The following is a 57,671-nucleotide window of genomic DNA, read 5'->3' as shown; positions in this document are numbered from 1 at the left end:
GGCGAGCTCTGGATAATCACGGCCAAGTTCATAGCCGCCAATGAAACCCGCATCGAGCAATTTCAGTTGCAGTGGTTCCACATTTGTTCCTTCAGGCAGTTGGATAACAAACTCATTGAACGTAGGAGCGGTAAACGTAAGAGAGACGCCTGGAATTGCGGTAAACGTATTAAGGGCATAATGGCTCTTTTGCAAATTCAAATCAGCGACGTCGATCATGCCTTGTTTACCCATAATGGACATATATACAGAGGCGCTCAGCGCGAGCAACGCCTGGTTGGAACAGATGTTGGACGTCGCCTTTTCACGGCGGATATGCTGTTCCCGTGCTTGCAGCGTGAGTACAAAACCACGCTTGCCGTTGCGGTCCGTTGTCTGGCCTACAATTCGGCCAGGAATTCGGCGCATATGAGCCTGGGATACGGCGAAGTATCCGCATGTTGGGCCGCCGAGTGAAGCGGCGATGCCAAGGGGCTGCGCGTCGCCAACGACGATGTCAGCACCCAGCTTGCCTGGGGCTTCCAGCAGACCCAGCGATAGCGGGTTGGCGCTGACCACGAGCAGGCTCTTGTGCGCATGCGCAAGGTCTGCGGCCTGTTTTACATTTTCCACGGCGCCGAAGAAGTTCGGGCTTTGAATCATGACGGCTGCGGTATCATCGGACACGGCGGCTTGCAGGGCATCCCAGTCTGTTACACCATTTTGATATCCAATCTCAACAATCTCCAGATTGAGGCCGTGAGCATAAGCTTGCAATACCTGACGGGATTCGGGGTGCACCGTACGTGACACAATCAGTTGTTTGCGGCGGGTTGCCGCTGCGGCCAGATTGCCTGCTTCCGCAAATGCAGTTGCACCATCGTACATGCTGGCATTGGCTACAGCCATGCCTGTCAACTCACAGATGTAGGATTGAAACTCGAAAATCGCCTGCAATTCTCCTTGGCTGATCTCGGGTTGATAAGGTGTATAGGCTGTATAGAACTCGGAACGGGAGATGACATGATTAATGACGGAGGGAACGTGGTGATCATAAATGCCTGCACCCAGGAAACTGGCGTGTGTCTCGAAGTTGGCATTCGCTCCCGCTTGCTTCGACATATGACGTGTCAGTGCGTATTCATCCAGTTTGGAGGAAACAGGCAGTTCGCCCTGATAGCGAATCTCCTGTGGAATGTCATGGAACAGATCCTCAATCGTTTCCACGCCGATGGTTGCCAACATGGCACTCTGATCCTGCTCGGTCATGGGAATGTAGCGATGCTTGCTCATGCTTGATCAGCTCCTTGAGTAGGTGTCTTTGGCGCACGTGTCCGTTTATGAAAAGGGGTCTTCACGACCTCGGCTTTCAGTTTCTTGCCACGAATCTCAATCTCCAGCGGGGTACCCAGTGCAGCATATTTGCTGTCAATCAAGGCCAGCCCCAGATTACGTTTTAACGTAGGCGACTGGGTGCCTGTGGTTACTTCACCAATCTGTACGCCTTCGGCGTAAATGGGATAATGAGGACGAGGGATGCCGCGCTCCAGCACTTCGATGCCGACCAGCTTGCGGGCAGGCCCATCATTTTTTTGCTGCAACAAGGCTTCATGTCCGATAAACGGTCCTGCATTTAGCTTCACAAACATACTTACGCCAGCCTCCAGCGGTGAGATGGTTGCGGACAATTCCTGTCCATACAGGGGCAGCTTGGCTTCAAAGCGCAGCGTATCCCTGGCACCCAGTCCTGTCGGAACGAGTCCGTGACCTTCTCCCGCTTGCATCAATCCGTTCCAGACCTCAGCAGCTTGTTCCGCGGGAACGTAGAGCTCAAAGCCATCTTCACCCGTATATCCGGTGCGGGATAACAGCAATGAAACACCACATACCTTCGCATTTGCCACAAAGCGGAAAGGCTCAATCGAAGACACATCGGTGTCTGTCACCGCTCTGAGAATATCCACTGCCAGCGGACCTTGCAGAGCAAGCAGCGCCGTTTGATCCGAATCATTGGTCATCGTTACGCCTGGCGTCATGTGCTGTTGCAGCCATGCCCAGTCCTTGTCGATGTTGGAGGCGTTAACCACCAGCATATAATGCTGGTCTTTCAGTTTATAGATCAGCAGATCATCGACCACGCCGCCATCCGGATAACACATTAACGTGTATTGGGCCTGACCGGGAACGAGTGTTGTTACATCATTAGTGGTCATGTGCTGTAAAAAAGCTTCTGCGTGTTCACCTTGTACGGTGAATTCACCCATGTGAGATACATCAAATAATCCAGCACGTTCTCGCACCGCTTCGTGCTCTTTCTGAATTCCACTGAATTGTACCGGGAGCTCCCAGCCACCAAAATCAATGCATCGTACGCCTTCATATTGCTGATAGAGTGGAAAGAGTGGGGTTCTAAGCAAATCGGACATCCAATCACCTCGTCATGGGCCGTCAACCGGCCGAGTGTATAACCGTGGATCAATGAATCTGGCATCATATTTTATTATAAAAGTAAGGTAAGGACGCTATAGGCAGTGCCGCTCTATAACCTGTTTTCGTTTTTTTGGGAAAAAGGAAAAGGACAGGCCAAAGAATAGGCATGCCAGAAGCACGCTGTATTCTTAGGCTCTGTCCTTGGTACCTGAGAGTTACCCCGCCGCATGATGCAGCAGGTTTCCCCTTGGGTGATCATAACGCCCATACAGGGCGATTAGATGCTCTCCAGAGTTGCGTCCCGTAAAAGTCCTTTTGCCTGAGAGATTCACCTCCGCTTGTCGGTGGTTTACTCCTTCGGCGTTACCGCATGTACACCCTGATTCGGGTGTCAAGGGTAATCTCTCCCTTTACATTCATCCGCGGGTATTGCATAGACCAATTAAACACATTTACTACTCTCATTAAAGCCTGAATCGTCTATTGATGTCAAGAACGATATCATAGATATGAACAAAAAATCCGAATGAAATTTTTAATTAACATTAAAATGTTCGTCTATTTATAAAGAGTGCGCTTACTTTTCTAATATTCACCATTATATGTAGGGAGGGTCCATTTGAGTTACAGGCATATAAGGAAGAAAAACAAATAAATTGTGAGGTATCTTGACATTTGAATCGAAAATATCATACGCTATGTTCTGGGAAAAAGGTTAAGGTCAAAGAAACGCATGCACTCATTAATGAAAAGCGAGGCGGATATCGATGAGCGAATTGAAAAGTGATTTCCTGTACAGTGAAGAGCACGAATGGGTGCAGACCGTAGGGGAGGATACCGTACGTATTGGCATTACCGAGTTCGCGCAGCATCAGCTGGGTGACATTGTCTTTGTAGAATTGCCTGACCTTGAATCGGATGTAAAAGCGGAAGACGGCATTGGAACGATTGAATCCGTCAAAACCGTTTCGGATTTGTTTTCTCCTGTCAGTGGAACGATTATTGCTGTGAATGATGCATTGCAGGATTCCCCGGAGCTGGTTAACAACTCCCCATATGAGGAAGGCTGGATGATCGAGATTCGTGTTGAGGGCGACCTCACAGCAGCACTTTCCACATTGATGAACGCGGATGCGTATCGTAAACATACGGAATAATATTAAGGTACAAATTTCCGCTAGATACGGAGTTTCAGCTTAATGGAAAAGTTCGTTTAACGTATTAAAAATGAATCGATTGATTATAGATCCGGATGGTGATACAGCTCATTCGGAGAATACTTAGGCGCAATTGCCTCACCTGGGACAGGGTGAGGAAATTGCGCTTTTTTCGTTGTTAACAGACGAATGGGATGGAATGAATATCAATTAACGTGTTTCATCATTATTTCTAATTGAGATAGAAACAGCTCGTTCAAATAGAATAAATTTACAATTTCATTTGTCATTAAAATGGGGCATTTCGTGGGTATGATACATGAAAGGGAATAACAGGTTCCATTCCATATACAAGGTTCAAACATGGGACAATCCTTTAAATTTAAATCTTGTCATCAACGTTCATGACGGAAGTAGGTTTTCATTTCGTTGTAGAAGATACCGTTTTCATTTACGATATGGTTGTAAATTAAGATTTATTGAAGATTTGTACCTTTGTTCGTCTGGATCATCCTTGTCAAAATTCAGTGGAATTAAGGTTTAATATGTTGAGGAGGTTTTCAATATGAGTTCAGTGGACGCAAAGTCCGAAAAAAGCGGAGGAATACGGGTCGGCGTTCAGAAGTTTGGACGTTTCCTGAGTGGTATGGTTATGCCTAACATGGGTGCATTTATCGCCTGGGGTTTGATTACGGCATTGTTCATTCCAAAAGGATGGTTCCCTAACGCAGATTTTGCATTGCTGGTTGATCCAATGATCAAATATTTGCTGCCTTTGCTTATCGGTTACACAGGCGGTACCATGGTACACGGCCAACGTGGTGGTGTAGTCGGTGCAATAATGACCATCGGGGTTATTGTCGGCAGTGACATTCCAATGTTCCTTGGCGCTATGATTGCCGGACCATTGGGAGCTTGGGTCATTAAGAAATTTGACAAAGCTGTCGATGGCAAAATCAAATCAGGGTTTGAGATGCTGGTTAACAACTTCTCCGCTGGTATTATTGGTGGGATTTTGGCCCTTCTAGCCCTTAAAGGCATCGGGCCTTTCGTTGAAGCGATTAGCAAGGTGTTATCGGCTGGGGTAGAAGCTTTGATGAATGCTGGTCTTCTCCCGCTGGTCAACCTGATCATTGAGCCAGGAAAAGTATTATTCCTGAACAATGCCATCAACCATGGGATTCTGACACCGATTGGTACGGATCAAGCAAGAGAACTGGGGCAATCCGTATTATTCATGCTTGAATCCAACCCAGGACCTGGACTCGGCATTTTGCTGGCATACTGCTTCTTCGGTCGCGGATCAGCCAAATCTTCCGCTCCAGGTGCTGTAATCATTCATTTCTTTGGCGGGATTCACGAGATTTATTTCCCTTACATTCTGATGAGACCGATACTGATTCTGGCTGCGATGGCTGGTGGTGTGGCGGGTACATTGACCTTCATGCTGACAGGAGCTGGTTTGGTATCTGCACCGTCACCGGGAAGTATCATTGCCTACTCATTGTTAACGCCTAAGGGTGGATATCTTGGCATGTTTGCCGGGGTAGCCGTAGCTGCGGTCATCTCCTTCCTCGTGGCATCCATACTGCTCAAAACAGGTAAACAGAAGGATGACGAAGATCTGGATAGTGCTTCCAACCGCATGAAAGATATGAAAAATCAGGGCAAAACGGGCAACCTCACCGTTGATAAAGACAATCGTGAAGCTGACCGTGCAGCCGATATTGCTTCTTCGGCAGTAAAAACGGATATCAATAAAATTGTATTCTCCTGTGATGCAGGTATGGGTTCGAGTGCCATGGGTGCCTCGATTCTGCGGAAGAAAATGAAGGCAGCCGGTGTGGATGTCGCTGTAACCAACACGGCGATCAGTGAGATTCCACAAGATGCCGACATCGTCATCACACAGAAAACATTGACTGACCGGGCCAAATCCGTGGCTCCAAATGCAGAGCATATTTCCATCGATAACTTCCTGAAGAGTCCTGAATATGAGGCACTGGTGGAGCGCCTCAAATCCGACTCCTGATGAGTAATATTACAAGGAGACAGCGTGAGATCGTGGAGTTCCTGCTGGAGCATCCTCATGAGGTAACTGCTGGCGATATAGCTGTTGCGGTCAAAGTAAGCACTCGTACCGTACATCGAGAGTTGCAGATGATTGAACAATGGCTTGAGCCCCTTGGCATGAGATTGGAAAAAAAATCGGGAACCGGGGTTCGAATTGATCCCGGTTCCGATGATTTGGCCGTATTGCGTCAACAACTTGAGCTTAACGAATATGTGGAGTTTACGCCCGAAGAGCGTAAACTCTTCATGCTTTGTATTTTGCTGGATGAATCCGAGCCTGTGAAGCTGCTTGCATTGGCCTCAGATCTGAAGGTGACCGTGTCTACGGCAAGCAATGATCTGGACGATCTGGAACCACGCATTCAGCTGGCTGGATTGAAGCTGGTTCGCAGGCGTGGATATGGGGTCAAGATCAATGGAAGCGAGCTGGCTCATCGCATGGCTATTTCCGCGCTCGCTCTTGAATATCTGGATGAATCCGATTTGTTCGGTAGACAGGCGGAGCAGGGAGTTTCCAAAGTAAACAGCAAACTTCTGGAAATGATAGGGCATGAGGATGTACTTACGGTCGAAAATGCATTATGGCAGCCGGATATTGAGTGGTTGGAAAATATCCCGGAACGTCAATACATGAAGCTGCTGATCCAATTGTCTGTAGCGGTTGTGCGGATTCGCAAAGGTTTTGGCATAGGTCGGGGCACACAACAGGACAAAAATGACGTTGGAAATCCACTGCAAGATGAGCGGAAGGTGCCGGAATATTTGGCTTCACGGTTGTGCGGCGTTCTATCTGCCCAGCTTGGGCTGGAGTTTGTGGGCGAGGAGCAGGCTTATTTTCACAGGCTGCTGGTTGAAATCGAGCAATCGATTCATTCCTCGCGTCTGCTGCCCATAGACGATCTGGTCTTACTCGACATGGTTCGTTCCCTTACAGATCGGATGCAGGAGAAAACTCATTATTCGTTCCATGAGGATCGTCTGCTTCGTGAAGGTCTGATTGCCCATATGGAGCCGGTGCTGGAACGTATGGATGGGCGGCAGCTTATCCGTAATCCGTTGCTTCAGCAGATCCGCAAGGATTATGAATCACTGTTTGAGGATGTAAAGAAAGCCGTGCGAGAGGCTTGGCCCAATACGGATGTTCCGGATGAGGAGATCGGATTTTTGGTAATGCACTTCGGTGCTTCCATTGAACGGCTGAGGGTGCTGAAGCGTGAAATCAGGGCTGTCGTCGTCTGTACGAGTGGGATCGGATCTTCACGGATGTTATCGAGCCGTCTGTCCAAGGAAATTCCCGAAATTCGGATTGTGGACAGCGTGTCCTGGTATGAAGCGGCGCGTATCCCAAAGACGGAATATGATTTGGTTCTCTCTACTGTGGATCTGCCGATGGATAAACATCAATACTACAAGGTGAGCCCACTGCTGACGGCAGAAGAAAGTGAACGTTTAAGACATTTCATCAGGACAACGACGCTTCAGCGGGAACATAGTCCCCCACCTGAAGCAGACTCAAGGACAACAGGACGAATTTCCGATCCGGTTGGACTGGAAGCGACCCTGATTGAAATCGTACAGATAATCGGCAAGTTTCAGGTGTTCCCGCTGGATAATCAGGAGATCGGATTTTTAGAAACAGCTTACGCCATGTGCAGCGTTTTGCATCAATCCGGTGTATTGAATAATCCAGATGAGATTGCCAGGCTGCTGGAGGAGCGTGAAGCTGTTGGAAGTCAGAAGATTCCCGGAACTTCCCTCGCTCTGTTTCATACACGCAGTGATGGCATTCACAGTCCTTCAATTACGCTGTTCCAATTGACAGAGCCGCTTCTACGCACGCCGGAAGACCCGGCAGGTGTCAGCCATGTGCTCTTGATGCTTGGACCCAGACAGTTATCGAAGGAAAGTTTGGAGGTACTGAGTGAGATCAGTGCGCTATTGTTGCAGGAAGAAATGATTGCATTACTTGAAAAAGGCAACCGGGATGATCTTATTCATTACTTGTCCCAAGAACTTGCGGGATTTTACCGCAGCAAAACCGAAATTGGAGGTATTCAAACATGAGTGTGTTAACTAAAGATAAAGTCATCATGAATGCAACGGCTCAGGACAAATACGAAGCGATTCGTATGGCAGGTCAAATTTTGAAAGACGCGGGACATATCACCGCTGAATACATCGACAAAATGCTGGAGCGTGAAGAGATTGTCTCCACGTATGTCGGCAACGGACTTGCGATTCCACACGGCACGAAGGAATCCAAATCATTCATCCTGTCCACAGGCATTTCCGTCATTCAGTTCCCGCAAGGTGTTGATTTTGGGGAAGAAAAAGCGTATATGGTAATTGGTATCGCCGCTCAAGGTGGAGAACATATGGAGATCCTGACCAGCATCGCAGTCATCTGCGCCGAGGAAGAGAACATGGAAGCTTTGCGTCATGCTCAAACCGCTGAAGAAGTCATCACTATTTTGGAAAGTGAAATGGAACTATGAAGGCCCTTCACTTTGGAGCAGGTAATATTGGACGTGGCTTTATCGGTTTGATTCTGTCCCGTGCAGGCTACAATGTTGTTTTCTCCGACGTTAACCAGGAGCTGGTTAAGGCTCTAGAGCAGCGTGGAGAGTATACGGTTGAACTGGCTAACGAGGCCAAAGACCTGGAGACAGTTACCGGTGTGAGTGCAATCGATGGAACCAATCTGGATACCGTTGCTCAGAATGTTGCAGAAGCTGAACTGATCACAACTGCAGTGGGCGTGAACATTCTGAAACATATTGCTCCCGGTATTGCCAAAGGACTTACGTCCAGACTGGGAACGGGCGATGTCTTCCAACCCCTTCACATTATTGCCTGTGAAAATGCAATTGGAGCCAGCACTCAGCTGAAAGAACATGTATATGGCCTGCTTGATGAGCGGACTCGCCTGCTTGCGGATCAGTACGTGTATTTCCCGGACTCTGCCGTAGATCGGATTGTGCCGATTCAGCATCATGAAGATCCGTTGCATGTACAGGTAGAGCCTTTCTATGAATGGGTTGTTGACCGTTCACAAATGGCTCCTGCGTTCAAACCGGTTGAGGGCGTAATGTATGTGGATGATCTGGAGCCTTATATCGAACGGAAGCTGTTTACCGTAAATACGGGACACTGTATTGCCGCTTATATTGGATATGTGAACGGGTTTGATACAATTCAGAAGGCTATTGCCGATGAAAAAGTCAAATCCATCGTATATGGTGCCTTGCAGGAAACCGGAGCCGTTTTGGTGAAGCGTTTTGGATTCAATGCCGACGATCATCAGTTGTACATTGCCAAAATATTGGAACGGTTCGTTAACCCGCATCTAACGGATGAGGTAACTCGTGTAGGACGTTCTCCACTGCGGAAACTGTCCCCGAATGACCGTCTGGTTCGCCCAGCTCTCCAGGCTTACGAGTATGGAACGGAGACAACACTTTTGGCGATGGGTATGGCCGCTGCCTGCAAGTTTGACGTATCCGAAGACCCGGAAGCGGTGGAACTCCAGACTACGATCCAGCAAAAAGGGATTGAAGCAGCACTCAGCCAGTATACGTCCATGGATGAGAGTCATCCTGTACTGAAGCAGGCTGTAGCGCATTATCAACAAATGCAGAAGTAACGTTCTGTATTTCAATACAAAATAATATTGATTGAAGAAGAGCCTCACAGGGTTAACTGTGGGGCTCTTTATTTTGCTCTGTCTTCTTTTTATACGTATCCAGACATGCCTCGCAGATGCAGGACTTCCTGCGCTGGTCTGCCGGAATGGGGTCAAATACCCCTTCTGGGAACACAGCCCGGTTACACCAGCATTCTGAATGAGGACGACCAGCCGCATAGGAGCAGCCATTGGCCTCACCGCATAAAGGACATACAAGAACTTCTGGAGTGACTTTCTTTGTATCCTGCTCAACAGACATACGAGTCTTCCTTCCCCGATAAATTTCTAACCACGAACGATCGATAGGTTTATTAAAGTATAGCAACTCAACCCATTATATCAATCCTGTGGTTATTCTTCAGGGGGCAATTCAATTTTCAGTCCTTCCACATGCTTGCGACTAATCAGTTTGCGTTTCTTTCGGTTCTCTTTGGACTCCAGCACAATGTCGAGGTCATAGTCACCCGGATATAGTTCATCTGCGGAGATGTGCAGAGTTAGACGTTTCTTATGAATTTTGACTTTACGTCCACGCAGCATGACTCCGATATTTCCGCGACTGTCCTCCACATCACATACGATGCCTGACTGGTTCAGATAAGCTGCATAGACGCGATCCCCTTTTCGGAATGCTTTGGCAGGGGGCGCGGGTTCTAATGTTTCAGGCCGATCAGCAGATTGCTTTCTAGTTCCAGTCTGTACGGACGGGCTGGTAGGTTTTATCGTGTTCCTTGCTTCATTCAATTGTTCTTGTTCAACCGTGCTGTTTATTTGCGATGACGTTGAACTTACGTTAGGCACGGATGGAGAGGAGGTGGAAGAGACACTTTGCGAGACACCCTGATCTGAAATGAGCTTGGAGCGCTCAATAATACGCTGTGGCATACCCAATTTCAGTGCAATGAAATAGGCATAGCTGTCCCCGGCTTCTCCGATCCGCAATCGATAAAGAGGTTGAAGAGAGACCGTATCAAATTCCATTCTTGCATTCTCAAATCCAGGCGTGGATGCTGCAAAATGTTTGATTTCCCCAAAATGGGTTGTAGCGATAACGGTAGCTCCACGGCTGTGCAGCTCCTCCAGCATGGCGATCGAGAGTCCCACTCCCTCACCGGGATCGGTACCGGAGGCCATCTCGTCAATAAGCACAAGTGTCGATGAATCGGCTTGCTCCAGGATGCCAATCATGTTGCGAATATGTGCAGAAAAGGTACTGAGTGCTTGCTCCAGGCTCTGTCCATCGCCGATATCAACAGCAATTTCATGATACACGGCCATCTCGCCATCTTCAGCGACAGGCACAAGCAGACCAGATTGCATCATCAATGTGAGCAGACCCAATGTTTTGAGTGCAACCGTTTTGCCACCCGTATTCGGCCCGGTAATGATTAGCGAGGAATAAGTTTGACCAATTGCAAAATCAAGCGGAACCATGGATGCACCCATAAACGGATGGCGGGCATGATGAAGCCGAACACGTCCAATGGCATTGACGCGTACAGTTCGTCCATCCATGGTGGCCGCATATTTCGCTTTGGCAAATAGGAAATCCAGAATCCCTACCGTTTCCGTATTTAACGAAATTTCACGATTATAAGACTCTGCCAGGGAGGTTAAGTCACCGAGAATTTTCATCTCCTCCCGTGATTCCTCGGCTTGCAGTGAAGACAGCTCCATTTGCAGACCTACTAATTCAGCAGGTTCAATATATACGGTTTGGCCACTTCCTGATTCATCCAGCACACTGCCTTTAACGTGTTTGCGGAATTCTTTCTTAATGGGCAGCACGGTTCTTCCACCACGCTGACTAATCACATTTTCCTGCATGATGGAGCGGTGTTTGCTTATTAGAGAATCCAGCTTGCGCTTCATGCGTTCCTCATTCACCGTCATTTTTTTACGAATACGTATCAGCTCCTTGCTCGCCTGATCCTGAATGCGTCCACTATGGATACAGCGTTCAATCTCGCTGAGCAGGGATTCCATCCATATCATGGATGAAGCGTAGCGACTAACTGTGGGGGCCACTTCGGATTTGCCCTCCATGTATTTCATAAGCTGTGCGCAGCTGCGCAGAAATTGGGCGAGATTGCTGAAATCACGTTCCGTAAATAAATAACCGGTGCCGAGCAGATCCATGATGGTCTCCATGCCATCCAGTGAAGGAATGGGCACACTGGCACCGTAACGAATCAAAGCAGCCGCTTCAGCGGTCTCATCTAGCCGCATTTGAATCAGAGAAGCGTCGACCATTGGCTTCATGTCTCTTGCGTAACGTTTGCCCAAATAGGATAGGGCACAGGCTGCAACGTTTTTTTGAATTTGGGGATAACCCAGACTGGTTAACGTTTTTTCATTCATGCTTGATCTCTCCTTGGATATAAAATGGAATTTCGGTTAAAGCGATGGGACATATTCCCGGAAAACGCAAAAAGGGCGGAGAATGAACAAACGTCATTCTCCGCCCTTAACGTACGGGAAAGTAGGGCCCGTTATAGGTCTATACAAAAAAATCCACGCTGAACACAGCGCGGAAATAGACCCGGACACGTACAATCCCGGAGGCGATTTATGATATCCGCTGTTCTTAACTAAGTACAGGGTAATGGCGCATCATGAAATACACGTATGCCACAAGGCACAAGTGAATCGAAGGCCAAACTCCTGAATATGAAACTAGTTAGTTAAGAACGCTCACCGACATCAAAATCTCTCCTTTGATTGAGGAATGCAACCAATATAAACTGGAAATTGCCTTGAAGTCAACCTTCGATAATAAATAGTGGACTTGAATAACAATGGGTTTTAAAATAACAATAGTAAATTAATCCAATGAAAGCGATATTATACATACGTTTTGCATTAGATCGGGTAGTGATTCCGAAATCGTTCTCGATCAAATAACGCAAAATGCACAAAGGAGGATGCTCTTTTTGCCTAAATACCTGCTGCGTTTGCTCTGTTTTACCATGATTCTCGGAGCCCTTCCGGTCATTGTTATTGGTTCAGTCTCCTATTCGATTGCTTCACGTGACATTGAACAGAAGGTCCGGGAGAGTAATTTGCAGATTCTGCATCAGACCCAAATGCGGGTAGAGCAAGTATTGCGCAGCCTGCAATTATCGTCCATCCAATATGTGAATTCTCCACTGGTATTACAAGCGATGAAAAAACCGCTGGACAGCAGCGAATTTCAGGAAATTCGTGATCTGACTTCCGGATTTAATAATCTGCAATCGGTTACTAATATCGATCAGGCCTATCTCGTGAATCTGGATGAAGACTGGGTCGTTTCGATGCGTTCCTTTGGAAAATTGGATGATTTCAGTATTCGGGACCGGATAGGCTCTTATTTGAAATATACAAACAGCCTGTTCTGGGTAACGCAAAATGTGAGTTCAACCAAAGAAAGTGTGCCGGTATCGGCGGGAGTTGGTGAAGCAACGCCAGAACACGCACCTACTCTTATTTCATCCGACAACGTGGTAAGCATGGTATTCAAGATTCCGATGATACCAACGAATGTGAAACCCAAGGGATTTCTGGTTATAGACATAGCCGATACAGAGCTAAGTACATTTCTAAGTCGAAATCCGAATTCAGGGGATATGTACGTCCTTGATCGGGAGCAAAAATATTTTCTCAACGATACAGAACAAGACGGGAAATACGACACGCTAAATCAGGAAATCCATGAAAAGGTACAAACGACAGGACAGTCGGAGGGTTTCTTCAGTGCAGAGGTCGAGGGAAGTCAGGTGGCAGTTAGCTACAGGCAATCCCCACTCAATGGTTGGTTGTATGTATCCGTTGTATCGCTGAGTCAGATAACCGCCCAATCGCAGAAAATTGCATTGGTTACGGGAGTGGCTACATTAGTCATGTTATGTTTGACGGGATTAGTAGCCATCTACGGCAGTCGCAAGATGTATTCTCCCATTTCCAGACTTCTGCAGTTTACAAAAGGACTGGATTCTCCATTGGCTCCGTCGGGACGCCGTCAGGATGAATTTATATACATCGAAGAGCGATTATCGACCTTGTTCAGCTCGGAAAAGACGATGCGTGAGCAGATGAAGGGCCAGCATGTTCATTTGCAGGAATTTTTTATGACAAAACTGCTTACAGGCAAAATATCGGAAGATGACTTCAGATATCAGGGTCAGTTATACGATTTTCCAACCTCATGGTCCAGACTTGGGCTACTTACACTTCAGATCGATACCCTTGAAGGGACAAGGTATGAGGAGCAGGACCGGGATCTGCTGCTGTTTGCGTTAAACAATATGGTCGGTGAGCTGCTGCCCTCTGATATTCGTTTTGCACCTGTCATGATTGATGACGCCCAGGTTACGGTATTGGCATCCGTGTTGGATGATGAAGTACAGCTAAAAGAGTGGATGCACACTCAAGCGGAATTGATCCGTGAGCGGGTTGTGACCTATCTGAATCTGCCTGTAAGTATCGGTATTAGTCGTTTCTATTCTGCAATAGGTGATTCGCCACGGGCTTACCAGGAGAGTCGTGAGGCTCTGCAAGGCAGGGTAAGTCTGGGCAGCCGTATTATTTTGCATTACGAGGATATTCAGCCGCGAGGTCAGACGGAGGCAGCGTTATATACACAGCTCAGGATGATTGAAGACCAGTTGGCTTCTGCACTCAAGCAAGGGGACGAGGAGAAAACCGATGCGTACTTTAAGCAATACCTCGGTCTGCTTGCAGACAAGAAGCTGCACTTCAGCGAATACCCCGTTATCATGGTTCAACTGTTGTCCCGTGTGTATCAGCTTGTACAGGAGCAGGGTGGGAATGTTGCGGAAGTGTTGGGCGAAAAGGCCTCTATGGCTCGACTACTCAAGTTATCCACATTGGATGAAATGACGAACTGGTTCCGCAAATGTTTATTTCACCCTGTCATTCGATTCTGGCGTGAACAGGAAGAATCTCAATATCTGAATATTGCCCGGCGCATGATTCGGCTGATCGAGGAGCGATATGATCGCGAATTGTCGCTGGAAGCTTGCGCAGAAGAACTGAATTTTCATCCAGTCTATCTGAGCCGTGTGTTCAAGAAGGAGGCTGGTGTGAACTTTACGGAATACCTTGCCGAATACCGGATGGAAAAAGCCAAAACCTGGCTGCAGACGACCAACCTGAAAATATCGGAGATTGCCGAGAAACTCAATTACACCAACCCTACTGCTTTTATCCGTACATTTCGTAAAATTACGGGAACTACCCCCGGAAAATACCGGGAGCAGCAGCGATAAAAGCAACCTGCTCTGCCTGCCATGGCAGGCAGGTTTTTCTTTGTTTCAAGGTCAGCCTTTATTATGCGTTTGCAGCAGAGTTAAGACAGGAATATCGGAGGTTAAATGTGGTTCATTCAGGGGAGTAGCTCAGAATTACAATTGCCTTAAACCCTTGCTGTATAAGGGAAAACAAGAAGCTAAAACGAGACGATAGCCAGTTACCCATTTATCCTCCACAATGAAGACATGAATTCAGGAAGTGATATTTTGTAATCGTTTCCAATGTGGGGAGGAAGACACTATGAAAGCCGAAACGGCGGCTCGGACACGACCCGCTACCCGCAGTGACAAAAACCTGCTGTGGAGGGACATCATTAAAAACCGGTGGCTCTATATTATGTTGATACCGGGCGTGCTTTACTTTGTTATTTTCAAATACATACCCATGTACGGTATTACGATGGCTTTTCAGGATTACACGCCTTACAAGGGCATTCTGGGCAGCGACTGGGTAGGGTTTAAGCACTTCCAGCGTTTCTTCGGGGAACCGCAGTTCTGGACTTTGTTCCGGAATACGTTTTTGCTAGCGATTTATAATATGGTGTTCTTCTTCCCGCTGCCAATTGTATTGGCACTCATGATGAATGAAGTTCGCCGTGAACGATTCAAACGCTTTGTACAGACGCTGGTATATGTTCCGCACTTTGTATCCTGGGTTGTTGTGGTTGGTGTGTTCTACATGCTGTTCACAACCGAGGGCGGCGCTATTAACGAATTACTTTATAACCTGACGGGACAAAAAGTGGCTTTCCTGCTTGAGCCCGGCTGGTTTCGAACGATGATTGTTGGACAATCCATCTGGAAAGAGGTAGGTTGGGGCACGATTATTTTCCTAGCGGCACTCTCCGGTGTAGATACACAGCTCTATGAAGCTGCACGGATGGATGGTGCCAATCGCTGGCGTCAGACATGGCATATTACGTTGCCTGCCATCCGCAGTACAATCATTATTTTGCTCATTCTGCGTCTGGGTAACTTCCTGGATACAGGCTTTGAACAGATCTTCCTGATGCTCACGCCGACGAACCGGGATGTGGGTGAGGTATTTGATACCTACGTCTACACCAAGGGTCTCACACAGGCACAGTACAGTTATAGTGCTGCTGTTGGTTTGTTCAAGTCGGTGGTCGGACTGGCACTTGTACTGGGTGCCAACACGATGGCCAAAAAATTCGGGGAGGAAGGCGTCTACTAAAGCTTGGCAGCAGACGTCCTTCACCAGACAGGAGTGAACATTAAGATGCAACAGGATAAAACGTGGGGCAACCGGATCTTTGATATCCTCAATCATGGTTTTCTACTTTTGATCGGAATCGTGACCGTTATCCCGTTCATTTATATTTTGGCCGTCTCGTTTACGAGTCCGCATGAAGTGGCTAAGGGAGGATTCATTCTTTTTCCGAAAGAATTCTCCCTCGCTGCTTACCGTTACATTTTCTCTACAGACACATTGATTCGCAGTCTGGGTGTATCCATTTATATCACTGTAATCGGAACACTGCTTAACCTGTTGTTCACTTCGCTTATGGCGTATCCGCTTTCCAGAAGATACTTGCGTGGACGCCAGCCGATCTTGCTGGGTGTACTGTTCACCATGCTGTTCAGCGGTGGGATGATTCCAACCTACTTTGTCGTAAAATCATTGCACCTGACGGATACATTATGGTCTTTGATGCTGCCTACAGCGATTAGTGCGTTCAACCTGATCGTACTTAAGAACTTCTTCCAAGCCATTCCGGATGAACTGGAGGATGCCGCCAAAATCGATGGATGTAACGATGTGGGCGTATTGTTCCGTATTGTTCTGCCTTTGTCGATGCCAGCAATGGCTACATTCTCTCTCTTTTACGCGGTGGCTCATTGGAACAGCTTCTTCAACGCGGTCATTTATATCAACGATAGTGAAAAGTGGCCCGTACAAGTGTGGCTGCGTGAGATTGTCATCCTGGCTCAGAGCCGGATCGGGGATACCAGTATCGAAGAGACCGAGATTCAGCCGCTCACCATACGCATGGCCGTTATCGTGTTCTCCACGATTCCAATCATGCTGGTGTATCCATTCCTGCAAAAACACTTTGCCAAAGGAGTGATGCTGGGATCGGTAAAAGGTTGAAATTGCGCATGGTTGTACATCTGAATTGGTTCATGACTTTATAAAAAGGGGAGGTTTTCGTTTGATGAAAGCAACAAAAAAGAAAGCCGTAGCTGTCTTGAGCACACTGGCATTGGTAACAGGTCTGCTGGCAGGATGCGGATCGGATGAAGGTCAGGCTGCCGAGGGCGGAGTGCAGAACGTGTCCATTGCAATAGCACAGGTGGGCGACGTACCGAGCAAAGGCAATGAGGTCCAGCAAAAGATTGAGGCGTATACGAACACCAAACTGGACATTCAGTGGATTCCGGCTTCGGCTTACAATGACAAAATCAATGTCATGATTGCATCCAGCGATATGCCCAAAATTGTGAAAGTACAATATAACCCAACCGTAACCAGTGCGATGCGTAACGATGTATTCTGGGAAGTTGGACCTTTGCTGAAGGATTATAAAAATCTGTCTGCACAGAACGAGCGTTTCTTTGACAATATCAAGGTGGAAGGCAAAATCTACGGGGTACCCGTATTCTCTGATATTGCCCGTGCAACGGTGATTTACCGTAAAGACTGGTTTGATAAGTTGAATCTCAAGGTACCAACGACACCGGATGAATGGTATGAAACGATAAAGACACTGGCGACCTCCGATCCGGATGGAGACGGTCAGGATAATACGTTTGGACTCATGCTTTTCAAAAAGTATAACGAGGATCAATATTCCTTCACTACACGTCTTGGCGTAAGTTTTGGTGCACCAAACAAGTGGAAGGTAGAAGATGACGGCAGTTTTACGCCGGAATTCATGACACCGGAATATATGCAGGTGCTGGATTTGCTGAAACGTTTGTATAGCGAGAAACTGCTGAATCAGGACTTTGCCGTATTTGACTCCACAGAAGCGGAGAAGAAATATGATACAGGTGTTGTCGGCATGCGTATCGGTGTCGCCCAGAACGGAAAGAGCCAACAAGAGCGTCTTTCTAAGAATGACCCGGATGGCGTAGTAGACATTGCAGGTTTGCTTGGTGTGAGTGGCGACCGTGTGGCGGGGCAGACGGGTAACTCCGGTATTCTGGCCTTCCCGAAAGCGACGGTGAAATCGGAAGAAGAGCTGAAAAACCTGTTGTCTTTCCTGGATAAATTGATGGACCCGGAGATGGCAACGCTGCTGATGCGTGGTATTGAAGACAAACATTATAAGAAGGCTGGCGAGGACCAGGTGGAGATGAGCGACTTCGATGCGTTCCAGCGTGAAGTGAAGCCATATCGTGATAACTTGCCTTACGTAGAAGGTTACAACGTACCGAAATTGAAAGATACCGAACTCGGTGAAAAGGGTACGGAACTTGCCAAAGAACTGGCGGAACATGCTGTGCCAAACCCTGCATTAACCTTGTATTCGTCTACTTATGGCGATCGTGGGGCAGATCTGGATCAGATGATTGCAGATGCGCAGACCAAATATATTATGGGCAAAATCGATGAAAATGGCTGGAAACAGGAGATCGAGAATTGGGGCAATGCGGGCGGTACCAAAATTCGTGAGGAATATGCCGAAGACTACAAAAAACAGGCTAAATAAAAAGCCGGAAGCGGAGGAACATCATGAAAGAAACCCTGCAATTCACACCGGTACGGATGGCTGAACAGTTCATGGAAAGTTATCGCAATCATGAGTTGTACCCTACCTGGCATTATGAAAATGGTTGTCTACTGAAAGCGCTGGAAGAGCTGTACACCCATACCGGAGAACAGAAATATTTCGATTACATTCATGAACTGATGGATAACTTCATTCAGGAAGATGGCTCGATTCGTTCCTATGCAGTTGAGGAATATAACCTGGACCAGATTAACCAGGGGAAATCGCTGTTCCTATTGCTGGACAAAACGGGCGAAGAAAAGTACCGTAAAGCCGCGGATTTGCTCATGGTACAGCTTAAGGGACAGCCTCGTACGAGTGAAGGTGGATTCTGGCACAAGAAGGTCTACCCGTTTCAGATGTGGCTGGATGGGCTGTATATGGCCACGCCGTTCCTGACGCAATATGGTGCGGTTACTGGCGAGGAGAAATGGTTTGACAAGGCGGCATTACAGCTACTGCTGGTGGAGAAACGTACACGTGATCCACGCAGCGGTCTACTGTACCATGCCTGGGATGAGAGCAGGGAACAGCGCTGGAGCTCGGGAGAAACCGGATGCTCTCCGCATGTATGGAGCCGGGCGATGGGCTGGTATGTGATGGCGGTAGTGGATACATTGGATCATCTGCCTGTAGATCATGAGCAGCGGGGTCAGATTGTGGGGATTTTCGAACGTGTAGCGAATGCACTTGTACATGTACAGGACCAACAGTCCGGGTTATGGCCTCATTTGCTCGATCAGCCGGGGCGTGAGCGTAATTATTTGGAGGCTTCGGGAACCTCAATGTTTGTGTATGCACTTGCGAAGGGCGTACGTAAGGGTTATCTGAGTGGCAAGTTTAAAGCGATCGCAGAAAAGGGGTATCAGGGTCTGCTGCTGCATCTGCTGCAAACGGATCGTGAAGGTGTATTGTCCCTGACGCAGTGTAACGGTGGGGCAGGTCTGGGCGGTACCCCGTATCGTGACGGGTCATACGAGTATTATGTAACTGAATCCATTCGGATTAATGATCCGAAATCGGTTGCTCCATTTATTTTGGCAGGAGTGGAAATGGAACTGGCGACACGCTAGTTCTTTTCTTAAGACTCATTTATGATAGCGTATTCATGGGGCATTTTGCATCAATCCAAGGAGCGACTTCAAATCAGCACAATATAGATCGGAACGGTTCAGTCCGTCTATATTGTGTACCCGTAGCGATTTAATCAAATGAGGCAAAATGTGAACAATTTGGTTAACCAAAGGAGAGATGGTTCATGAGTCCAAAAGGTCGGATGTCCCGTTTAGGCGGATTGGTCGTGGTTGGTGCAATGTCCGCCGGGCTGCTTGCAGGCTGTGGGGAGAGAAAAAGCGCCTGCGGCAGGGGAAGGCAAGCTTCCCATTTCGATTTCTTTGATGCAGGTTGGTGATGTGCCGGCCAAGGAGAATGGGATTGAACAAAAGATTGAGGAATATACGAATACGGATGTCAGTGTACAGTGGATTCCGCAGTCTGCTTTTGATGATAAAGTTAATGTCATGGTAGCTTCGGGCGAGATGCCGACCATCATGCGTGTGAATTATGTACCCACAACATTTAATGCAGCCAAAACGGGGCTGTTCTGGGAAATTGGACCCTACCTGAAGGATTATAAGAACCTGTCTGCCCAATCCGAGGCTTATTTTGACAATATCAAGATCGAAGGAAAGGTCTACGGGGTACCCAACTTCCGCGATATTGGGCGTACAGCCATGGTGTACCGTAAGGACTGGTTTGACAAGCTTAAGCTGGATGTACCAAAAACGCTGGATGACTGGTACGAAGTGATGCGCTCCATTCGCAAGGATGATCCTGATGGTAACGGCAAGGAAGATACGTATGGAACGGTACTATTCAAAAAGTACAACGAAGGAGTATCCTCTCCGCTGACACGGATCGCCGTAAGTATTGGTGGGGTGAACAAGTGGGGTGTGGACGATGCGGGTAAACTTACCCCTGAATTCCTGACCACAGAATATGTGGACACGATGAAGCTGTTCAAGCGTCTGTTCAGTGAGGGATTGATCAACAGTGACTTCCCAGCGCTGGACCCTTCTGATGCGGACAAAAAAATCGACTCCGGTCTTGTAGCTATGAAGCTGAACGGTGTTGCTCAGAACGGAAAGTCGTTTCAACAGCGGCTGACACCAAACGTGCCTGATGGCGAGATTGATGTGGCTCCGTTCCAAGGACCGGATGGCATTCGAATTGCCGGGGAACCAGGGAACTATGGCATACTTGTCATTCCCAAAGCTTCCGTACCGGACGAAGAACAGTTAAAACAGGTGCTGACGTTCCTGGATCAACTGATGGACGAACCACTGAGTACGCTTCAGCTGCGTGGTCTGGAAGACGTGCACTATACGAAGACTTCGGATGGCAAAACCGAGTTCAAGGACTTCGACGGGTATCAGCGTGAAGTGAAGCCTTATCGTGACAATCTGTTAAGCATTGAAGGTTATAACGTGCCTGAGCTTGTCGATGTACCGATCGGTATGAAGGGCACGAAGATGGCACGTGAGAATGAGAAGTATGCCATTCCAAATCCGGCGCTGACCTTGTCTTCTGCCATCTATACTGAGCGCGGCCAGGAGCTGGACCAGATGATCTGGGATGCACAGACCAAATACATTATGGGCAAAATCGATGATGCTGGATGGGAGCAGGAAGTGGCGAACTGGAGAAAATCCGGTGGCGACCAGCTCATTTCCGAATTTGAAGCGTCTTATGCCCACTTAAACGGGAAGTAATTTGAAGAACAAGTTGTGTTTTGCGTGAAATGACGTGAAGCATGGCTTGTTTTTTTATGTTCTTTTTCATCCCTAAGATTATGGTTAAGTGACAGAACGGGTATAAAAGGTAAGGAGCATTTGTTCACATTCATTTTATTGCTCATCGAGAGGGGAATATACAGCATGATTGATGACCATCACAAGTTAGACGTATTAAACGTAGTAGATACATACCAAGGAAGAGATCTGGGTGTCACGATGGAACCACAAGCCTGTAGTTTCAAAGTGTGGGCGCCTACCGCAAAGCAGGTAGATGTGCTGTTATCCCCGCCTTCAACAGGGTCAAGTCCCATTGAACAGAAGAATCAGGATGAACAGAAAGAAATACCAATGAACAAACAGGATCAGGGCATCTGGTCCCTGAAGCTCGAAGGTGAGTGGAACGGTTATCGTTATATGTACAGGGTAACCTTTGATGACGGAAGACAGGAGATTGCGGTTGACCCCTATGCACGGGCTGTGACCATGAATGGAGAAATGGGAGTCATCGTCAGGCTCGAACAGACCCACCCGAATGGCTGGAATGAGGATATTCGTCCAGAACTGGCGAGCACGGTAGATGCGGTCTTATATGAGCTGCATGTGCGCGATTTCTCGATCCATGAGTCATCCGGCATGAGGCACAAAGGAAAGTATCTTGCTTTTACCGAGACAGGTTTGCACGATTCAAACGGGAATACACTGGGGATCGATCATTTGGCTGAGCTGGGAATTACACATGTACATCTGCTACCGGTTTTTGATTTTGCGACAGTGGACGAATCGAAGGAAGATGACGGGACTTCCGATTGCTCACGTTATAACTGGGGCTATGATCCGCTCCACTACAACGTTCCAGAAGGTTCTTATGCATCCCGTGCAGATGAGCCGGAGACAAGAATTCGAGAGTTCAAATCGATGGTACTCGCCCTTCATGAGAAGGGGATCGGAGTCATTATGGATGTGGTGTACAATCATACGTTTGATACGGCAGCCAGTTCATTTGAGAAGCTTGTTCCAGGATATTACTACCGTCAGAACCCGGATGGCACGTACAGCAATGGATCTGGTACAGGCAATGAAGTGGCTACGGAGCGCCCGATGGTGCGCAAATTCATTATCGACTCCGTACGATACTGGGCAGAGGAATACCATGTGGACGGGTTTCGTTTTGACCTGATGGGTCTGATGGACACTGCAACGATGAAAGAGCTCGCAGCAGAACTGCATGCCAAAGTTTCTCCGTCCATCCTCTTATACGGTGAACCCTGGGGAGCGTTGGAATCACCCCTTGGGGATCAAATGACACTTAAGGGAGCACAGCGTAAAGCCGGATTTGCTGTATTTAACGATAACCTCCGTGGAACGATCAAAGGCGATAGTGATGGAACGGGAACCGGATTTGCTACTGGAGCGGAGGGAAAGGAAGATGATATATGGACAGGCGTACGGGGAGCCATTACCGATTTTACGGATAACTCATCTGAAACGATTAATTATGTAACCGTACATGATAATCTCAACCTGTGGGACAAAGTCGCCCAGACGCAAGGATTGCACGATACACTGGGATTTATCAAATATAGCGAAGATGGTCGTGTGAAAGGCAGCGCCAACGTGGAAGAGGCTGTACAGCAGGCGAAGCCGTATTTACACGTTGACCCGGATCGTATACTGGAGAACGAAACGGTCCGGCGTTGTCTACTTGCTAATGGCATCGTATTGACTTCCCAGGGGGTTCCTTTGCTTGCGGCTGGAGATGAATTTCTGCGAAGTAAATATGGTGATGCCAACAGTCATGAGAGTGGGGATTCAGTCAATGCTATTCGGTGGGAGCAAAAGCAGCAGTTTAAGCCTATTTATGATTATTATCGTGGCCTGATCCGTCTTCGGCGCGAGCATCCTGCTTTTCGTCTTCGTACCCGGAAAGAGATTGAGCTCCATGTTCGATTGCTTGAAAAAGGAAAAGGGCTGTTGGCCTATGAACTGGCAGGAACCGCTGTCGGAGATTCATGGGGACGGATAATCGTTATATATAATGCTTCCAAAGAAACCCGTACAACCTCCGTTCCTTCAGGTACATGGAATGTGGTCGTAGAGCAGGGGCAGGCTGGTACCGAGACGCTGCGTACGGCCAAGGATGGTCAGGTCAGCATTCCTGCTATATCCATGACGGTTATGTATTCAGGTGAATGAACGTTATTGCACCCTTTCTCCATTGTGGGACGAGGGTGTTTTGTTTTCTCCCGTCTTTTTTCATCAGGACAGGTACAAATGCTGTCAATCTATGGCGCTTGTTTACATATGCTGTATCTTGAAAGCGATTGCTATGTAGATTTGCATCATATTCAATATGCTAATTGAAAGCCTCTGCTCAACCGATATGTTGAGTACAGACAACCCCGGGTTGACAAATGACGTCTCGCTCCGTAACATCGGGACAACACGAAATCAATGGATATAAAGGCGGTGGGAACGATGCCGGAATGGACATCTTTTCGTTATGAAGGCAACGATCTTGGCTTAACATATACGCGTACAGTAAGCACATTTAAGCTGTGGGCACCTACAGCTCAGCAGGTTTCTATACTCATTTTTGATGATGAGGGACATTATGATGCAAGTGGTAAAGTAACCGAACATGATGACGGACAGCAACGGTCGATGACCCGTGACCCGGATGGAATATGGAGCTTACAGCTTGAAGGGGATTGGGCCGGACATTATTATATGTATCACATTACGCATGATGATCAGCATAGTGCAGTGGCACCCGATCCTTACGCTCGTGCTGTATCGGCGAACGGACAGCGAACAGCCATCATTGACCTGGATACAACCAATCCTGTGGACTGGGAAGAGGATGTGAAGCCCGTATTTCTACGTCCGGCAGATGCAGTTCTATATGAATTACATGTGCGTGACTTCTCCTCCGACCCCCATGCCGATATTCCGTATAAGGGCAAATATTTGGCATTTACAGCTTCCGGGTTGACGGACAGAGGCGGCAACTCCATCGGAGTAGATCATCTTGTCGAACTCGGCATCACGCATGTGCATCTTCTGCCTGTAGCGGATTATCAGACGGTGGATGAATTGGCATCGACAACGGACGCCGGTTCGAATGCCAAATTGCCATACAACTGGGGGTATGATCCGCAGCACTATAACGTGCCGGAGGGTTCCTATGCCACCAATCCACGTGATCCTGCGGTTCGAATTCGGGAGTTCAAGGCTCTCATTCATTCCTTGCACCGACAAGGCATTCGTGTCGTGCTTGATGTGGTTTATAACCATACGTACAGCGTGGATGATGGACCTTTTGAACGAATTGTACCAAGTTATTATTATCGTTACCGTGAGGACGGCACATTGAGCAATGGCTCGGGTGTAGGCAATGAACTGGCTACGGAGCGCCCCATGGTACGAAAATATATTTTGGACTCTCTCCTGTATTGGGCAGAGGAATATCATGTGGACGGGTTTCGATTCGACCTCATGGGTCTGATTGATACAGACACGATGAACGAAGTGACCCGTGAGCTGAGAGAACAGATTGATTCGGCTTTTCTGATCTACGGGGAGCCGTGGACAGGCGGAGATTCACCTCTGGATCGGAAAACGTTAAAAGGAACACAACGCGGTCAGGGATTTGCTGTATTTAACGATCATTTCCGCAGTGCCATCAAAGGGGATAGTGATGGTATCGGCAAAGGTTTTGTTACCGGAGCAGACGGTAGGGAGTACGAAATTGCCATGGGTGTAGCAGGAGCGCTGGATGATTTCACATCTTCACCAGTGGAATCCGTCAATTATGTGACGGCACATGATAATCTCAACCTGTGGGACAAAATCGCAACAACGATGTACCTCAGGCATGATCTCGGTTACCCGGTATGGAGAGACGGGCAGCCCGTAGAAGGAGGCAGTGCGGAATCGGCGGTTAAAGCGGCGGACCCTTATCGTTATGTCGATGCGGATGATGTACTTGATCATGAGATGGTCCGTCGTTCGTTGCTCTCAACAGGGATTCTACTTACCTCACAGGGGATTCCATTTCTTCATGCAGGAGATGAGATGCTGAGATCCAAAGCAGGAGATCACAATAGTTATCGCAGCGGGGACGCCGTGAATACGATCACTTGGGCTAACAAAGCTCGATTCAGACCTGTTTTTGACTATTATCGCGGCCTGATTCATCTACGCCGCACACATCCGGCTTTTCGTATGATTAACGCCGAGCAGGTAAGGAGTCACCTTCGCATGATGCGAGCAGAAGGAAATGTGGTTGCATTTACACTGGATCACGGAGCGAATCAGGATACCTGGAATCAGATCGTGGTGATCTACAACGGAACAGGTCATCAGCAGCAAGTGAGTCTGCCGGAGGGTGACTGGCATATCGTGGTGAATGATCACCAGGCAGGTACAGATCTCATTGAGACGGTGAGCGGAACCGCAATGGTAGAACGATGGTCACTGATGGTAATGTACGACACGGAGTATGCTGGCGGTGCTGAACCCGCTGTGATTGAGATTCATTCGCCGCGTCTTGTGTACAGTGTCGGAGAGATTGCCGGTTTGCGAGCATCGGTCAGAGACCGTTTTGGTAATGTGGTGGAGAACGCATCTGTGAACTGGAGCTCTTCGAACCCACAGATTATTGCGATTCAATCCGATGGGACAATTCATATGGGGGAGATTGGGGAAGCCACGATCAGCGTCCAATGTGGCACGATTACTACAGAGTGTACGCTGCAGGTTGATCACCTCCATCCGGAACGAATTGAAATTATTGGGGAATCTGTAATGTACACGACACGTGTCAGTCGATTCCGCGCCTTGGTTCTGGATCAATTCGGCCAGCCTCTGCAAGGTATGAATATACGGTGGAGCTCGTCTAAGGTGGACCATGCAGTGGTTAGTACAGCAGGAATTGTGCGTGCTTTAACACCAGGGTCTGCCCAGATTACCGCGGAGGCTGGAGGGATTCAGGCATCGCTGAATGTCAAAATCCACAAACCAATTTCGCGAATTGTCACTCTCCGATATGAACGGGAAGATCAGCATTATGAGGGATGGGATGTCTGGGTATGGGGCACAGGCATGGAGGATGGAGCGGTCTCCTTTGAGCGAGTAGGCAATGCAGCAGAAGCCCGTTTTCGGGTGGCTGCAGGACTGCATCATCTGGGCTTAATCATTCGGCTGAATGAATGGGAAGCCAAAGATACCTGCGGAGACCGTTATGTTGATATCGGTCCTGAAGACGGAGATGTGCACATTATCGTTCAGAGTGGGTCGGATCAGATGCAGGTTATCCGTGAAAGTGATGTAGAGGATGATCGTAACAGCGCATAGCTGGTCAGGTTATAGCTTCATACAAATGGTTGGAAAATATAGGCTTAACAAGCGGTTGGAAGGTATTCCGGCTGCTTTTTTTGTTCATCAGAAAGAACCATTTTCACCCGAAAAATAAAAAAACTGTACATGTCAGTGTTTGAGATGGTCTTTCATTGGGGTAAATATAGATATGGCCCCAGATTCGGCCACGCACGAAAAGGCCATTCTGGTCTAAGAGAGAAGCTTATCGCTTCCTAACAAATATAAAGTAAGGATCCCTTGAAGGAGGATGTTCAATCATGAAATCCAACGGAAAAATGGCTCAACTTACGGCAATACCAAGAACTGAAAAGAAAGGTGCAGCATTGCGCCTGTTAAGACAAGGCGGACGTGTTCCGGCTGTCGTTTATGGCCCGGGATTAGAAGGTGCCGCGATACATGTAGATGAAAAAGAAGTGCTGAAAGTAGCACGTACAGGTCGCTCCGAGATGTTCAACCTCAATCTTGAGGGTGGCAAAACGGTTCCAGTGCTGATCAAGGATCAGCAGGAACGTAACGGACGTCTGCTGCACGTGGACTTCCTGCAAATTTCGAAGAACAAGCCGATCAGCGTTAGTGTATCGATCGACTTCCAAGGTACCGCAGCCGGCTCCAAGGCAGGCGGTGTGTTCCAGACACAGGAAACTCAACTGGAGGTCGAAGGACTTCCGGCTGATCTGCCAACCTCCATTGAGGTGGATGTTAGCGGACTGGAAATTGGTGATCGTTTGACAGCTGGAGATATCAAGCTCGAAAAAGGTCTGACTCTGGTGACGTCAGGTGATTCCATCATCGCTTCCGTGATGCCGCCACAAGCGGCTGAGGAAGAGCCTACGGCTTCTGCTGATGAAGCAGCACCAGCAGCACCAGAAGAACCAGCTAAAGAAGAATAGGGAGTCAGAATATTTATTATTCTGTATCTCAACCAAGCCCGGTCATCACGACCGGGCTTTTTTATATTGGAAATGGACAAGTGGAGTCGCTGGAGATGCGCGATAATGAATGTCGTTTTGACTTATGACAGATGGCTACATAGTCGAGCTATTCGGTATGATAACGTTGCCTGTTTGCGTGAAGTAGCGTTACAGTATACTATGATTCGGAGCAGCAACAATGCACTTTGGAATAATTTGCACAAGAAAGCAGGTTTCGCAATATGTTTGATCCGACGATTTATGACAATTTAAAAGTAGGCTTCGAAAATTACCTATATGATCTCGATAATTTGGATGAACTTATTTCCATAACAGATCGGAAGGATCAGCTTGAGATGGCTCGTATGTCCAGAGAGTTCGTGCTGCAATTCTGCCTGAGAGATTGTCCTGAGGTAACTGGCGAAGTGGTACTGAGCACATCGCTTGAGGATCTCGCGGCTGAGATTTTGGAGACACCAGGTGGTCCATCAGGTTGCCGTTTGCGGCTGCGGTTCAGAATGGTTGTTAAGGAGCTTGAGACTCAATGTCCGGCGATTAGCCCCCTATTACAAGAGAGCTGGCCGGAACAACGAAAATTGCAGCATATTCATTATATATTTGAAGATCAGCCAGCAACTTACGCCGTCACTGCTGAAGTACATTTTGACCGTAGTGTGAATGAAGATCAGATGGGAGATATCCCTGATCTGTGCGACCATATGGTCAATGTGCTGACTAAATTATTGCAATTGCACAAATAACCAAGCGAAAAAGTCTTGTCTCTGCTCAAAGAGACAAGACTTTTTTTATTTTTTTTTGAATGCCAAATAGGCTATCAGGCGTAGGTATAAGGACTTGAGGTTAATATTTTACGCAAGCAAGTAAGAGAATGTATATTTAATAAGCCGAATAAGTGCGATTGAACTATATACATAAGGTGAAATTGCGAAAGTGAGTTTGGGACTAAAGATTTAGTACCGGACTAAAGGAACTAGTTTTCCTTGCCGATAAAATATCGAAGGGGAGAAACTACATGACAGAGAAATTAATTCGTCTTCTGCGTATACTTCAGGCTATACAAGCGAATCCCGGAATTTCCGCCAAAGAATTGGCGTTGAAATGCGGTACCACTGTGCGCACGATTTATCGCGATCTCCGAATTTTGGACAGGGTTGCCCCTATCATGAATGAAGGTTATGGCAAGGGATATCGGTTCATTGGTGAATTTGCCATGTATCCTCTGGATTTTACCGAACAGGAAGCGATGGTATTCTCGATGCTTCCATCCGTGGTGGATACTTCGCAACTCCCGGCTGAATTTGATTCAGCTTTTGACAAGGTGATGACAGCTCATACCAAAATGAAATCGAGAAACAGTGACATTGTAGAAAATATTGCAGGCATTATTCGTATGGGTACACCTGCATACCGGGAAGAAGGGAAGTATCCCAACTTGCTTATTCCAGTCATTGAAGCCATTCTGGATCAACAAACGATTCGAACCCAATATCATACGCTTACGAAAAATGAAATAACGGTCCGTGACATTGACCCCTATTACCTCATTCCGCGCGATCAGCGTTTCTACTTGATTGGTTATTGCCACTTGCTGAAGAAAGTACGTTTGTTTCGGATCAGTCGCTTTCTGGACGTTATACAGACCAATACCCATTTTGTTATGGGTGATTTCAATATAACGCAGTTCATGAAAAATACGTGGTCCATTGATCGTGGGGATAAACTGATTCATTTTAAAGTAAGGTTCAGTAAAGAGGTGGCCCCCTACATAAAAGAAGAAGAAATGTTTGTTCGTCCACGAATGACTGATTTGCCTGATGGCGGATTGTTATTTGAAGTAACGCTGAACAGTAGTCGTGAATTCCTGAAATGGTTATATCAATTTGGCCCCGAAGCGGAGGTTCTTGAACCCCGCGAATATCGTAAAGAAATTCGTAAACAACTCATAGAGTGGATGAAGCATTATGAGGAAGATCAATAATTTCAACCCTTCTAAAATCAAAAAAATGTGTAAAAGGAGCTTTTTCGATGAGTACCAAATTATTTGCAGCCATGTATGGAATGGAACATTATCATGGTGTAGAAGCTTTAAACGTAGGCGATATCCTGTTTCTGGTTAAAGACCCCGACAATCGGGTGGACTCTCGAGCCATCAAGGTAGTGGTTCCCCCTATTGGGACGGTTGGATATATTGTTAATAATCCGCTGCTCGCTCCTCATGGTTGCTGGACTGGATCGGGAATCTATGATGCTTTCCGCCAACAAACCTGCGCTAAAGTGAGGTTTGCCATGAAAGATATGATTATTGTGGAGTTAATTGAAATGATGTACGTTCCTGTTCCGCATATGGATAGTTTTATTGCAGACTGGCAGTCACGTGAAAAAGCCTAACGAAAGCACAGGCGTAACAAGATTTATCCACGGATGAGTCTTGTATAAGCTGCTTCAAGATGCATGGCTGTCCGGGCCCAACTGAACTGTTCAACTGCACTGGCACGGCCAGCTTCTCCAAGCGAACGAGCGAGAGAAGGATTGTCTGCGAGTTTAGACAGGTAAGCAGCGAAACTTCGGGGGTTGTGATACTGTCTCACAAGATATCCATTACTCCCCGATACAATGATTTCACGAATGCCTCCATTGTCTGAAGCAATGACGGGTAGTCCTGAAGCCATAGCTTCAACATTAACCAGCCCGAAGGCCTCATGTTGTTGGGAAGGGCACACCAGACAGTCCACAGCCCTGTACAAACGGTCAATACGTTCATGGGCGATCTGACCTCGGAAGGCGGCATCCACCTTTAATTTTCGGGCAAGCTGTCGCAGCTTGCGGACGTAAACTGGAGGTCCTTTCCCTGCAATGATTAGTTGCACGGGTACCTGCTGCTGAATAAGAGCTACGGCACGAATCAATATGTCCACACCTTTGCCGGGAATCAGTCGGCCTACATACAGAATGGAGAATGGCCCTGTAATACCAAACTGCTTCCGCAGAAGCTGCTGCTCTCCTTTAGCTGCAGGCAAAAAGCGGCTTAGGTCCACGCCAAGTGGTACAACACCCATCCGTCGTTTCAAGGATGGAAATCGGCGACCCAGCCTTTGTCTGAGGGATTGACTGTTGACGGCAATCCAGTTCGCTTTTTTTAACAGCGCTAATCTTGCAGGACCTGGTTGTGCAAAGGTTAATGAGTGAAGATAGAGCACCACAGGTAACGAAGGGAAGGCGCGTTTAATTGCAGCCATACTATGAGGTCTGTTGTCTACCTGGATCAAATCGAAGGGCTGAATTTTCAGAAAACGGATCACTGCCCTTGTGTACTCGCTGGGGCTGGTTGCTGTTACACGACGGATCGTAATGCCATCTAATTGCTCTGTGATGGCAAGGCCGGGCATCTGACGACTTAAGATCGTCACCTGGTGACGGAGTGCAAGTTCGCGAGCAATGCCGAGGAGGCAGATTTCGACTGATCCGTTACCTGGGACTGGCAATTTTTCAGGCGCTATCAGGGCTATTTTCATCAACAGGCTCCTCCTTGTCCATATTCGTAACAATCTACTTTGGTCATATATCCTATGTGCATCGGGTGGATTTGGCTCCTGTGGAACTACGCGTGAGGGGAAATTTCGTTTTTGTGATATACTGTACGGGATGCAGTGAAATCGTTGCGCGTATTTAGAAGCAGGAGGAAAAAAATGTTACATTCAACACTCAGCCGCTTTCGACTGCTGTTGTGGTTGCAGGGGCTTTCATATGTGCTGTTGTTATTTGTTGCTTTTCCATTAAGGGAATCAGGAATCATGCCTCAGGCAGTCACGTGGTTTGGCAACATCTATGGCTTTTTATTTCTGATGTATTTATTATTTATGGTGAGTCTTTATACTACGCAAAAATGGCGTTTACGTCGTCCAATTGCTTTGTTTTTTGTCTCATTTATCCCGCTAGGCAATTTCATCTATGATTTGCTGGTCTTTCGCAAGCTGGACCGTAGTCAGGCAAATAAAGCTTGACTTTGCTTATCGTTATGAATATGATGAGAACAGATTATTGAACTTGTTTCAACTTAAAACTAAATATTCCTGATGTTAAAGGGGAGTAGCTTTCACAGTAAAGTCGTCAGTTCGGGATTATATCCCCGGCTTTATTGGCAGCAATTTTGTTGTTAGCGAGACCTTTACCAAGTTTTCATACTGGGTAAAGGTCTCTTTTTGTGAATAAAAAGGACCTTACCAGTAATGGTAAAGGTCCTTTTTTTTGTACATCATAAGGATACTAAGGAGGAGTCAATTTTGGATTTGTCATTATTATTGGAGTATGGGTGGGTTCTCGTCGTATTAGTAGTCCTGGAGGGATTGCTTGCAGCGGATAATGCATTGGTTCTTGCCATTATGGTTAAGCATTTACCTGATGATAAACGCAAAAAGGCGTTATTTTATGGTTTGATGGGAGCGTTTATTTTCCGATTGGGTTCGTTGTTCCTGATCTCGTTCCTCGTGGACGTATGGCAGGTTCAAGCGATTGGTGCCCTGTACCTGTTGTACATCTCCATTAACCACATTGTCAAAAAGGTGTTGGGTAGCCGAAACAAAACAGATGAAGCGGCTGATTCCGCTCCCAAAAAACAAAAAAAACAATCTGGTTTCTGGATGACTGTATTCAAGGTGGAAGTGGCGGATATCGCGTTCGCGGTCGATTCCATTCTCGCAGCTGTGGCGCTGGCTGTTGCCTTGCCGCCAAGTGGTCTGCCTCCGATCGGTGGACTTGACGGTGGCCAGTTTATCGTCATCTTCCTCGGTGGATTTATCGGTCTCGTCATCATGAGATTTGCGGCTTCCTTCTTCGTTAAACTGCTTCATTCCCGTCCAGGGCTTGAAGTTGCAGCCTTCGTTATTGTCGGCTGGGTTGGGGTTAAGTTGGCTGTTATTACACTTGCACACCCTTCACTGGGCGTTCTGGATGAGCATTTCCCGGAAAATAAAATTTGGAAATTTGGATTCTACATTGTGCTGATTACAATTGCAGTATGCGGTTGGTTCCTGTCTTCCAAGGTGCCTGAAAAAGAAGATGAAAATCCTGTGGAAGAATTGGAAAAACAAGCAGGGAAATGATAAGATGCAGATTCAAATCTGTCAAAACATGTACCATCAATAATCGATATCTAATCTCATGATATGCATGAGTAAGCAGGGTCTGTTCCTTACAGACCCTGCTTTTTTTATATAAGTTATTGGCACGAAGTTAAATCTAATGCATATGCAAAATAGGGAATTTTCCAAGAAAAGGGTTGACACATCGAAACGAGTCCGCTTAATATAAACATAATATTAATGAAGGGAGGCCGAGAGATATGATGGTTGGTTATGATTTGAAATTCACAAAGACACTACGAAGCACAGACACAATTGTATATCCAGTTCATCGTCTCTTTGGCCTCATACGGGCGACATAGGGGAAGATGCATATCGTTTATCCTTGGAACGTTATTAATCGATATGCTACTCTCGGCGTATATAGCAATGGAGAACAGATGCGGCATGTTCATGCTGCTTTTGTTTTCTGTTATTGTCATGAAGAAGTCACGGGCGAACTGTCCGTGGCTTCTTTTTTGTTGTACTGACTATGGATATGAATTCGGAATAACGTTAGGTTCAATTTTGAAATGAACCGAATTAGCTGAACGTATAGGAAGGAATAATAAACATTTATGAATACACAACCTAATTTATTTACGACTCAAAATGAACTCACAGGTGGCTACCGACATGAAGTCAAATTGCCTGCTGGGGACTTAACGGTATATGCGGCACAACAACTATTCTCGTCATTGGACTATAAGGTGTTCGAGATGGCGAACAACAATCTTCAAATCCCGGGCATTTCCTATATGAGCTATACGCCTGACGTGCATGTCGGTGTAGGCACCTGCATCGGTACAACGGCGGTATGGGATGCCAAGAGTGGCTATGTATCTCCATCCATCGTAGGCAGTGATATCGGCTGTGGCATGCGGGTGCATATGACCAATTTGCATAAGGACGACCTGAAGGATGTGAAGCTGCGCCGTAAACTCGTGAAAGCCATTGAGAAAGTGCTGCCGATGGAGGCAAATCAGCGCGGTCATTACTCGGATATTCGTTTGGAGCATATTGTGCGAAAGGGTCTGCATGGATTACCTAAAAAATATATCCCGGACAGCTATACACCCAAAAAATCAACTTCCATCACTCATGTAGAGAGCAGCAAATTTGCCTTTGATGAGGAAGTGTTGAATCTGGTACCGGATATGACTTGGCATCGGGCTCATCGCCAGTTAGGAACTTTGGGTGGAGGCAATCATTTTGCCGAGATTCAAGCGATTGAGATTGCGGAGGAAAATCGGGAGATTGCGGAAGCCTGGGGTCTGTACGATGGACAAATTGTTGTCATGATTCATTCCGGTTCCCGGGCTTGGGGTGGGTATGTAAGCCAAACTAGTTCATCAGCGATTGCGAAAGTGATGCAGCGAAATGGTCTGGGGACATCCGATCCAAGACTGGTTTTTGCTCCGCTTGAACATGCGGAAGGTCTCCATTACGTCAATATGATGTATTCTGCACTGAATTATGCTGTGGTGAACCGCCATCTGATTGCTTATGCAATTCGCGAAGCTTTTCGGGATGTGTTTGGTCCAAAATGCGAATTTCGAACCCTCTATGATCTGATGCACAATTATGCATGGGAGGAATCGCACTCGGATCAAGGTTCCGTTTTTGTACACCGCAAAGGAGCTACACGTGCATTACCTGCTGGTCATCCGGATAATCCGAAGCCATATCTGGCAACAGGTCATCCCGCGCTTATACCCGGTTCAATGGGGACGGCTTCGTATATCATGGTAGGTCAACCCGAGGGGAAGGATAACTATTATTCGATTTGTCATGGGGCAGGACGCATTCGTTCGCGTACAGCAACGAAGCGCCTGGTTACCGTGGAGGATTTTGCCTCGGCGCTGGGTGTGGGAACTGAAGATGAGATTGTGGTGAACCAGCGTTCGCTTGAATCGATTCTTGATGAATCGCCGCAAGCTTATAAAAATGTCGATGAAATTATTGATAGTGTTACCGGCGCAGGTCTGGCTCAAGTTGTAGCCAAATGTAAACCACTTGCCGCTGTGAAGGGAGCTAAGTAATGACGATAGAGAAAGAACAATTGAATCATAATAGAGTCATCTATTCCTATGAGGAGCAACAAGACAGTCAAATCCGAAACGAAGGCTATGCCATATATGCCCGCTTGATTCGCGGCATCATTGAAGCGCTTGGCAATCGATACGGCGTTCGTTATGAACTCTATGCAAGTGATGATCCAAACAGTGAATACTGGGATCTGCTAAAAGAAGATCTGCAAAGCAACAGTACGGAAGTGGAATTGGTTGCCCGGATTTTCGAAGATCTGGAGCTGCGTACACTGCATTATGAGGATGATGGAGATGCACCAACCTATGGGGTGCATTATTCGATTCGCAACAATGTATTTGCCTATCCGCAGTGGGGCGTGGCTCTCGTCCGCATTCCTTTCTTCCGGGAGAATGGGATATACAATGAGGATTTTGTTTTTGCTACAGGAGAAGAGGAATTGAAGCAATTTCTGGGCAGTGTAAGGGAACGGGAACGGCAGCAAAATATGAAAAAAGTCACGGTGTACACGGATGCTCGCAATGGCAGTGATCGTCATGTGGAATCCATTACCCGCTCTGTGGGGCGGGATGAGGTCGTGCTTTCTCCGCAAATTAAACAGGATATTTTCCGTTCGTTGGACCAGTTTTTCGAGGCAGATCGTTCCTTTTATCGGGACTATGATATTCCTTACAAACGTGGCATCCTGCTGTACGGCCATCCTGGAAACGGAAAAACGACCCTCGTGAAATCCATTGCGGGAAGCATTCCGGGGCCTGCGGCATATTGGCAAATTACCGAATACACAAACAGTGAATCGGTACGTGAAGTGTTCGAAGCAGCCAAACGTTTGGCTCCCATGGTACTAATTATTGAGGATATCGATTCCATGCCGGATGAAGTTCGTTCCTTTTTCCTGAATACATTGGATGGGGCAACGTCCAAAGAGGGCATTTTCCTAATTGGCACCACGAATTATCCGGAGAAAATAGACCCAGGGCTCATGAACCGTGCCGGTCGGTTTGATCGGGCTTATGAAATACCGCTACCGGACGAAGGGCTGCGCCTGCAATATTTGAACCAACGCGGCTTTGATGTCTTCGCAGGGGAAGAAGATACGCTGGAAGCTGCACGATTGACGGATACCTTTTCTCTTGCTCAACTTGGAGAGCTGTATGTCAGCGCAGCGCTGGAATGGCACCAGAATGGCCAGACAGACATTGTGCAGATCATTCAGTCGATGCGAGGAGAGTTGGACAAGAGCCATAAACATAACTGGCTGGCTCAGCCAGGTAAAGGCCGTGCAGGTTTTTATTAATCGAATATAACCATTAAAATATTCTCACCTCAATTGGTTATACTAAGGCTGTCTGAATCAACATACAATGACTTTTGGGAGGTACATAACGCAGTCTTGAACTGTGTAAGATGCCCGGAAGTGACGCAATCTGTTTATAATGCCTTGTTATAGGCTGTAGAACAGAGAAAAGGGCATATGAACAAAAGGTAATATACAACAATTTTCATGCCAATTGTTTAAATGCTTCTGTAGCGGTTAATAGTAGACAGACAACAACAAAAACTTTAATTAGAGGTGAATGATATGGGTTGGTTATGGTCATTAATTATCGGTGGTATCATTGGATGGTTGGCAGGTCTGATTGTTGGTCGTGACATTCCCGGCGGCGTTATCGGTAACATCATTGCCGGTTTTATCGGCGGATGGTTAGGTGGAGTAATCCTGGGAGATATGGGTCCAGAAATGGGCGGATTCTACATAGTACCGGCATTAATCGGTGCCATCGTACTTGTAGCAATCGTGAGCTTGATCTTCCGTTCTATGGGTCGAAGCCGCGGGTAACGAATTCAAGAATTCTTGAATATACAGTTAGTCGGCAACACGCACTTTGAATAACTGTTGATATAACAGATGCTTCTGAAGAGGTTGATGGAAGTCCACGGACGTGGCTTTCCATCAACCTCTTTTTGTTTTAAGATATAGGTACAACAGAAAGGGATGAGTGTGCATGGAAAAAGCTACATTTGCCGGCGGATGCTTCTGGTGTATGGTTACACCATTTGAAGAGCAACCAGGCATTCATGGTATTGTATCAGGCTATACCGGCGGTCACGTCGATAATCCAACATATGAGCAGGTCAAAACCGGGGAGACCGGTCATGTCGAGGTCGTTGAAATCACGTTTGATCCAGAGGTGTTTCCGTATGAACGTCTGCTGGAGCTATATTGGCCCCAGACGGACCCAACCGATGATGGAGGGCAATTTCAGGATCGTGGAAGTCAGTACCGGACAGCGATCTTTGTCCATAATGAACGTCAACGTGAGCTCGCAGAGCAGTCCAAGCAGGAACTGGCAGCAAGCGGGCGGTTCAATCAACCGATTGTGACGGAGATACGGGATGCAGTTGTGTTCTATCCGGCAGAAGATTACCACCAGGATTACCACAAGAAAAATGAGAAGCATTACAAAGAAGACCGTGCGGAATCCGGACGGGATGAATTTATTGAAGAAAACTGGAATAAATAATTAAGTTCATTAGATTAGACCAAATTGCATCAGATCTTATTGAAAAAGCCGGGAGAGTTCCAACAGGAACTTCCCCAGCTTTTTTTGATTGTTCAATGATTAAGAGAATGTTATCTCAATGGCTACAGAACTTATCTACGTTCTCTGCGTTGATGGGAGAACTCTACATCGTTGTGTGAAATAACAGAACGCCCTGTTAACCGTTAGTCGGTCAACCAGAGCGCTCCATTTACTATTTAGCTGAGGCTGTCTTCAATACATACTTGGATAATGCATCGTCATTGATCTGATAAATAATATGATCGTTGTACGTTGAATACCCATCGAGCAATCCAGGAGAGGATGCAAACGTATATTCATGTACTGTATCCAATGTTTGCGGATCGAGAATATAACCTTTTTTGGCGAAATCAAGTTTATACTGCCCGTCCTGTGTACGATCAACCTGCATGAGAATAGGCTGCTCTTCCTTAAATGTACGTTCAGTCACTTGGCCTTTCATGGTGTACAGCTCCAGCTTTTGGCCTGTAAACAGAGTGTAACTGTTGCCTGCGGTCTGAACATAGGCATCACCGGCAATAGCACGGCCCCAGGCGAGTTTGCCATCGGTGCCAAAGCCCATCAGCTTGTTACCCGTGTTGGCAAAATTGGCACGCATGATCACGGAGCCATCTTCCAGAATGGCCAGTGATTCACCGCCACCGTCTCCCAGAGTGTTGGCATTGCTCGGGAACTGATAGAAGGAAAGACGATTCAGCGTACGATCGTAAATTTCCACTTTGGGATTAGCGGCCTGCTGCCAGAAGCTGCCCACTTTGGTTTGTTTGCTTGCATCGACTACGATTCGATCACTGCCTGCTTTGAGTACAGCACCGTTGATTGTTTTTTCCGTAATCAGTTTTCCCTTTTTGTCATACAGCGAGATGGCTGAACGAACGGAACCGTTCGATTGAACACCAGGGCTCGAAGCGATCAATAACGTATCGTCGTCCAGAAGGTACATGGATGATGAATTACTCACGTTTTTGACCCAGTTGGTTTTGCCGGAAGTATTGAACGAGTATACCTTTTTGGTTCCATCCGAATATTCCATATATACGTAAGCTGTGCCGTTGCTGGTATATAGCGAATTGGAGTAGGTTGTATAAGGCCCACTTTTCTCATGGAAAATAACGTTCCATTTCAATTGTCCGGTCGTTGCATCCAGCGCCTGAAGCGAATCTAGCTGCCAATCCAGCTTTGTATTGCTGCTTGTTTTGGTCACGGGCTGGGAAGAATGCACATACACCAGATTTTTAGCAGGTACTGCGTTCACTTCGTTGACGATAACGTCTTTCTCCGTATTCACTTGCGTGAGAGAGAGAGAAGATGATGTCCATGAAGGCTTAGGCAAGGGTGCATTTTGTTCTGCGGCCGCGTAGCTTGGTGTATGCAGGCTGAAGAGGAGCGTGCCACTGAGAAGAAGCGCAGCCCATGTTTTGGACTTTCGTTTGTTGGATGTATGCAAGTTATAAACCACCTTTCTTCGATTCAAAATAGAACCGATTGTTGAATTCTACCATTTCATACATGTGAAATTCAACCTGAGTGTCTGTAACCTTTTATGATGGAGGTGTAAAATTATTGTTGTTTCGAGAAGTTCGAGGGTTACAGGGAATTCATCTTCTTTCTGTTACGAGAGAAGTCTGCTATATTTAGTCGGGTGATGAGGGCTAAGAGGGAGATTAGCCTGACAGATTAGAGGAACGACAAGGAGAACAGACATGAACTGGAATGAAAATATGACCACTGTGGGTATAGGCGTTATTATCCTTCTACTGCTCATTGCCTGGATCATTCGCCGTGTAATTCGGCGAGGGCAGCGCATACGAAGTGAGGCCAATCCGCGTAAGATTACGATTAAGGATATCGATAAAATGCAGGATGGGTCGGAATTTGAACTGTACCTGTATCATTTATTCCAACAACTCGGTTATGCCGAAGTACATAAGACTACAAGCAGCCGTGATTTTGGTGCGGACCTTGTATTTGTGGATAGAGCAGGCAGACGTAATGTCATTCAGGCCAAGCGTTACGGAGCAAATCATCCGGTTGGACTCAGCGCAGTACAGGAGATTTACACGTCCATGCGTTATTATGAAGCAGATCGATCCATCGTGCTCACCTCAGCCAGATATACGGAAGCATGCCGGACGCTAGCAGCGGTCAACGGGGTGAAGCTGCTGGACCGTGAAGATCTGATGGACCTGATCATGCTGTTTAAATCCAGAAGAATGGAAGAAGCACTGGAATTGATTGAGGAAGACGATCAGGAACCTGTGGAAACATGGCAATCACGGCGAAAAAGAGTTCCACGTTAATCACCTTCACTTGTCTGCCTGCACATGATATATTGAGTGCATACCAACCAAGGGAGTGTGTTCAATTATCATGGCACGTACACAAACGCAAAAAGCATTGCGCAAAGCAGAGCGGTCAGGACAGTGGTGTCCAGAGCAAAGTCGGAGAGTAAACGGAGATTATGGAGCGTTATCCCAGCATGTTCGACTCATGCCCACGAAACAGGAAAAATTGCAAAAGGTCAAACACAAGAAGCGGACCCAGGATGGTGGTGCTTCTTTTTATTTTGTCTGTGATGTGCGGAGTGCTGCATAAGCATCAAAATTTTAAAAAAAGCTCTTCCTTCGATTGGTATGACATCCCTTGGACTGTTAAAATCAATGTATATCTTTTGAATTGGATCAATTATAGCTATACATCCTCCTATCTTCGATGAAGGGAAGAATTCTACATATGACAACAGCGCTTCGCATGGATAAAAAAATCGTTCGGCGTTTTTTGCTGCAGACGCAATCTTTATTGGGACGTTGGCCCGCCGTTTCCTTGCCTTCGGGTCCTGAACAGGTGATGCAACTGATTCGCTCCCTTGGCTGCGTGCAGATTGATCCTGTCGCTGCCGTAACCGGAAATCAGCATTTGGTGCTGGGCGCTCGTGATCCGGGCTATACCTCCGAATATTTACATACGTTGTTGAGTGATCATAAAGTGTTCGAATATTTTGCAAATGCCGCATGTGTTATTCCGATCGAAGATTATGCGATGTTCGAACCTGTACGTGCTCGATTAAGGGATCGTCTGGCTCCGTCATTGGAAGGGCTGGGAAACACGGTGCAGCATGTGCTGAAGCGTTTGGAAGAAGAGGGGCCGTTACCCTCCAGAGCTTTTCGTGCCGTCGAACGGGTAAGCGGATATTGGGACAATGCGGATGTACCGAAAACGAAGGATACTACGCTAGCGTTAAACTTGCTGCTGGATTCGGCTGCCATTCGTGTCGTCGCAAGGCAGGGCAATGAACGTTATTTTCATATTACTGAATCCGGACTGCTGGAGCAGGCCCAATCCATGACAGCGGAGATCGATCTTTTGACTCAAAGGCAAGCTTTGATGGACAAGTACATTTACGCATATCGGGTCGTGGATACCCGAGATCCACGATTAGGCTGGATGAAATCCACCGCTGCCGAACGTCGGAATGATATGGCTGCACGTGTCGCAGATGGTCGCATGATCACACTGGAGGTAGAGGACGTCGCGACGCCTTATTACATCCGTGCAGAAGATGAGGGTTTGTTGCGTGAGATGGAAAGGGAAGAGCCGCATTATGATCCATCAGGTCCGGTACGATTCCTGCCTCCACTGGACAACCTGCTGTGGAGACGGGAACGGATTGTGGATTTATTTGATTTCCAATATAAGTGGGAGATATACACACCAGAGGTGAAACGAACTTACGGATATTACGCCATGCCCATTCTTCACGGCGATCGGCTGATTGGACGTATGGACCCGCGACTCGATCGTAAAACGGGCGTGCTAACGGTGCGGTTGTTATCGATGGAAGAGACTGCTCCACCTGTGGAGGAATGGATCGCGGATTTTCGGGAGGGACTCCAGTTCTTTGCAACGATGCATGGAGCGCGATCCATCACGGTAGAGAAGACGGTGCCGAAGGGGTTGAAAAAGCAACTCAAGTCGATCTTATAGAATCGGTAGACGTCAAAAAGGGAGCGAAAGCTCGCTCCCCTAAGGCTGGATTTGGACCTGTAATAAGCTTGTTACGCCAGTCCCACAGCAATATTGCTTTTCAATTAACGCAGATGTGGTACTTGAACATTCGGATCAACATCTGCTTCATAATCCACACCGTCGGTTTCGAAACCAAACAGTTGGAAGAATTCCTGACGGTATCCTACCAGATCGGACAGATCGTAGATGTTTTCGGTGGTCAGCTCGTTCCATAGCTTCGCCACTTCTTCCTGAACATCCGCTCTCATCTCCCAATCGTCAATACGAATACGCCCCGCTTCATCGGTCGGAACTTCTCCTCCCGCATAGAGGCGATCAGCGAACAAGCGTTGCAATTGCTCGATGCAGCCTTCATGCAAGCCTTTTTCCTTCATGACTTTGTACAATGCAGAGATATACAACGGCACCACTGGAATTGCGGAGCTTGACTGGGTTACCAGCGCTTTGGCTACGGTTAGGTAAGCACGTCCGCCCTTTGCACTCAGACGATCATTCAGCTTGTGGGCTGTCGCTTCCAGATGGTTTTTGGCTTGACCGATGGAACCATCACGATAGATCGCATGTGTAAGTTCAGGACCGATGTAAGAGAAGGCAATAGTTGTTGCATTGTCGGCGAGTACGCCACCTTGTTGCAAGGCATCCATCCACAGTTCCCAATCATCTCCGCCCATCACGGTCACGGTCTGGCGAATTTCTTCTTCAGTTGCCGGATCAAGCGTAATGGAAGTCACTTCTCCCGTATGGAAATTGACTGTTTTGTTCGTGTACGATTGTCCAATCGGTTTGAGCACGGAGTTGAATACTTCACCAGTATTCGGATCGGTACGGCGTGCCGACGCTACACTGTAGACTACCAGATCAACCTGACCGAGTTCACTGCGAATCAGTTCAACGGTCTTTTCTCTTGTTTCGTTGGCAAAGGCATCACCTGTGATGCTGTATGATTTCAGTCCTGCTTCTTCCGCAGCTTTCTCAAATGCAGCGGAGTTGTACCAGCCTGCTGAAGCCGTACGTTTTTCAGTGGCGCTGCTTGGGCGGTAAATGCCGATGGTGTTGGCTCCGGCACCGAATGCGGATACGACGCGCGAAGCAAGTCCATATCCAGTAGAAGCTCCGATAACGAGTACGTTCCGCGGTCCATTCAATTGCGGTTGGGATTTTACATAATCAATTTGTTCCTGGACTTGTGCAGCACAGCCTATAGGATGGGAAGTTGTACAAATAAAACCACGTGTTCTTGGTTTAATAATCATTCATTTGCATCCTTTCATATTCAACTCTTGTTCTTCATTATTGGATAATGCTCTTGTACATACCACCTTATTGTAAAACAATTGCCTCCGAAACGGAAACCGTTTCGATGGATTTGGCTAAAAGACGGTATCCGGCTTCGCATCCGGGATGATATTATATAATTTGAGCTATACATTCACACGATAACGGAGAGGACAGAACAGGTCTGCAGAAGCGAAGCGTTCGCCTTTATCACCGGATTTTCCCCTTCTATAAGGGATTTCAAAAAATCTGGGGATAACAGCGATCGGAAGATGGTTCTGGCCACGTAGTGCTCTAGTGTAAAATCATTCGTTCAACTTATAGTAATTCCAGGATCGAAACGAAAGGAAGACTAGCCATGCTGAAGGAACGGATTGAATTTCTGAGCAAAAGAAAGCAAATCTCCCGCAAAGACCTCGTGGAAGGTCTGGTTACGCAGGCTCACTTTGCCAATATTCTGGCCGATCGTTATCCACTCCCTGAAGATCTGGCAGAGGCTATTGCGTCACGTCTTGGCGTAACGACTTCCTATCTGTTAAACGCTTCTGCACAGGATGAAGAAACACTGGCGCGGGCAGAGGCCATTTTTGAACAAATGTCAGTTCCAGCTTCCGCCATATTAGAAGAAACGGTCCATGCACTTGAAGATCGGGATGATACGCTGACAGTAGAGCTAACCACGGCTTTAATGAAGGCGGTCTATTACCAACAATTAAATGATGCATCGGCTCATGAATATATACATACATCCTATTTGAATTTTTATCTGGAGAAATACGGCCGTCCTGACGATGTGGATCTGCCCCGTCCGTTAGCAAAGGCGTTATTATATTACAAAGTGCAGTACTATCGTTCCAAGCTTGCCTCTGTGGATGTGTTAACACATGCAACCAGGCTCAGTGAATTGGCTCTTCCTGGAAGTGAATTCTGGCTGTCTGTGCAAAATATCAAGATGGAAGCCTACATTCAGGTCAAACAGTACGAAGAGGCCAAGCAGGTATTCGATCTCACCATGAGACATGTCTATGATCAGCGGCTGTTTCATCGGTTGTCCGGTTTATACGTGGCTTATAGCGGATATTGCTTTGCGATGGGACTGGTAAAGGAGGCGCTCTCGGCATTGACCATGGCAGAGGCGAACCTGGTGTATGCGGGTAATCAGGGCGATCTGGTCACTGCCATTGCCAATAATCGGATTGTCATGTTAACCATGACGGGGGAGCTGGATCAGGCGCAGTCGGAGATCGAACGATTCGAATCCCTGTTGCAGCAAGAACCCGAAGAAACCCAGCAGGCCATGAAGCCATTAGTGAGTGTGTATCGGTGTGAAGTGGCACTGGCACGAAAAAACTGGGGGGGACTTGCGCAGAGTGTGGATCAACTGTTGAATAGTGCAACAACTCAGGATCAGCAGATGAGTGCAACCTTCTACCAGAGCCATCTTGCTCTTGCGCATGGAGATCGTGAAGTGTTCATGGAGCGAGCGCTCGCATGTCTGCCTTATTTTGAGTCCGTGCAGCATGCCATGCGTCTTGAACCTTTATATGAGGGAATGGCCGTGGTGTCCGAGGATCTGCGAAAATATAAGGAAGCCGCCATGTATTATCGGAAGCTGGTCTACCTGTTACGCAAAAAATAGATTGAAAATCGGCGTAGAACAGCCGTTTTTTTACATGATTTTGTTCAATACCGGTGCATTAGGCACAAAATATGCCTCCCAACCTTTCATTTAAGAGTCGTTTACGGCTCTTTTTTTGCGGAATCCATCAAAAAGCATGTTAAAGAAACGAGAATTCAGTGGTTTAATCACCGGATTTTTCGTTTCTTTTGTATGCAGTCAAAAGGGTATTCAAGGACAAGCCCTCCTGTTTATACTTTAACTATAACCAAAAATAAAAAAACGAGGTGTTCATTATGGGATGGTTTGGTAAAAAGAACAAGCAGGAAGATGCGATTGCGAAGGCAGATAAAATGATGAATAAAGGACTTACCGGAATGATGATGAAAGGTTTTGTATCAAAGGAGCATCGGGAAGCCATCAACCAGAGTCTGGATTCGGCAAAACAGGCACAACTGGCGGCAAGTGGTTCCCTTCCCTTAACTGCAACAGCCACGGTAATCACGATTACCGATACGGGCAAGCTGATCAATTTTGATCCAATTGTTGTGCTTGTGCTGGATATAACAGAGACGAATGGCAATCAGTATCAGCGAACATTGGAAACACTGGTGTCCAAGATGCAGATTCCACGCGTGGGAGATCGAGTGGGATTGGGGCAAAATCCGGCGAATCCGACAGAGTTAATTTACATGGGTCTGTTGTCCGTCTAGAAGGTGTTCGAACTACAAACGAGCATTCTATCATTTAATAAAGACAACTAACAACGAATAATAGAGATATAGAGAGGGTGGGGCAGATGGTAGGTTTCCTGAGATTGGTCGGTGTGTTGACTGTGTTTGGGGTGGGATTCTCCCCATTTCTGGCACAGCAGCTGTGGAATGATCCTTTTATCATTATGCAGGCATGGTGGTATACACCAGCGATTTTTGCCGGATTTGGGCTGATCTTTATTCCCTCCATTTTGGCTAATATCTTCGGTGTTGGGAGAGTGAAGTCAGGATTACCAGCGGTTGGTGTCATTAAAAGCATCCAGCAGACGGGTACGTATATTAATGAGCAGCCGGAAGTTCGACTGGGCCTGACCGTCTCGCGTAAAGGACGTGAGAAATACGATACCGAGTTGAAAACCATTATACCGTTGACGTCCATGGCTCAGTTTCAGCCGGGCAGCTTCATTCCGTTAGTGGTCTCCGTGAAGGATGAACGCAAGGTAGGACTTGATCTGAAAGGACGACTGTCTCAGGAAGATATGCAGCAATTGCTGGATGAGAAGATGGTGCAGCATGGCGTGGCACCTGAGATGATGGATATTGCACGAACGGGCGAGAAAGCGATGGCCAAGATATTGGATGTTACTCCACTTGGAAGCGGAGGTAATGGCAAAATCAAACTTCAGCTTACGCTTAGTGTAACGAAGTCAAATGGAGAGACATTTAAGGTCACTATACCAAAGGAAATTTATCCATCTACCCTACCTCAGGTTCAGCAAGGTCATATTATTAACGTGATCTACTCGAAGCAGGACCCGTCAAAAGTAGTGTTGGCATTGAATGTACAGGAGGAACAACTAAGTAATTTGTTCTCATCCTGATGGCTATATAAACAAAAAACCTGCAACATCACTGTGTTCGTGATGGGCAGGTTTCTTTTGTGAATTATGTTTTGGAGATTCTGGATGAGATTAGATTAAGATCAGACGATGCCCAAGCGCATCCGATATGAGAATAGAACTTGTCTCGATTCTCCGGCAAATATACGAGTAGCCAGCTGTCTAAATTCGCCTGCTACCTCAAGTAGATTAGTGGCTCCGAGTTTCACTGCCGTTTGCAGGCCGCCTTGGCTTAGTGCCAGATTGACGTATCGGTCCGCATCGAATGTTTCCCGATGATGAAACAAAATTTCACGCGAATAACGGAACAAGCCGGACTGCTGAATCTGCTGCAAATGTCCGTCTTTACTCCATTTATGTGCCTGATTTTCCTGAGGAGCCAGACTGGCAGCTCGATGATCTGCCTCCGTATTCAAATGCAGATAGGCTTGTTCCAGCTGCCAATCAACCACTGGTGGCCAGTCACAGTCGTAGGCAGCAAATATGCCGCCTGGACGCAGTACACGCGCAAATTCGCGCAGTGTGGACTGGGGCTCCATCCAGTGGAACGACTGTGAGCAGGTCACGATATCCACACTGCCATCAGGTAGTCCCAGTTCGTGGGACAGGCCGGAGACAAAGCGAAGATGGTCCGGTTTGCCTGCCGCTTCCCATTTGGACTCTGCGACAGCTCTCATATCATCGCTTGGTTCGACGCCAATAACACGTTCTGCCTCATTTAGCCAAATCCATGACGATAAGCCCGTACCACAGCCAACATCTGCGACCAAGCGAGGTTTGCTGCCCAAATAATTCGTCAGAATATCTACGACCTCGGTGGGCGCAGCGGGCCGGTTCTGGTCATATAACGTACCGAAACCTTTGAATCGTTCCACATTGTTACGTCTAATGTCTTGCATGGACAAACCTCCTTCAGGAAATGGATAGATAGCAAAAAAGTAAAAGAATCAACAGATGATCAGAGCTTCATTATATCATTCATTTTCCAACCTGTTGTTAACGACCTGTTGTAAATGTTCTACCGCTTTGATATGTCGCCTAAGCAGTTCCTGTCCAACGTGTGCAGGCTTGATTACGGTCAGGTCAGATCCAAACGACATCAGGAAGGAGTACAGCCATTCTCCCTCATTGAGTTCAAGGGCAACGCGCAGCCTGCCGTCGGGCTCTTTTTCAACGCGTGATGGTTCAAAAAAATCATACACCCTATACGCAATAGAGTTGGAGAACGACAGTTCCAGAGCGATTTGGTTGATAGAGACTTGTGTCTCATTTTCCGTTGATCCGATGTTCATGTTGTTTCGGGGAACCCTAGGCAGAAATTTCAGCTGGGTAATGCGTTTCATTTTGAACGTCTGAAATTCGTTTCGGTCGTGCTCGTCGTGAATGTACCCCTTGAAATACCAAGTACTGTTCTTGAACAAAAGTTTGAGAGGTTCAACCGTCGGAACACTCTTCTCTCCATCCGAATTGACATAGTGAAACGTAATCCATTGATTGGTGAGGATCGCCTGTTTGACCTGATTGAACAGCTCCCTCTCCTGCAGTGGAATGCTGCCCCATGGTGAAAAGTCGAACTCGATCCAATCCAGCTTGTGATCAAACAGGGCGGTTAAACGTTTGAGCATATGGGCAGTGTTAAGGTGAGGGATGGCGCTGACGCTATATAATCCAAGCAAAATTTCATTCTGATCATCTTCGGACAACAGGGATTTGTCCATGACAAAGTTGTCCATGAGATGGATGCCGCCATGCTTTCCGGTTGTCGTGTATACGGGAATACCCGCCGCACTCAGTCTGTCGATATCACGGTACACCGTGCGCACGGATATCTCGAACAAACGCGCGAGCTCGGGGGCGGTAGCTTTCTTTTTCTCCAATAACAGCAATAGCATTCTGAATAATCGGTTATTTTCCATGCCGACATTATACCATGACAATAGGTGTCAGGGTATGGGTGGTACACTGGATGTATAGTGTTAGGAAGATCATGAAGGAGGAATTGATGATGTCGATGAAAGACGGATTTTTCTGGGGTGGCGCAACGGCTGCCAATCAGTTTGAAGGTGGATGGGACAAGGGTGGTAAAGGCCCAAGTACTTCCGATATGATGACAGGTGGAACGCACACGACACCACGGCGGATTACGCCTGTACTGGAAGAGGGCACGTATTATCCGAGCCATGAAGCGGTTGATTTTTATGGTCATTACAAAGAGGATATTGCCCTGATGGCTGAAATGGGCTTCAAAATGTTTCGCATGTCCATTAACTGGTCCAGAATCTACCCGAACGGTTATGATCTGGAGCCAAACGAAGAGGGATTGCAGTTCTATGACAACGTCTTTGCCGAGTTGAAAAAGTACAACATTGAACCGCTCGTGACCATTTCTCACTACGAGACACCATTTGGTCTGACCCAGAAATATAACGGCTGGGCTTCGCGTGAAGTGATTGATTGTTATATCCGATATTGTACAACCCTGTTTAACCGATACAAAGATCAGGTGAAATACTGGCTGACCTTTAATGAGATCAACTGTCTGACAATGCCAATGGGGGCTTATATGGCTGCAGGTATCCTGTTTGAAGGCAAAGAGACATTGATCGATGGCGTTGATGATCCACAGACCCGCTTCCAGGCGCTGCATCACCAATTTGTTGCAAGTGCAAAAGCAGTGAAGCTGGGACATGAAATCAATCCTGATTTCCAAATCGGCTGTATGGTCGCTTTCATGACAACATATCCGAATACATGCAATCCGGACGATATTTTGCTCGCGCAGAAGAAGGACCAGCTGTCCAACATGATCTGTGGAGACGTACAGGTTCGTGGAGCGTACCCTGGATTCGCCAAACGTTTCTTCGCCGAAGAAGGCATCCAGATCGAGATGCAGCCGGAAGATGCACAGACTCTGCGTGAAGGCTGCGTGGACTTCTATTCCTTTAGCTATTACATGTCCTTGGTCGAGAGTGCGGATGAGTCGTTGGATAGAGCAGAGGGAAATCTGCTGGGCGGCATCAAAAATCCGTATCTGGAAGCTTCCGACTGGGGCTGGCAGATCGATCCGAAAGGATTACGTTACACCCTGAACCACCTGTATGATCGTTACCAAATTCCATTGATGGTTGTGGAGAACGGGCTGGGTGCAGTGGATGTAGTGGAGGAAGATGGCTCTATTCAAGATGACTATCGGATTGATTATTTGAGAGGTCACATTGAACAAATGAAAGAAGCCGTTGCCGACGGTGTGGAGCTTATCGCTTACACGATGTGGGGATGTATCGACTTGGTCAGCGCATCCACGGGAGAGATGAAGAAGCGTTATGGCTTCATTCATGTGAACAAGGACAATGATGGCAATGGTGATTTCAGCAGAACACCGAAGAAGAGCTTCCACTGGTACAAAAAAGTCATTGAATCCAATGGCGAGGAGCTCTAAGTTGCCACTGTAAAATAGATCCATAATGACGTAAAAGAACCTCATTGGTGCTTGATGCACCCATGAGGTTCTTTACGTTTGGTTTGTTTTCAAGCATGGGTTGGATCATTGCATGGTGAGCGAAAAAACCTAAGCGAGAGGTTGGGACTGTAACAGGGAAAGGCGTTCCAGATGTCGCTGATAGAACCATATGCATATGGCAAGCCAGCATCCACTCAGAAAGTACCCACCCACTACATCGCTGGGATAGTGTACCCCCAGATAAATTCGGCTCATTCCAATCGTCAGGATAAAGATTGCGCTCACGATAATCATGAATACACGTCCAGTCGCTGTCGGTACATGCTTCCAGATCAGGAATGCCAAGCCGCCATACAAGCTGAACGCTGCCATCGAATGGCCACTTGGGAAGCTGTAACCACTCACCTCAATAATCCGGTTAATCGTAGGTCTGGCGCGCTGGAATACCAGCTTAATCAATGCATTTAGCAAAGTCGAGCCCGCAATAACACAGGCCAGGAAGAGCAGTTCGCGTTTGTGCCTGAGGTAGATATACAGCACAAGCATGGCGAGAATGGTAATGACAACCACAGGCACTTCGCTGCCAATCCAGGTAAAGAGCTGCATGAACCGTGTCATTCCGGGTGATTCCATGCCCTGAATCCAGCCAATCAAGGTATCATCAAAGGTGTGAATCTGATTGTCGCTGATGGACAGGGCGATACTTACAAATGCAATGAGGCATCCCGCTGCAACGAGCAGCGGGATGGAGATATTCTTTTTCCAATTCTGATTCAAGTGACGGTTTCCTCCAAGGTGTCTGAATTCTAATGATGCTCAATACAATATTCGTATTATGCTATAATCTTACAATAAATATCGCTTCAAACAAAATGTGAACGATTACAAGATGGGTGTTGCAATCTGAGCCGGGGGTGAAAGGATGAAGCGCTTAGTATGGTTTGCATTGATTTTGTTGTTGGTTGGATGGGGTTACACAGTATTCCCTGGGGAAAAAGCTTATGCTTGCAGCTGTGTAGAATCGAATGCTCAAGAGAAACTGAAGACGTCCACATCGGTTTTTACAGGTAAAGTGGTGAAAAGGGGTGGGACGCAAATATTCAGCCCTGACCGATTGAGAGCATATACCTTTGAAGTGGATACCGCATGGAAGGGTGTTTCTTCTAAACGAATGACTGTCATGGGTAATGATGCCGGTTCGGAATCTTGTGGGATTCAATTGGAGAAGAACCAATCCTATCTGATCTTTGCTTATAAGAATAAAATGGACGATAAGTTGCATACGAATCTTTGCAGTGGCAATGTTTCCATTGATCAAGCTGGAGACGCGTTAAAGCTGCTGGGAGCAGGAAAAGTAGTGAGTCAGGATGATTTTGAAAAAACCGATCAAGGACGAAGTTGGTCATTTTATCTCATCATATATGGTGGGGTTATTCTATTGCTTGTATTGGTAAGTGGCTGGATCCGGAGAAGGAAGAAGCGCGCGTGATGTTAGGATCTGAATTAAGGGAGAATGGCAGTACGGCAACGGAAGAGAAAAGAAAATCCCCGTGTGGAACGTTGAGATAAACGCGTTCCATGCGGGGATTTTATACATTTTGTCGGATAATCGTACCGATTCAATTAGTTTAACTGCAGCATATATTCATAAGCCGTGATACCGAATACTCGTTTAAAGTGTCTGTTCAGATGAGTCAGGTCGACAAAACCACATTCGGCTACAGCGGAGTAAACATCCTTATGCGTTTCAATGGACTGTCTGGCACGCTCCACCTTACAATTCAGAAAAAACTGATAAGGCGATATGCCGGCATGGGACTTGAACTCGCGGATAAATTGAAACTTGGACATGTTGAATTCCGCACTCAGGTCGTCCAGCTTCAGAACATCTTCAATACTGCAAAACATCATTTCTTTCGCTTTTCGAACCAGATTGTCCTGAGGCCGCCATAACTTGGTGTCCATTTCCGACTGGGAGAGTAATTGCAACAGGCCCAAGAGCAGTTCACTGCATCTCGCTTCATCCTGTCCGTTTTGAACAGCATCATTCAGCATCAGGATGCTTCGTGCAAGCACAGGGTCATAGACGATGGGGCTATTAAAACGCAATTCCTTTTTCCCTAGAACCTCTTCGACCAAATCCGGCTTCAGATAAAGCATGACATAGTCTATGCCGGCTTTGTCATAGGAACTTCCATCGTGGGACTGTTCCCGGTTGAATAACATCACGCCGTTTTTGTGGGAGGCCTGATAATGTCCGTCCAGATGGTATTGCTGAATACCGCGAAGCGTTACTCCTACTGCATATTCCTCGTGGCAATGCTTTTTATAGGTGAAATCCGTAAAGCTGGCGGATAAAGCCAGTACGTCCTGTGATTTCTTATAGTTAAACAATTCCATGCTGCACACACCTCCCGCGCGTTAGATGATTCCTGATACCATGATGGCTGAGTATAACAAAAAAAGGGCCATTAGAATACTCACTGCTTTTTGATGACGATTGAGTAAGGTTCTGAAGATGGAGCCAAACACGGCCCAACTGGAATAGGCCAAGAAGCCGATGATGGTAATAATGATCACGAACAGAAACGTTGACATGGTGCTATCGTAGTACGGCAGAACATAACTGGGAATGACAGTGAACGTGAACAGAACCACTTTTGGATTCACAAACTGCATGATTAAACCGTTTAGAAACCCCGTAACTTGCTTCGATGCCGTCTCGGTGGAACCCATTTTATAGACTTGATAAGCCAGATATATCATATAGACACTACCCACGATCTGCATCACATGGAGAATGCCAGGCAATATCTCAGCGAGAAGATGATTAAGAAGAGCAGAAGCAGCTAGTAATAAGCCAAATGCAACGGTGGCACCCCACACATACTCCATCGTTTTCCGGGGACCAACCTGCCCGACGGAAGTGAGAATCACAATATTGCTGGGGCCAGGTGTAAAGGTAACGACAATACAATAGATGAAAAAAGATGTAAGATTCATAGGGCCTCCCCAAGTTGTAGTTACATGATCATACTCCGGGGAGGCTTTGGCTTATAGTACATTATTGCAGCAGAATGCACATGAGTGGAAAAAAATCATAACTTTCCAGCTAATAGAAACGTCATAGAAGTAACTACTCTGATATCGAGGTGATTAAATGAAAGCTGTAAGTAAGTCGCTGTTCCTATGTATGATACCTCTTTTATTGTCTGCCTGCTTAAAAAATGGGGAAGGTATCCAACCAATCAATAATTTGGATCTAAGTCCTCCAGTTGAAATTTCATTTGAAGAGGCGGAAGCTAGGACCCCTTTTGAAATCAAACAACCGTCAGTTCCTTTCCAAGTTACTCAAAAATCAGCAAGGATTTTAGATACCAATGGTACATTTGAAGCAGTAGAAATCACGTATGCAAATACGGATGAAGGATTGAACCTGATCACTATGATTACAAACTCAAAGGTGGATACACCTCCGAATGGGAAGAAAGGTCAAAAATTATCTAATGGTTCGCAAACGTGGGACCAAGGAGACGGACATATAAGTGCCATCTATTGGAGAAACGAGGGTTTAACGTACTCTCTTATTTCAGGAAAAAATAACAATCTTGAACCGTTATACGATTATCAAACATTAGTTGAAATAGCAAATACATTAAAATGAAGCATAAGGCAGTTCTCCTTTAGATTGAAAATAACACCAAAAGACTCAACTTCACTGTATGTACAAAGGAAGTTGAGTCTTTTGGTTACTGTATTAAAGCACCTGTTCAATGAATAAAGACTGAAAGGCTAATTTACATTAAGGCATCCAGAAAACGAGTTGCGATGCCGAAATAGATAAACAACGACAATATATCATTCAACGTTGTGATTAATGGACCGGAGGCGACCGCAGGGTCTACTTTGAAACGACTGAGCAGAAGAGGAATACAAGTACCGGTCAATGTTCCGATAACCAGGGTGAAGAATAGTGATACTCCAATAATCGCTCCGAGCAGCCAGTCACCTTGCCAGAAATAGGCGATGACCGTGATCAGCAAACCGCATACAAGTCCAATCATTGTGCCTACTTTAATCTCTCGGCCAATAAGCGCGAGCACTGTAGCCTTGTCCAGCTTGCGTCCAATCAAGCCACGTACAACCACTGCAAGGGATTGTGTACCCGTATTCCCCGTCATACCGGCTATCATGGGCATGAAGAACGCCAGTGCCACAACCTGATTCAGTGTGTCTTCGAAAAAATCCACGATGCTGCCTGAGATCAATCCGATAAATAACAATAAAATCAGCCAAGGAAGGCGACGTCTGACAGCAACCAATGGTTTGGTATCAAAATCGATATCTTTACTGCCGCCACCCATCTTGGCGATGTCTTCACTGGCTTCGTCCATAATAATATCAATGACATCGTCCATTTGGATAACACCGCATAATCTGCGGTTTTCATCCACGACAGGTAAAGCCATAAACTCATAACGCTGCAGTAGCTGTGCAGCTTCTTCCTGGTCCATATCGACTGTTGCATGGATGACACGCCGAGTCATCAGCTCTTCCACTTTGGTGTTGTCATCTGCCTGAGCAAGGGATTGATAACTCACGACTCCGACCAGTTTGCCTTCATCATCGGTGACATACAGATAACTGGTCGCAGGAATGTGCAGCGTAGCCTGCGATTCTCTCAGTGCTTCCTTTGCGGTTTCATGCGATAACAGGGTACGGTAACGATCGGTCATGATTCGTCCAGCCGTTTCCGGTGGATAGTTCAGCACGGAGCGGATAATGGCTGAATGGTCGAGATTCATATTGGACAACAGTTCTTCTCTGCGTTGGAGGGGTAGATCATGCATGAAGCGAATCAGATCACTTTTGTCCATTTGCTGCATGACTTCAAGAGTGCGCTCCGGGCCTAACTGTTCGAATAGATGCACCTGTTCGTGAAGCGTGAGCGCTTCTGCCATGTCGGCGAGAACGTCCGGTTTGAATAAGAGCAAGAAGCGTTTCGTCTCTTGTTCAGGGAACTTTTTATATACCAGAGAAAGGTCGTAGGGATGAAGTTCTTTGGCCCATTTGTAAAATTCGGTCAGGTTTTGGGTTTGCACGAATTGCACAAGGAGCTCCGTAATCTCTTCAACCGAAAAATCTTTTTTGGGATGGGATCGATTCATATGTAGTCTCCTTTCTATATGGGTTCAACAAATGAATATTTACACTGGCACTCCGATGACAGAACAACCTTCCGATCGCTGTTATCCCCAGATTTTTTTGATTCCTTTCTGAAAAAGGGGAAATCCGGGGATAAAGGCGAACGCTTCGCTTCTTCAGGCTATTTCTGTCCTCTCCGTTATTGTGTAAATGTTTGGTTGAACATATTTCAACTCCGTATTCTTAAACGAAATGGAATGGAAGTTAAACAGCGACCACGGGAAATGCATATTGTAATCTTGCTAAAACATTCGATATGGGCTTACAAATGGATGCTGCCGGGATATACTTGTTGTAGAAAACCCGATGAGGAGGAGACATGTGGAATCGGTTGTAAGAACACAATTGTTATCTCTGGTTGAACCGGAATATCAGAAATTCTCGGCTGCGCTCATTCCGAATATCACGAATCTGTTAGGTGTGAGACTGCCTGAAATACGCAAGATGGCGAAACAAATCGTCAAAGAGGACTGGCGTGCCTACCTGAAAACCGCTGATGATGATTATTTTGAAGAAGTGATGCTGCAAGCGATGGTCATCGGTCATGCCCAAGCAGATATGGAGGAACTCCTGCAGCATATTGCCTGGTTTGTTCCCAAAATAGATAACTGGTCTGTATGCGACAGCTTCTGCGGTGGTTTGAAATATACAAAGGCACATCTGGATCAAGTGTGGCAGTTCTTGCAGGCCTATCTGGTATCCAACCAGGAATACGACATTCGCTTCGGGGTTGTAATGCTGTTGAACTTTTATATGGAAGAAAAATATATCAGCAGAGTGCTTGCTTCATTAGATACCATTCATCACGAAGGGTACTATGTGAAAATGGCAGTGGCCTGGGCGATTTCCATCGCTTATGTGAAACAGCCTGAAGCCACGCTACGTTATTTGCAGGACAATACCTTGGACGACTTTACGTATAATAAGGCTCTTCAGAAAATAACGGAGTCCTATCGTGTTGATCCGGAGACGAAGCAGATCATCCGCAGCATGAGACGGAAAGCGATAAAACGGATTCGTGTGTAGTATGTGTGCATAACGAGAAAAGAAACCAGATATAAAACCTACGAGGGGAAAGGACGATTGACGTATGAGAAAAAGCATCAAGTGGACCAAAATGGAATTAGACGGTCGTCCGTGGGTATTGCTTGCCACCGAAAAAGGGTTATGCCGTGTCATCATGCCCAATGAAACGCTGGAAGATTGGAGTAGTTGGATTGGCCGAATTGCTCCTGGAGTGGAGCTCGAAGAGAATCAAGCAGCGTTGAAGCATACGGGCATGATGGATTGGCTGCAATCCTATTTTGCCGGAGACAAGGTGGCTTTCACAGACGAAATTCCACTTGATTTGATCGGAACGACATTCCAACAGCAGGTATGGACGGAGTTGGGGAATGTTCCTTATGGTGAGACAAGAACCTATGGCGACATTGCTTCTGCGGTGGGAAGACCTTCAGCGGTGCGAGCTGTTGGGGCAGCCAATGGAGCCAACCCCATTCCGGTGCTGCTGCCGTGTCATCGCATTATCGGTGCCAACCGCAAGCTGACCGGTTTTCGCGGAGGACTGGAGATGAAGCGAAGACTGCTGGATATTGAACAGATTGAAGGCGTGACGGATGGCGGCCATGCGCGGTTTAATTTCTGATCATCATATTTTCATATAAAAAAGAAGCAGTGAACTATTAGCTAAGTACTTTGCTTGGTTCTAAATATGTACAGGCACTCCCTAGTGCCTGTTTTTTTGCATTCTCTACTGTTAGGAGTGAGGAGAATGGAAGAGGAATGCAAATACCACAAAAGTTTTTCTTTTCCTTCTGGGTTCACGCCGCTATTTTTGCATATACCACATTTTGGGTTATGATGGACGTGTATTACTAGGAAGGCGGAGTCACAGTTCGTTTATGAAATGGATGATCAGGTTATCAGGACTGCACTTGCATACCACCAAGGAAAGGGAAATCGAAGCGAAGAAATGAACAATAATAAAAATACGATTTATTTAAAAATGAGTAGTGTTTTAATCGTTGCTACCATAGGTTGTCTACTTGTTGCTGTCTACTTACGTACCAAATCAAACACGAACATGTATCAATTTTTAACGTGGGACATTTTTTTAGCATGGGTTCCATTCATCATTTCATCAACGATTAGTTATGTAAGCAATAGGAAACTTACAAGAACGAGCATCGCACTAGTCGGGGTAATGTGTGCAGGCTGGTTGTTCTTTCTACCGAATTCGGCATATCTTTTCACAGAAATTTTGCATGCATTCAGATACTTTGATCCTCAGGGGGAAACTAAATTCTGGGTTAATATTGATTTCTGGTATAGCCTCAGCCTAACATTTGTCTTAGCCATACTGGGTTTACTTCTATCCATTTGCTCGATACATCAAATTCACAAATTGTTAAATAAACGATTAAACCCATTTAGCGGTATGGTAGTTGTAGGCGTTGTTTTACTTCTGAGCAGTCTAGGGGTATACATCGGAAGATTTAATCGGTGGAATAGTTGGGATGTCTTGAAGCAACCCGGTCTAATTTTGAAGGATATCATGACTGATTTAAATGCAGGCAACAGCATTCTGGTTGAATTTGTGGCTATGGTATTTGTGATTCAAGTTTTGGGATATATTACACTTCGTATACTAATGGGGAAGTCCAATAATATCTAGACGATAATCGTATGGAACACCAACGTTTTAACTATTTTTGCTGAATGAGGTCCTATGGTACCATTGACCACAGAAGATGAATCGGTACTCGATGCTAGATAGACCGAGTGGAAAGAGGGAGTGACCATGTTGAAGCAGGAATACTGGTTAACCAACGTATCATTGGAGCAAAGTTATGTGATGGAAGACGGGCAGGTAACTGGCACCCGGACGAGCCTTGGTCATCTGCGGATTGAAGATGGAGTCATTGCAGCCATCATGGACGGGGATACGGAATTAACAAGCGAGTTGCCAAAGGTTGATGGTAAAGGATTGCTGCTACTGCCTTCGTTCGAGGAAGCCCATATTCATTTGGATAAAACGTATTATGATGCACCATGGAAAGCGGTTCGACGCATCTCCAGCATTTTCGAACGTATCGAAGAAGAGAAAGTGTTGCTGCCCAAGCTATTACCCGATGCAAAGCGTCAGGCGGAGAGCATTCTGAGCCTGATTCAGGGATATGGTTCCACCCATGTGCGCAGTCATTGCAATATTGAACCGGTCAGTGGGTTGAAACGGCTGGAAGCTA

The 57,671-nt window shown here is 46.7% G+C and carries 50 protein-coding genes and 2 riboswitches (2 of these 52 cut by a window edge); of the genes, 37 read left to right on the top strand and 13 right to left on the bottom strand.

Going from position 1 to position 57,671, the window contains the following annotated elements; all coding sequences use genetic code 11:
* Positions 1 to 1,272, bottom strand: the 5' portion of a protein-coding gene (gene gcvPA, locus PTQ21_RS29790; protein ID WP_072734740.1) for an aminomethyl-transferring glycine dehydrogenase subunit GcvPA. 84 nt of this gene lie to the left of the window's left edge; 1,272 of the gene's 1,356 nt are visible here — the first part of the coding sequence; its start codon is at positions 1,270 to 1,272; the stop codon falls past the left edge of the window.
* The gene (gcvT, locus tag PTQ21_RS29785; protein ID WP_072734739.1) at positions 1,269 to 2,405 is read right to left on the bottom strand and encodes a glycine cleavage system aminomethyltransferase GcvT; all 1,137 of its coding nucleotides are present in this window, start codon (positions 2,403 to 2,405) and stop codon (positions 1,269 to 1,271) included. Before gcvT ends, gcvPA begins: the two co-directional genes overlap by 4 nt.
* 197 nt (positions 2,406 to 2,602) lie before the next feature.
* Positions 2,603 to 2,703: riboswitch (glycine riboswitch) on the bottom strand.
* Between the two features lie 3 nt (positions 2,704 to 2,706).
* Positions 2,707 to 2,829: riboswitch (glycine riboswitch) on the bottom strand.
* Positions 2,830 to 3,176: 347 nt separating this feature from the next.
* On the opposite strand from gcvT, the gene gcvH reads away from it, so the two are divergent.
* From gcvH to PTQ21_RS29760, 5 genes are all read left to right on the top strand, one after another.
* On the top strand, positions 3,177 to 3,566 hold the full coding sequence (gcvH, locus tag PTQ21_RS29780; RefSeq protein ID WP_063566882.1) for a glycine cleavage system protein GcvH: 390 nt from the start codon (positions 3,177 to 3,179) through the stop codon (positions 3,564 to 3,566).
* A 565-nt stretch (positions 3,567 to 4,131) separates the two neighbouring features.
* Positions 4,132 to 5,598: a PTS mannitol transporter subunit IIBC gene (locus PTQ21_RS29775; protein WP_063566883.1), complete on the top strand. Its 1,467-nt coding sequence runs from the start codon at positions 4,132 to 4,134 to the stop codon at positions 5,596 to 5,598.
* On the top strand, positions 5,598 to 7,703 hold the full coding sequence (locus PTQ21_RS29770) for a BglG family transcription antiterminator (RefSeq protein WP_072734738.1): 2,106 nt from the start codon (positions 5,598 to 5,600) through the stop codon (positions 7,701 to 7,703). Before PTQ21_RS29775 ends, PTQ21_RS29770 begins: the two co-directional genes overlap by 1 nt.
* Positions 7,700 to 8,134 (top strand): PTS mannitol transporter subunit IIA, encoded by a 435-nt coding sequence (locus tag PTQ21_RS29765; protein WP_024633110.1) that lies wholly within the window; start codon positions 7,700 to 7,702, stop codon positions 8,132 to 8,134. The genes PTQ21_RS29770 and PTQ21_RS29765 overlap by 4 nt, the downstream gene beginning before the upstream one ends.
* On the top strand, positions 8,131 to 9,282 hold the full coding sequence (locus PTQ21_RS29760; RefSeq protein WP_063566885.1) for a mannitol-1-phosphate 5-dehydrogenase: 1,152 nt from the start codon (positions 8,131 to 8,133) through the stop codon (positions 9,280 to 9,282). Before PTQ21_RS29765 ends, PTQ21_RS29760 begins: the two co-directional genes overlap by 4 nt.
* A gap of 52 nt (positions 9,283 to 9,334) precedes the next feature.
* On the opposite strand, the gene PTQ21_RS29755 is transcribed toward PTQ21_RS29760, so the two are convergent.
* Positions 9,335 to 9,583, bottom strand: a complete 249-nt coding sequence (locus PTQ21_RS29755; protein ID WP_064635891.1) for a cysteine-rich CWC family protein — start codon at positions 9,581 to 9,583, stop codon at positions 9,335 to 9,337.
* Positions 9,584 to 9,675: 92 nt separating this feature from the next.
* Positions 9,676 to 11,685, bottom strand: a complete 2,010-nt coding sequence (locus PTQ21_RS29750; protein WP_274568239.1) for an endonuclease MutS2 — start codon at positions 11,683 to 11,685, stop codon at positions 9,676 to 9,678.
* Between the two features lie 572 nt (positions 11,686 to 12,257).
* Here PTQ21_RS29750 and PTQ21_RS29745 point away from each other — a divergent pair.
* The 13 genes from PTQ21_RS29745 (at position 12,258) to PTQ21_RS29685 (ending at position 29,867) form a co-directional block, all read left to right on the top strand.
* A complete protein-coding gene (locus PTQ21_RS29745; protein WP_274568238.1) occupies positions 12,258 to 14,594 on the top strand; it encodes a helix-turn-helix domain-containing protein in 2,337 nt (778 codons plus the stop codon).
* Between the two features lie 283 nt (positions 14,595 to 14,877).
* On the top strand, positions 14,878 to 15,831 hold the full coding sequence (locus PTQ21_RS29740; RefSeq protein WP_063566889.1) for an ABC transporter permease: 954 nt from the start codon (positions 14,878 to 14,880) through the stop codon (positions 15,829 to 15,831).
* A 45-nt stretch (positions 15,832 to 15,876) separates the two neighbouring features.
* Positions 15,877 to 16,749 (top strand): carbohydrate ABC transporter permease, encoded by an 873-nt coding sequence (locus PTQ21_RS29735; protein ID WP_024633116.1) that lies wholly within the window; start codon positions 15,877 to 15,879, stop codon positions 16,747 to 16,749.
* 64 nt (positions 16,750 to 16,813) lie between these two features.
* Positions 16,814 to 18,313, top strand: a complete 1,500-nt coding sequence (locus tag PTQ21_RS29730; RefSeq protein WP_090953786.1) for an extracellular solute-binding protein — start codon at positions 16,814 to 16,816, stop codon at positions 18,311 to 18,313.
* Between the two features lie 23 nt (positions 18,314 to 18,336).
* The gene (locus PTQ21_RS29725; protein WP_274568236.1) at positions 18,337 to 19,446 is read left to right on the top strand and encodes a glycoside hydrolase family 88/105 protein; all 1,110 of its coding nucleotides are present in this window, start codon (positions 18,337 to 18,339) and stop codon (positions 19,444 to 19,446) included.
* A 185-nt stretch (positions 19,447 to 19,631) separates the two neighbouring features.
* Positions 19,632 to 19,784: a hypothetical protein gene (locus PTQ21_RS29720; protein ID WP_274568235.1), complete on the top strand. Its 153-nt coding sequence runs from the start codon at positions 19,632 to 19,634 to the stop codon at positions 19,782 to 19,784.
* Positions 19,771 to 21,144 (top strand): extracellular solute-binding protein, encoded by a 1,374-nt coding sequence (locus tag PTQ21_RS29715; RefSeq protein ID WP_274570586.1) that lies wholly within the window; start codon positions 19,771 to 19,773, stop codon positions 21,142 to 21,144. The genes PTQ21_RS29720 and PTQ21_RS29715 overlap by 14 nt, the downstream gene beginning before the upstream one ends.
* Positions 21,145 to 21,309: 165 nt before the next feature.
* Positions 21,310 to 23,361 carry a type I pullulanase gene (pulA, locus tag PTQ21_RS29710; protein WP_274568234.1) on the top strand — a complete coding sequence of 684 codons (2,052 nt, stop codon included), beginning with the start codon at positions 21,310 to 21,312 and terminating at the stop codon, positions 23,359 to 23,361.
* 282 nt (positions 23,362 to 23,643) lie between these two features.
* A complete protein-coding gene (pulA, locus tag PTQ21_RS29705; RefSeq protein WP_274568233.1) occupies positions 23,644 to 26,523 on the top strand; it encodes a type I pullulanase in 2,880 nt (959 codons plus the stop codon).
* Positions 26,524 to 26,804: 281 nt separating this feature from the next.
* Positions 26,805 to 27,437, top strand: a complete 633-nt coding sequence (locus PTQ21_RS29700; protein ID WP_274568231.1) for a 50S ribosomal protein L25 — start codon at positions 26,805 to 26,807, stop codon at positions 27,435 to 27,437.
* 332 nt (positions 27,438 to 27,769) lie between these two features.
* Positions 27,770 to 28,219, top strand: coding sequence for a hypothetical protein (locus PTQ21_RS29695; RefSeq protein ID WP_338020299.1), 450 nt, complete (start codon positions 27,770 to 27,772; stop codon positions 28,217 to 28,219).
* 272 nt (positions 28,220 to 28,491) lie between these two features.
* Complete coding sequence (locus PTQ21_RS29690; protein WP_063566896.1) at positions 28,492 to 29,457, top strand: helix-turn-helix transcriptional regulator; 966 nt, start codon at positions 28,492 to 28,494, stop codon at positions 29,455 to 29,457.
* A 47-nt stretch (positions 29,458 to 29,504) separates the two neighbouring features.
* The gene (locus tag PTQ21_RS29685) at positions 29,505 to 29,867 is read left to right on the top strand and encodes an HIRAN domain-containing protein (RefSeq protein ID WP_063566897.1); all 363 of its coding nucleotides are present in this window, start codon (positions 29,505 to 29,507) and stop codon (positions 29,865 to 29,867) included.
* A 23-nt stretch (positions 29,868 to 29,890) separates the two neighbouring features.
* Here PTQ21_RS29685 and PTQ21_RS29680 read toward each other — a convergent pair whose 3' ends face one another.
* A complete protein-coding gene (locus tag PTQ21_RS29680; protein WP_274568226.1) occupies positions 29,891 to 30,991 on the bottom strand; it encodes a glycosyltransferase family 4 protein in 1,101 nt (366 codons plus the stop codon).
* Between the two features lie 174 nt (positions 30,992 to 31,165).
* Here PTQ21_RS29680 and PTQ21_RS29675 point away from each other — a divergent pair, with 174 nt between their 5' ends.
* The 6 genes from PTQ21_RS29675 (at position 31,166) to msrA (ending at position 37,170) form a co-directional block, all read left to right on the top strand.
* Positions 31,166 to 31,480 (top strand): DUF3817 domain-containing protein, encoded by a 315-nt coding sequence (locus PTQ21_RS29675; protein WP_269054412.1) that lies wholly within the window; start codon positions 31,166 to 31,168, stop codon positions 31,478 to 31,480.
* 279 nt (positions 31,481 to 31,759) lie between these two features.
* A complete protein-coding gene (locus PTQ21_RS29670) occupies positions 31,760 to 32,578 on the top strand; it encodes a TerC family protein (RefSeq protein WP_079697430.1) in 819 nt (272 codons plus the stop codon).
* A 596-nt stretch (positions 32,579 to 33,174) separates the two neighbouring features.
* Entirely contained in the window at positions 33,175 to 34,638 is a 1,464-nt protein-coding gene (locus PTQ21_RS29665) for an RtcB family protein (protein WP_274568224.1), read from the top strand.
* Positions 34,638 to 35,942 carry an AAA family ATPase gene (locus PTQ21_RS29660; protein ID WP_274568223.1) on the top strand — a complete coding sequence of 435 codons (1,305 nt, stop codon included), beginning with the start codon at positions 34,638 to 34,640 and terminating at the stop codon, positions 35,940 to 35,942. Before PTQ21_RS29665 ends, PTQ21_RS29660 begins: the two co-directional genes overlap by 1 nt.
* Positions 35,943 to 36,227: 285 nt before the next feature.
* Positions 36,228 to 36,485 (top strand): GlsB/YeaQ/YmgE family stress response membrane protein, encoded by a 258-nt coding sequence (locus PTQ21_RS29655; protein ID WP_017686880.1) that lies wholly within the window; start codon positions 36,228 to 36,230, stop codon positions 36,483 to 36,485.
* A 166-nt stretch (positions 36,486 to 36,651) separates the two neighbouring features.
* Positions 36,652 to 37,170 (top strand): peptide-methionine (S)-S-oxide reductase MsrA, encoded by a 519-nt coding sequence (gene msrA, locus PTQ21_RS29650; RefSeq protein ID WP_072734724.1) that lies wholly within the window; start codon positions 36,652 to 36,654, stop codon positions 37,168 to 37,170.
* A 232-nt stretch (positions 37,171 to 37,402) separates the two neighbouring features.
* Here the strand turns inward: msrA and PTQ21_RS29645 are convergent, their stop codons facing one another.
* Positions 37,403 to 38,677, bottom strand: a complete 1,275-nt coding sequence (locus PTQ21_RS29645) for a hypothetical protein (RefSeq protein WP_063565250.1) — start codon at positions 38,675 to 38,677, stop codon at positions 37,403 to 37,405.
* A 256-nt stretch (positions 38,678 to 38,933) separates the two neighbouring features.
* On the opposite strand from PTQ21_RS29645, the gene PTQ21_RS29640 reads away from it, so the two are divergent.
* From PTQ21_RS29640 to PTQ21_RS29630, 3 genes are all read left to right on the top strand, one after another.
* Positions 38,934 to 39,530: a restriction endonuclease gene (locus tag PTQ21_RS29640; RefSeq protein WP_269054410.1), complete on the top strand. Its 597-nt coding sequence runs from the start codon at positions 38,934 to 38,936 to the stop codon at positions 39,528 to 39,530.
* A gap of 70 nt (positions 39,531 to 39,600) precedes the next feature.
* Entirely contained in the window at positions 39,601 to 39,825 is a 225-nt protein-coding gene (locus PTQ21_RS29635; protein WP_063565252.1) for a hypothetical protein, read from the top strand.
* 138 nt (positions 39,826 to 39,963) lie between these two features.
* On the top strand, positions 39,964 to 41,214 hold the full coding sequence (locus PTQ21_RS29630) for a DNA glycosylase AlkZ-like family protein (RefSeq protein ID WP_274568215.1): 1,251 nt from the start codon (positions 39,964 to 39,966) through the stop codon (positions 41,212 to 41,214).
* A gap of 104 nt (positions 41,215 to 41,318) precedes the next feature.
* Here the strand turns inward: PTQ21_RS29630 and fabV are convergent, their stop codons facing one another.
* A complete protein-coding gene (fabV, locus tag PTQ21_RS29625; protein ID WP_274568214.1) occupies positions 41,319 to 42,509 on the bottom strand; it encodes an enoyl-ACP reductase FabV in 1,191 nt (396 codons plus the stop codon).
* A 380-nt stretch (positions 42,510 to 42,889) separates the two neighbouring features.
* Between fabV and PTQ21_RS29620 the strand changes: the two genes are divergently transcribed.
* The 3 genes from PTQ21_RS29620 (at position 42,890) to PTQ21_RS29610 (ending at position 45,743) form a co-directional block, all read left to right on the top strand.
* Positions 42,890 to 44,170 (top strand): XRE family transcriptional regulator, encoded by a 1,281-nt coding sequence (locus PTQ21_RS29620; protein ID WP_274568213.1) that lies wholly within the window; start codon positions 42,890 to 42,892, stop codon positions 44,168 to 44,170.
* Between the two features lie 275 nt (positions 44,171 to 44,445).
* Positions 44,446 to 44,862: a hypothetical protein gene (locus tag PTQ21_RS29615; protein ID WP_274568212.1), complete on the top strand. Its 417-nt coding sequence runs from the start codon at positions 44,446 to 44,448 to the stop codon at positions 44,860 to 44,862.
* A gap of 86 nt (positions 44,863 to 44,948) precedes the next feature.
* Positions 44,949 to 45,743 (top strand): hypothetical protein, encoded by a 795-nt coding sequence (locus PTQ21_RS29610; protein ID WP_274568211.1) that lies wholly within the window; start codon positions 44,949 to 44,951, stop codon positions 45,741 to 45,743.
* Positions 45,744 to 45,844: 101 nt separating this feature from the next.
* Here the strand turns inward: PTQ21_RS29610 and PTQ21_RS29605 are convergent, their stop codons facing one another.
* Both PTQ21_RS29605 and PTQ21_RS29600 read right to left on the bottom strand, forming a co-directional pair.
* Complete coding sequence (locus PTQ21_RS29605) at positions 45,845 to 46,660, bottom strand: class I SAM-dependent methyltransferase (protein ID WP_274568210.1); 816 nt, start codon at positions 46,658 to 46,660, stop codon at positions 45,845 to 45,847.
* Between the two features lie 75 nt (positions 46,661 to 46,735).
* Positions 46,736 to 47,653: a helix-turn-helix transcriptional regulator gene (locus PTQ21_RS29600; RefSeq protein WP_274568208.1), complete on the bottom strand. Its 918-nt coding sequence runs from the start codon at positions 47,651 to 47,653 to the stop codon at positions 46,736 to 46,738.
* Between the two features lie 95 nt (positions 47,654 to 47,748).
* Between PTQ21_RS29600 and PTQ21_RS29595 the strand changes: the two genes are divergently transcribed.
* On the top strand, positions 47,749 to 49,200 hold the full coding sequence (locus PTQ21_RS29595) for a glycoside hydrolase family 1 protein (protein ID WP_420800349.1): 1,452 nt from the start codon (positions 47,749 to 47,751) through the stop codon (positions 49,198 to 49,200).
* A gap of 129 nt (positions 49,201 to 49,329) precedes the next feature.
* Here the strand turns inward: PTQ21_RS29595 and PTQ21_RS29590 are convergent, their stop codons facing one another.
* Entirely contained in the window at positions 49,330 to 49,998 is a 669-nt protein-coding gene (locus PTQ21_RS29590) for a phosphatase PAP2 family protein (protein WP_274568197.1), read from the bottom strand.
* 145 nt (positions 49,999 to 50,143) lie between these two features.
* Between PTQ21_RS29590 and PTQ21_RS29585 the strand changes: the two genes are divergently transcribed.
* A complete protein-coding gene (locus PTQ21_RS29585; RefSeq protein ID WP_274568195.1) occupies positions 50,144 to 50,710 on the top strand; it encodes a hypothetical protein in 567 nt (188 codons plus the stop codon).
* Between the two features lie 134 nt (positions 50,711 to 50,844).
* Here the strand turns inward: PTQ21_RS29585 and PTQ21_RS29580 are convergent, their stop codons facing one another.
* Together PTQ21_RS29580 and PTQ21_RS29575 are read right to left on the bottom strand one after the other, a co-directional pair.
* Positions 50,845 to 51,621, bottom strand: coding sequence for an AraC family transcriptional regulator (locus PTQ21_RS29580; RefSeq protein ID WP_063565263.1), 777 nt, complete (start codon positions 51,619 to 51,621; stop codon positions 50,845 to 50,847).
* Between the two features lie 21 nt (positions 51,622 to 51,642).
* Positions 51,643 to 52,224: a LysE family translocator gene (locus tag PTQ21_RS29575; RefSeq protein ID WP_063565264.1), complete on the bottom strand. Its 582-nt coding sequence runs from the start codon at positions 52,222 to 52,224 to the stop codon at positions 51,643 to 51,645.
* A gap of 157 nt (positions 52,225 to 52,381) precedes the next feature.
* On the opposite strand from PTQ21_RS29575, the gene PTQ21_RS29570 reads away from it, so the two are divergent.
* The gene (locus tag PTQ21_RS29570) at positions 52,382 to 52,885 is read left to right on the top strand and encodes a hypothetical protein (RefSeq protein ID WP_274568193.1); all 504 of its coding nucleotides are present in this window, start codon (positions 52,382 to 52,384) and stop codon (positions 52,883 to 52,885) included.
* A 133-nt stretch (positions 52,886 to 53,018) separates the two neighbouring features.
* On the opposite strand, the gene mgtE is transcribed toward PTQ21_RS29570, so the two are convergent.
* On the bottom strand, positions 53,019 to 54,389 hold the full coding sequence (gene mgtE, locus PTQ21_RS29565; RefSeq protein ID WP_064635927.1) for a magnesium transporter: 1,371 nt from the start codon (positions 54,387 to 54,389) through the stop codon (positions 53,019 to 53,021).
* 358 nt (positions 54,390 to 54,747) lie between these two features.
* Between mgtE and PTQ21_RS29560 the strand changes: the two genes are divergently transcribed.
* The 4 genes from PTQ21_RS29560 to PTQ21_RS29545 form a co-directional block, all read left to right on the top strand.
* Positions 54,748 to 55,452: a DNA alkylation repair protein gene (locus tag PTQ21_RS29560; RefSeq protein ID WP_274568190.1), complete on the top strand. Its 705-nt coding sequence runs from the start codon at positions 54,748 to 54,750 to the stop codon at positions 55,450 to 55,452.
* A gap of 64 nt (positions 55,453 to 55,516) precedes the next feature.
* Positions 55,517 to 56,071, top strand: a complete 555-nt coding sequence (locus PTQ21_RS29555) for a methylated-DNA--[protein]-cysteine S-methyltransferase (protein ID WP_063565268.1) — start codon at positions 55,517 to 55,519, stop codon at positions 56,069 to 56,071.
* A gap of 261 nt (positions 56,072 to 56,332) precedes the next feature.
* Positions 56,333 to 57,100, top strand: coding sequence for a DUF1361 domain-containing protein (locus tag PTQ21_RS29550; protein WP_269054397.1), 768 nt, complete (start codon positions 56,333 to 56,335; stop codon positions 57,098 to 57,100).
* Positions 57,101 to 57,226: 126 nt separating this feature from the next.
* Positions 57,227 to 57,671, top strand: the beginning of a protein-coding gene (locus PTQ21_RS29545) for an amidohydrolase family protein (RefSeq protein ID WP_274568183.1). 782 nt of this gene lie beyond the right edge of the window; 445 of the gene's 1,227 nt are visible here — the first part of the coding sequence; its start codon is at positions 57,227 to 57,229; the stop codon falls past the right edge of the window.

It is taken from the genome of Paenibacillus marchantiae (genome assembly GCF_028771845.1).
GTDB classification, from domain to species: Bacteria; Bacillota; Bacilli; order Paenibacillales; family Paenibacillaceae; genus Paenibacillus; species Paenibacillus marchantiae.
The sequence above is the reverse complement of the archived record's forward strand: the minus strand, read 5'-3'. Positions and strand labels throughout refer to the sequence as shown.

Coding starts and splice junctions, on each gene's coding strand:
- PTQ21_RS29740 (WP_063566889.1), top strand. CDS start 14,878: ATGAAAGCCGAAACGGCGGCTCGGACACGACCCGCTACCCGCAGTGAC.
- PTQ21_RS29720 (WP_274568235.1), top strand. CDS start 19,632: ATGAGTCCAAAAGGTCGGATGTCCCGTTTAGGCGGATTGGTCGTGGTT.
- pulA (WP_274568233.1), top strand. CDS start 23,644: ATGCCGGAATGGACATCTTTTCGTTATGAAGGCAACGATCTTGGCTTA.
- PTQ21_RS29760 (WP_063566885.1), top strand. CDS start 8,131: ATGAAGGCCCTTCACTTTGGAGCAGGTAATATTGGACGTGGCTTTATC.
- PTQ21_RS29605 (WP_274568210.1), bottom strand. CDS start 46,660: ATGCAAGACATTAGACGTAACAATGTGGAACGATTCAAAGGTTTCGGT.
- PTQ21_RS29585 (WP_274568195.1), top strand. CDS start 50,144: ATGAAGCGCTTAGTATGGTTTGCATTGATTTTGTTGTTGGTTGGATGG.
- gcvH (WP_063566882.1), top strand. CDS start 3,177: ATGAGCGAATTGAAAAGTGATTTCCTGTACAGTGAAGAGCACGAATGG.
- msrA (WP_072734724.1), top strand. CDS start 36,652: ATGGAAAAAGCTACATTTGCCGGCGGATGCTTCTGGTGTATGGTTACA.
- PTQ21_RS29665 (WP_274568224.1), top strand. CDS start 33,175: ATGAATACACAACCTAATTTATTTACGACTCAAAATGAACTCACAGGT.
- PTQ21_RS29735 (WP_024633116.1), top strand. CDS start 15,877: ATGCAACAGGATAAAACGTGGGGCAACCGGATCTTTGATATCCTCAAT.
- PTQ21_RS29630 (WP_274568215.1), top strand. CDS start 39,964: ATGACAACAGCGCTTCGCATGGATAAAAAAATCGTTCGGCGTTTTTTG.
- mgtE (WP_064635927.1), bottom strand. CDS start 54,389: ATGAATCGATCCCATCCCAAAAAAGATTTTTCGGTTGAAGAGATTACG.
- PTQ21_RS29615 (WP_274568212.1), top strand. CDS start 44,446: ATGGGATGGTTTGGTAAAAAGAACAAGCAGGAAGATGCGATTGCGAAG.
- PTQ21_RS29570 (WP_274568193.1), top strand. CDS start 52,382: ATGAAAGCTGTAAGTAAGTCGCTGTTCCTATGTATGATACCTCTTTTA.
- PTQ21_RS29640 (WP_269054410.1), top strand. CDS start 38,934: ATGAACTGGAATGAAAATATGACCACTGTGGGTATAGGCGTTATTATC.
- PTQ21_RS29685 (WP_063566897.1), top strand. CDS start 29,505: ATGAGTACCAAATTATTTGCAGCCATGTATGGAATGGAACATTATCAT.
- PTQ21_RS29725 (WP_274568236.1), top strand. CDS start 18,337: ATGAAAGAAACCCTGCAATTCACACCGGTACGGATGGCTGAACAGTTC.
- PTQ21_RS29655 (WP_017686880.1), top strand. CDS start 36,228: ATGGGTTGGTTATGGTCATTAATTATCGGTGGTATCATTGGATGGTTG.
- PTQ21_RS29715 (WP_274570586.1), top strand. CDS start 19,771: ATGCAGGTTGGTGATGTGCCGGCCAAGGAGAATGGGATTGAACAAAAG.
- PTQ21_RS29700 (WP_274568231.1), top strand. CDS start 26,805: ATGAAATCCAACGGAAAAATGGCTCAACTTACGGCAATACCAAGAACT.
- PTQ21_RS29770 (WP_072734738.1), top strand. CDS start 5,598: ATGAGTAATATTACAAGGAGACAGCGTGAGATCGTGGAGTTCCTGCTG.
- PTQ21_RS29690 (WP_063566896.1), top strand. CDS start 28,492: ATGACAGAGAAATTAATTCGTCTTCTGCGTATACTTCAGGCTATACAA.
- PTQ21_RS29555 (WP_063565268.1), top strand. CDS start 55,517: ATGAGAAAAAGCATCAAGTGGACCAAAATGGAATTAGACGGTCGTCCG.
- PTQ21_RS29600 (WP_274568208.1), bottom strand. CDS start 47,653: ATGCTATTGCTGTTATTGGAGAAAAAGAAAGCTACCGCCCCCGAGCTC.
- PTQ21_RS29750 (WP_274568239.1), bottom strand. CDS start 11,685: ATGAATGAAAAAACGTTAACCAGTCTGGGTTATCCCCAAATTCAAAAA.
- PTQ21_RS29610 (WP_274568211.1), top strand. CDS start 44,949: ATGGTAGGTTTCCTGAGATTGGTCGGTGTGTTGACTGTGTTTGGGGTG.
- gcvT (WP_072734739.1), bottom strand. CDS start 2,405: ATGTCCGATTTGCTTAGAACCCCACTCTTTCCACTCTATCAGCAATAT.
- PTQ21_RS29765 (WP_024633110.1), top strand. CDS start 7,700: ATGAGTGTGTTAACTAAAGATAAAGTCATCATGAATGCAACGGCTCAG.
- PTQ21_RS29575 (WP_063565264.1), bottom strand. CDS start 52,224: ATGAATCTTACATCTTTTTTCATCTATTGTATTGTCGTTACCTTTACA.
- PTQ21_RS29550 (WP_269054397.1), top strand. CDS start 56,333: ATGGATGATCAGGTTATCAGGACTGCACTTGCATACCACCAAGGAAAG.
- pulA (WP_274568234.1), top strand. CDS start 21,310: ATGATTGATGACCATCACAAGTTAGACGTATTAAACGTAGTAGATACA.
- PTQ21_RS29675 (WP_269054412.1), top strand. CDS start 31,166: ATGTTACATTCAACACTCAGCCGCTTTCGACTGCTGTTGTGGTTGCAG.
- PTQ21_RS29595 (WP_420800349.1), top strand. CDS start 47,749: ATGAAGGAGGAATTGATGATGTCGATGAAAGACGGATTTTTCTGGGGT.
- PTQ21_RS29580 (WP_063565263.1), bottom strand. CDS start 51,621: ATGGAATTGTTTAACTATAAGAAATCACAGGACGTACTGGCTTTATCC.
- fabV (WP_274568214.1), bottom strand. CDS start 42,509: ATGATTATTAAACCAAGAACACGTGGTTTTATTTGTACAACTTCCCAT.
- PTQ21_RS29755 (WP_064635891.1), bottom strand. CDS start 9,583: ATGTCTGTTGAGCAGGATACAAAGAAAGTCACTCCAGAAGTTCTTGTA.
- PTQ21_RS29620 (WP_274568213.1), top strand. CDS start 42,890: ATGCTGAAGGAACGGATTGAATTTCTGAGCAAAAGAAAGCAAATCTCC.
- PTQ21_RS29660 (WP_274568223.1), top strand. CDS start 34,638: ATGACGATAGAGAAAGAACAATTGAATCATAATAGAGTCATCTATTCC.
- PTQ21_RS29775 (WP_063566883.1), top strand. CDS start 4,132: ATGAGTTCAGTGGACGCAAAGTCCGAAAAAAGCGGAGGAATACGGGTC.
- PTQ21_RS29635 (WP_063565252.1), top strand. CDS start 39,601: ATGGCACGTACACAAACGCAAAAAGCATTGCGCAAAGCAGAGCGGTCA.
- PTQ21_RS29730 (WP_090953786.1), top strand. CDS start 16,814: ATGAAAGCAACAAAAAAGAAAGCCGTAGCTGTCTTGAGCACACTGGCA.
- PTQ21_RS29680 (WP_274568226.1), bottom strand. CDS start 30,991: ATGAAAATAGCCCTGATAGCGCCTGAAAAATTGCCAGTCCCAGGTAAC.